Here is a 55,846-nt window from a genome sequence, read left to right as displayed (position 1 = left end):
CGGATTCTGGCGGGCCAGTAGCTTGATGGATTTTTCGTCGAGATGGTCGCGGTGACCGTGGCTGAGCAGCAGGTAGTCGAGGTTCGTCAGGTCCTCGGGGCGGCAGGGCAAGGGGTGACGGTGGCGCAACCCCAGGGACGAAAACAGCACCGGATCAAATAGGATGGTTTTGCCGCTGACGCGCAGCAGAAAGCAGGCGTGGCCGAGCCACACTAAGCCATCTTCTTGGCTGTGCAGGAAGGGCGTGCAGTCTACCACCTCCGGCACCCAGGTATCGGCCTTTTTTTCTTCCTTCTGTGGGTTTTCGCTCAGCTGCCATTTGATAACGGTGCCGAAATTGGGCTCGTACAGCTCCTCGCCGTTGCAGTACTCGGCCCCTATCATTTTGTTGCCAGGGTAGTTGGGCTTGATGGTGGCCAGTTGCGGGTTGCGGACGAAGCGAGGGGTAGGGGCCATGCGCGGCGGGAAGAATAGAAAAGTAGGTAGTCAAAGAAACAACAAAGCCCCGGAAGATTCCCGAGGCTTTGACAAGTTCTAACAGAAGAATAGTTGGTTACCAGTACCCGCCCGGTCCGTACAGCGGCGAATAGGCTCCAGGGTAGGCCGTGGCACCGTTGCTCACCCGCACCCCACCCGACACCGAGAAGTTCTCGGTGATGTGGTAGTCGGCGCGCAGGTTCACGCCGGAGCCTAAATTGCCCCCAAAACTAGCATAGGGGTTCACCTGAAAACCGGAGGTAGGCGTCAGGTCTTTCCACGCCGAGCCCGTCAGGGTCACGCGCGGTGACAAGGCATACTGGCCACCACCCTGGATGAGGTAGCGGTTCTGGGCCGTAGCCCCGAAGCGGCCCGCTTCACCAAAGGGCAGGTACGCTGCCCCCGGCGTCACGCGCATGTAGGTAACGCCTCCAAATACCGAGAAACGGTTGGTAACCGGCACGGAAACCGTAGGGCTGAGGTAGGTGGCTGAGCCGTAGCGGCCCGCAAACATGGCCCCGGCGTTGAGGCTGTAGGAGGGTTTCAGGCCGAGGCGGGGGGTAGGCGCGGGCTGTTCCGGTGCCTGAACTTGGGCCTGAACAGCGCCGGCCAACAATAAGCCGCAGGCAAGAAGGGAAAAGAATCGGAGCATAGGAGGGCGGCCGGAGCCGTTGGGTGAACCGGCATCTAAGGTACGAAACGCCACGCGGCCCGTTACCGTGCCCGGACCGGAAAAAACTGCCACCTTCACCGCCGTTTTACCTTGCTACCCTATGTCTGACTATCAATCCTATCAGCGGTTTGCCTCCGTGGAAGCGGCTCAACCTCTGCTCCAGTTGCTGCACGAGCACGACATTCCCTACGAAACCGTCTTCGATCAGCCGCGCATCGATCCGTCGTTTGCCTTTAACCCTACCAGCACCTACTTCGTGGTGCAGCTGCGGCCCGAAGACTTTGAGCGGGCCCACGCCCTGGAACTGGCAGCCAGCGACGAGCTAACCGCCAATGCCCCCGCTGACCATTATCTGTTCAACTTCACCGATGATGAGCTGCTCGACATCCTGCTGAAGCCCGACGAGTGGAATAGCTTCGATGTGGCCCTGGCCCGCCGCATCTTGCGCCAGCGCGGCCACGACGTTAGCCCGGCCCTCACGGAACGGCTGCGGCAGCAACGCATTCAGGACCTAGCCCAGCCCGAGCCCCGCCAAAAGGCCTGGGTGGTATTTGGCTACGTAACGGCCTTGCTGGGCGGTGTCATTGCCCTGTTTATCGGCTGGCACCTGTACTCGCATAAAAAGCAACTGCCCGATGGCCGGCAGGTGTATGGTTTCCTCCCTCAGGACCGTGCCCATGGCCTGCGCATTCTGGCGCTGGGTGTAGTGAGTTTTCTGCTGGTGCTGGCCTGGCGCTTTTACACGGGCCAGTAATCTGGCAAGCTCCGCGCTACCCCTTGCCGGAGGCTAAACCGAAATCTGTACTTTAGACGCATCAACTGTATTTTTCTACTCTCTTACTTTATCTACTTCATGGAAGAATTTGTACCCGAGCAGCAAGAGGAAGTGCAGCCGGTTTTGCACATCAGCGCCGAAGAGGCAGCCCGCATTCAGGGCACGTTTATGCAGCAAGTGTACGGCTGGATGGCCGGAGCCCTGACCCTTACGGGTGGAGTAGCCATGCTCGTTAGCTCCGTGCCCGAACTAGTGGAAGTGGTGGTGGGCAACCGCTTGGTTTTCTTTGGGCTGTTGCTGCTGGAAATGTTTGTGGTGGGCTATATCTCCAGCCGCGCCTTTGACATGTCGGCCTCGTCCATCACGGGCGCTTTTACTGCCTACTCGGCCCTGAATGGCATTACTCTGAGCGTGATTTTCCTGGTTTTCACCGCCGACTCTATTGCCTCCACTTTCTTCGTAACGGGCGGGACGTTCGCCGTGATGAGCCTCTACGGCTACTTCACGCGCACCAACCTAGCTCATTGGGGCAATGTGCTGATGATGGGGCTGGTAGGGCTTATCATTGCTTCGGTGGTGAATATGTTCTGGCTGAACTCGGTGCTGTACACCATCACCTCGTTTATCGGGGTCATCCTTTTTATGGCGCTAACCGCGTACGATACGCAAAAGCTGAAAGCCCTAGCCTTCGTGGGCCTGGAAGATGAGGACACGGACCGCAAAGCCGCCGTGCTAGGTGCCCTTACCCTCTACCTCGACTTCATTAATCTGTTCCTCTTTCTACTGCGCATTTTCGGCCGTCGTCGTTAATAGCCGAGCAAAGAAGGCCCAGAAACAACAACCCCCTGCCTCGCAGCTGCAAGGCAGGGGGTTGTTGTTTCTGAAAGGGGTAGGAGGTTACCGCTTCGTTTTCGCTTGGGCCTTGCTACCTAGCCAAGCTTCCCGAAATTTCTTTTGGTCTTTGGTGAGCGAGCGGCTGGCCTGTTCGTAGGGCAGAACTTCCAAGTCAGAGTTTTCCTGGAGGGTAACCGGCACGGTGCGCACCCCGTCGCGGGCGCGGGCTTCCACCTGAATGATGTCGCCGGGTTTGTGAGCCGCTAGGAGCTTTTGCACTTCCTTGGCATTGGTGGGCTTATGGCCATCCATCTTCAGCACTACATCTTCCCGGTCGAGGCCGGCGAGGTAGAAGGGGCTACCCAGCAGGGTAGTGCCCAAGGTGGCGCTGCTGTCAGGATTGAACTGCAGGCGGGCTTCCAGCGTGGCCTGGCCCGCGTGTGCCCGCCGCACGAGCAACCCAGCCGGTGCCAGGAGTTGCTCGTAGTTATGCGCCTCGTGGCCGGTAATGTGCTGGCGGAAAAACTGGCCGGCAAAGGTGGTATCCTTGGTTACCTGGCCCAGCACCCGCTGCAAGTCGCGGAGGGTGTAGGGCTTGGCGGGGGCGTAGTTCTGCTGCTGGCCGTGCTCTTTCCAGAGGGCGCGCATATACGTGTCGAGGTCGGTTTTGAAGCGCTGGCGCAACTGCAGATCCAGGGCCAAGGCATTGCCCGCCCCAATGTAATAGTAGCTCAGATAGGTGTTCGAGCGGTTGTTGGGGTCGATGGCGGCGGCGGCATCCACGAAAGGCGCCTGCTGGCTCATATACACCGGCGAGTAGCGCTTGGGGCCGGGCATGGTCAGCATGGCATCTACCACTCCGCTAAGTGCTTCCTGGCAGTACTGCTCATCGGTGAATATCCCGGCGCGGCGCAGCAGCAGGTCGCCGTAGTATTGGGTAAAGCCCTCGGCAAACCATAAGTTGCTGCTCATGTTGGCGCGCTGAAAGTCGAAGGGCTCCAAATCCTGAGGGCGAAGGCGCTCCACGTTCCAGCTATGAAAAAACTCGTGCGAGACGGTGCCCAGGTTATCGATGGCGCCGGGGCCGCGCAGGGGGCGGCTGCTAGTGAGGCTGGTGGAGTTGCGGTGCTCCATCCCGTCGGAACTAGTCTGAGGCAGGTAGTTGGCCACGAAGGTGTAGCGCCCGAAGTCGTAGTCGGGCAGGCCGCCGAAGATGGCGGCGGCCTCTTTCACAATCTTCTTGGTTTGCTCGGTGTAAGCGTCCAGCTCGGCGGGCGTGCCGTCGTGCAGCACCTGCAGCTCAATGGTTTTGCCCTGTTCCTGCCAGGTGCGCACCTGCTGCGGGCCCAGGGAGGTAGGCGAATCCATAAGGTACTGCAAATTGGGCGCGTACCAGGTGGCACCGCCCGCATCGGGCCGCAGCTGGGAGGCTACCGTCCAGCCCTGGGGTAGGGCAAACTTCACCTCGGCCGGGCGCTGTTCTAGGCCTTGGGCGTAAGCCAGGGTAGCGGGAATGTTCAGGTGGGCGTGGCGGGCATCGATGCCGACGTAAGTCCCATCAGTCCGGTCGCCGAACAGGGTGTAGGTGAATGTTACGGCACCATCGTGGCCGCTGACGGTCCAGCCGTAAGGGTCCGATTTTACCACCGACAGCGGTTTCCCTTTGGAGTCCGTGGCCTGCACGTCGTACACATTCTTAGCGAATTCGTGGAGTGCGTAGCGGCCAGGCGAGGAGCGGGCCATACGCACCTGCAAGGGGCCCACCGGCAGCTCCCGGAATGTGGCCGTGATGCGCGCTTCATGGTGCACGGCGTTCGGGAAGGAAAGATTGTACTGAACCGGGGCCTGGGCCTGCGCGGTTCGGGCCAGCGTGAGGGGTAGGGCCAGCAGCAAAAGCGCGGCGGTTTTCCGCAGGATCATACGCAGAGAAATGGAAAGGAAATAGAAAGGAAACGCTAACCTAACATGTCTTCAGCAGAGCTGACAGCATTAGAAGCAGAAACTGGGAAAGACAGATGATTTAACCTCCTGCAACGGCGCTACCGCCACACGCTGGCCTTTATCATACCTCCGAAAAACCGGCCGACCGGTGCCGCCGATAAGCCTTGCCGCATGAGTTCTGGCTCTATAGGAGGCCGCTGCCGCGCGCCAATACCGGTGGTGAGACCAAAAAACCAATACATCAGCCGCAGCAACAGCGCATGCCACCAGCGCTGAGGCACAGCAAAATCAGCCAGAAGCCAGACACCGCCTGGCGCCAGCGCTGCGTGCAGCCGCCGAACCAATAGCCGCAACCGATGCGGCTCGAACAGATCTAGAAAGAAAAAGGTCACTACCGCTTCAAACTGCTCATTGGCCCGCAAATCCGCTTCTGTTCCCAGCCTGAATTCCACTTGGCCGGTATGTTGGGGTAGGTGCCGGGACAGCCAAGCCTGGCTGTGGTGCAGCATTTGGGGCGAGGCTTCCAAGTACAGCACCCGCGCGCCGGGCTGTCGCCGTAGTACCTCGCCCAGCACCCAGCCCGTGCCGCCCCCGATAATGAGCACGCGGCCCTCTTCTGCGGGCAAACCTGTCGCCAGCGCGGCCTGTTGAGCCCGCTGCAGGCTGCGCCCATACACTAGCCGGGCCAATGGGTCGTAGAAGGAGGCCACGAAATCGAAGCCGGAATCAGGAAGACGAGGCATAGGCAAAGCTAACAGGGTAGGAGGTAGCATCGACAAATTACCGGCCGCGTCGTATCAGGAGCTATGACGACGACGTTGCGCCGGTTGCTGGCCGGTATTACCCTTTTTGTAACTGAATTTGCTATTACCCTAATTCTGGGCACGCTGGGCGTTGTGCTGTTCTTGGCTCTGAGCCGGGAAGTGTTCGACCAAGATGCGGCCACGTTTGATGCCGCCGCTTTTCGCTGGTCGCGGCAGGTACTGGGCCCCAGCCGCCAGCAATGGGTAGAGGCCATTACGTTTCTGGCCTCGCGTAATTTTATTTCCGCGGCGGCCTTACTGCTGATCGGCTGGTTTTTAGTAGCGAAGCAGCACCGTTGGTATTCCCTGCTGGTGCCAGTGGTGGCTCTGGGTAGCATCACCTTAAACTTGGTGCTCAAGCAGCTGTATCATCGGCCGCGCCCGTTGCTGCCGCTTACTTCGGCGTCGGGCCTGAGCTTTCCTAGCGGGCACGCCATGATATCGGCTTCTTTTTATGGCCTGCTTATCTACCTCGTCTGGACGCACCAGCGGCGGCCAGCTGTACGCTACCCCCTGGTGGTCGGATTACTGCTACTGATCCTGCTCATCGGCCTAACGCGGGTGTACCTGCGAGTGCATTACGCAACCGATGTGCTGGCCGGCTTCACGGCGGGGGTAGGCTGGCTGATTGTGGCAATTCCGCTACTGAAACAATTAGAAATAGTGGTAAAAAAACGATTCAAAAATCAACTGCAATCAACTGAAAAACAGCCTACATAGCGCAGAATCGAAGCTTTTTGAGAAATATTTTATCGGTTTTTTTGTTCGAAAACTTGACTCGGTCCGAAAAAGCCCCCTATCTTTGCAGCATCAAATGACAACCACCACGGCGGTCAGATGATAAAAGAGCTGCGCTTGTGGCGAAATTGGTAGACGCGCTGTCTTCAGGCGGCAGTTCCGAAAGGTGTGAGAGTTCGAGTCTCTCCGAGCGCACGAAAGCCGATCCAGAAATGGGTCGGCTTTTTTGTTTTATCACTGGTTTGCGCTGATAAATTTGATTTCGCTGATTTTCGTAAGGCCTTCGGGGAAGATCAGAAATCGTAAAGTCACAGGAAAGCAAACTTCAATGATTTTCGCAGGACTTTCCAGTGGGGGCAAGGTACCGCTCGGCTCTCCTACCCCTGGCTAAACAAGTAACCCCATCAGCCTATCGTCCCGATGATGAAGTCTTTCGCCGGCCGCTTACTTGCCCTGTTTAGCTTGCTGACGCTGGAAGTAGCTTTGGTGGGAGGTGTCTTTTTGCTGTCGGCCCTACTGTTCTTTTACCTTACACGGGTAGTGTTTGTGCAGCGCTCCGCAGGGTTCGATGAATGGGCTTTTGGGCAAATGGATGTGCTACGCGCCACCTGGCCTAGCCTAACTACTTTAGTCTATGGCCTGACGTTTTTTGCTTCTTTGCCTTTTCTGGTGGGGGCGGGGGTAGGGATACCTGTTGTGTTGCGGATACTTGGACACAAGCGTGAGGGGCTGGAAATATTTCTGGCCGTAGCCGGGGCTGCTCTGCTAAACCAAATTCTCAAAACCCATTTCCAGCGCGTGCGGCCTTCTTCGGCGCTTATTTTTCAGCAGGGCCTGAGTTTCCCCAGCGGCCACGCCATGATCGGGCTGGCCCTTTACGGCTGCTTAGCCTGGCTGCTTTGGCGGCACCGGCGTCATCCCCTCTGGGCCTTTTTATTGCTACTGTTTGCCCTGCTCATCGGCCTGACGCGGGTATATCTGCACGTGCACTATGCTACCGATGTGCTAGCTGGCTTCGCGGCTGGGCTCTTCTGGTTGATTCTGTTGCGCACCGCCCTGCGGCTCTGGTGGCGGGAGAGTAGCGAGATTGTAGAAGGTAAAGCGTAACAGGTATCACACCTTTTGTCACCTGTTACGATTCACTACCAATTACTTATCTCACAACTTTACCTTTACTCGCAACGCCAATAGGCCTTTTACGCCTTGTAGTTCTTCCAGCTCCAAGTATTCTACTTCAGGCTCTAGCAGGTCGCGGTCCTGGAGGTAGTCGATGTATTCTTCATACTCGTCGGCGTCGCGCTGTTGGGAGTACACCAGCGCGATTTTGCCGGGCTGGGTAAGCCGCTCGCCGGTACCCTGCACGGTGGCCTTATCAATACGCTTCTTGATGATTTCGTAGCGGATATTGTAGGCGCCGTCCACGTCAAACTGGCGCTCATCCTGCCGGAAGCGGATGCTCAGGGGCTGGCTGTGAATAAGAATTAGCTGGGTGGTTTCCAGCGGCATGGGCAGGGTTGGGCGCAGGGCGGCCGTGCGGCGGGTAATTTCTACCATCACCAGAAGCTGCCACAGGCGCAGATTTTTCAGGAAAACCAGGTCAAACGGCTTGTTTTCCACCAAAGAAGCCCCCACGTAGATGTTGTGCTCTACGCCATCGGTTTTGAAGCGCTGGAAGTAGTGCGGAAACATTGCCTGTGCCTTGGCATCCTCCTCATCGAGGTAATTGCTGACGGCATCATTAAGCAGCGTAGTAGTTTCCTCAAAAGCCTTGCGGCGCTTGTACAGAATCCCTAGCTCCGGGTCGATGTTAGCCCAATACTGGCGAATAATAGGTCGCAGATCAGGCGTATTCTGGCTCAGGTACTCAAATAAAGGCTCTACTTCCGTGCGTAGCGACTCAAAAATGCTGACTTCATCACCAGACAGAATTCCCTCACGCAGACGGCGAAGGTTTTTGTTGACGTAGAACTTTAGCTCGTCCAGGATGGGTAGCTGCTGGAACTCAGCGGCCTTCTTGAGCACCTTCCCGGCTAGAGTCAGGTGCTCAATCAAGTCGCCCTGAATAGCCTCGTTGCGGGCTGTGCTGCTACCCCTGATGTCGCTGGAGCCATGCAATGGGTACACGTCGTGGAACACGATGTCCTCCATTTCGGCGCTTTTGTTGCCGTCTTCCAGCTTTTGCAGCAGATTTTGGGCGGCATCGGTAAAGCGCCATTCCATGGTGGGATGAATGGCCGTGAATTTCTCTTTGATGATGGCCTGCACGCGCGTCTGGATATCCTCGGCGTTGCGCTTTACCGCCACCGCGAACAAAGGCACAAACTGATTTACATTTTCCAGGCTGAACTCACTCAGGTCGCCTACGTTGGGCGAACCCAACTCCAACAGGCCCACGATATCGTCGCCGTAGGGTAGCAGGGCCAGAATGGCTGAGCGGATGCCGAGGCTAAGAATCTGCTGGCGCAGATCCTCAGGAATATTGGCCTGCTCCACGTCTTCTAGCACCAACGGTTGGCGGTCGGCCCAGAGTTGGCTATAAATTTGGCGGAAGCCGGATCCGGCGTCGGGGCTGTGCACCTGCTTGGTCAGGAAGCTGTGGTTGATTTTGCGGCCGAAATCCACGAAAGCGCGCTTCTTCTCATCGTAAGCCGCAATGCCTAGCTGCAAAAACGGCCGCCCGAACAGCACCCGCAGCTTTTCCTGGATCTGCTCCAAGCGGTCGGAGGCCTGCAGCACGTCGCGCTCCAGCAAATCGTACTTCAGCTCCGAGAGGATTTCTTGCTCCGTGACATCTACCAAGTGCAGAATGTTGAAGCCTACCAGCTCGAAGTGGTGAGGCGGGAGCATCTGCTGCCACAAATCGGCGCGGTGTGGGTTGCGGGCTAGGTGGTCGAGCTGCTCTGGGGTTAATTCTGGCTTGTCGCCGTGCACCCTGATTTCCACGAACGTAGAGTTGAACTCTACCCCATAGTGGCGGTAAAGACCAATGCTGTAGTCAGGAACGGTGAAGATAATAGTGCCCTGCAGGGGAAGGTGTACCCCGTACACTTTCTCCAGAATCAGCTGGTAGGCCATGCGGGTGGTGTACACTTCCAGCGTCCGCATATCAATGTTCAGCGGCTGCTTAATGGACTTGGAAGGGTTCAGCAGCACCTCCGCAAAGCGTGGGGTGTGGTAGAAGCTGTGGCGCTGAAACGGGGCAATGGCGCCGGCAATGTCGGTATCAAAGGAAGCCGGCGGAAATACCGCCAACATCAGGGTTTCAACTAGGTCGCAGTTGCATTCCAGCAGCTTCAGATCCTGAATGATACCCCGCGACCAGTCAGCACTGGCTACCTGTTCACTGACCGCCTTGGCCAGCATAGCCACGCCCACATTCTGAGAGCTCTCACCCTTTTGCCAATAGGCAATCAGGGGTTCCAAGCTAAGCGTAGTCTGGAAGGGAAATGTAGGCGTAACTGCCGTGGTGGGTTCTTTCAGCATAAACCAGAAGCGCGCTACCTCAGCTAGCGTACAAAGGCAAAATAAAGGGGTAGCGCAATAGCCTATACGGTAGGAGCAGGACCAACGGACGTGTACCGGCACCGGAATCGAAAGGTACTGGTATCAGTAGCCGAGCCCTAAGCTACTGTTGGGCTAAAACCGTTCAATTGTAATAGTCTTAAGCTCGTTGTTGCCGCTGGTATCCGTCAGGTCGAACTGCTGCGAAATGCCCTTTTGGTCAATGACGGTTACTGTCTTGTTCGAGTTCTGGTAGCAGGTGCAGCAACCATCGCCCTGGTAACGGGTTTCAAGTTCAATATTATCTATTTTATAGGTGTAGGTAGGCTTAGCACGACGAGTTTTAGCCAAGTACAGAGTATAGCGGTAAGCATCCAGTTTAAGGCTGGTCACAGAAGAAAACGGAGTGGTATTGTTGATAATAATGGGCCGGGTAAATACCAAGGAAGGGTCTCGGGCTACTGCTACGGTATCGGCTAGGGGGCGCTGTTTAGGGTCGCGCGGAGTCCGAATCAGGTACACAGTGTCGATGTAGGAGGGATAAAACCCCCGGAGTGTATCCTTGAAATTGGCTTTGCTGAATTGCAGACCGATGGCATCAGCGTAGGTATCGTTGCACTCGCAAGCTTTGGAGCCGCAGCAGGCCGCTACCAGCACAGTGGTGGTCAGAACAAGAATCCAGGTAAGAAAGGAGCGCAGCATAGGCCGTAAAGATAACACGCCGCTCAGCAGCTCCCGCCGCCAAGCTGAAAAGAGAAAGCTCCCGCCGCAACTGAATACAACAAAGCCGGCCCGCTTCCGCAGACCGGCTTGTGTAACGCTGGCTTTATCCAATTATTGAAGGCTAGTACGTAACTGCTTATTCCTTCACGAAGCGCTTGGTTTCCGCGCCCGAACGGGTGGTGATTTTGAAGTAGTAGGTCCCTACTGGTAGATCGGCCACGTTCACCGACAGCGTGTGGGAGCCCTTCTCCACCTTGGGTTCCTGAGCTACGGTGCGCAGCGTGTTGCCGCGCCCATCGAGCAGTTCTACCGTTACGGGGCCGGCTTTCTTCACCTCATACTCCAACTGGTTGGTACTCACGGAGGGGTTGGGGTACACGCCTACACTGCCGCGCTCGGTGGGGGTAGGCGTTTGGGTGGGCGCATTGGGGTTGAGCAGCAGAAAGGAGGTAGGCTGGAAGTAGCGCCGCATGCCACCGGCATGGCGCTGGTGCTTGCCCTTACCGGCTTTGGCTTGCTGCTCAGGGGTAGCGGTGCGGGCCAGGATGGCTTTGGTATCAGCCTGCCATTTTTCCTTCTGAGGCTGCACTTCCTGGGCCAGCTTGGCAATGTCGCCTTCGTACTTCTGGGCTAGCTGGCTTACATTCTGCAGAATAGCTTTGGTTTCGGTGCGTAGCTGCTGGAGTTGTTGCTTCTGGGCGTCGGTTAGCTCGGGGCGGGTGCCGGCGGGCGTTCCGGCCGGGCGGAAGCTCTGGCGAAGCGCCTTGGCTTTCTGACGGGTTTCCTTGAGTTGGGCACGGTAGAGGGTGAGCTGAGCTTTGTCTGAAGTAGTTAGCTGGGCTTCCAGCTTCTGGCGCTGCTGGCGCACTACGGGCAGCACATTCTGCTGGTAGTACTCGCGGAGTTCCTTGCGGGCAGGGGCACTCTGACGGGCCTGAGTGTTCTGAGCTTGCACGGCCGAGCCTCCCAGCAGTAGGGACAGAGCCAGCGCGAGGGTAATAGCTTTCATGAAGACGTAAACGCTAGTGGGAAGAGATGTTGTATCCGGATTCATTGGCATAGATGCAGAGGCGGGGGTAGGGTTTAATCCGTCCGTAAAAAAGAAAAACCGCTTCGGGAGCTACCCAAAGCGGCTTTCTGTAGAAACACCTGTGATTCCGAGCGGAATGATGGCTTACCGGAACGTGTCGTTCGTGTTAATCACCTTTACCTCCGTCACGTTGAGCTTGTAGTTGGCTACTTCGGCGTCTTCGGCTACTACCTCCTTGGGCAAGCCGGCCTTCACCACGTTGGCGTAGCTCATAGGCGAGGGCGTGTTGTTCTTGAGCACGTCGGCTAGGGGCTGGGCCTCGCTGTCGTCCGTCACGATGGTCACGAACATATTCTGCACCTGCCAGTGCTTACGCATGGCGCGGTTCACGTCATCTACGGTGAATTTAGCGAGTTGGGCATCCACATCCTGCAGCCAGTTCTTGCGGCCGTAGAAGCGCGAATCGAGCAGGAAGCCCAGTTGCTTGGCGGGGGTAGTGCCGTAGAGCTTCACGTAGGAACGCAGGAAGGTGCGGGTCCGCTCGAAGTCTTCCTTGCTCAGGCCATTCTTCACCACGTTGTCCATTTCGCGCACGGCTAGGCGCAGGGCGAAGGGGGCGTGGCCTACTTTCAGGTCGCCCAGTTCGGTGGGGTATTGCTTACGTAGGCCTTCGGCAATCTGCACAGGGCGCAGCCAGAGGCTGGCGTAGTTGGCGTGGCGCGGTACACCCGGAACCGGTAGCATGTTAGAGCCACCCGCCTCGTACCACTCGATGTAGCTGTAGTCGCCGTAGTTCATCGAGCGGGTCGTGCGGATTTTGTCGTAGAGCTTGCCGTAGCTTTTGCGGTGCTCACCCAGCCAGGAATTTGCCACCATCAGGGCCGCAAAATCATCCTCGGCGCGAGTGGTTTTGATCGGGAAGCCCGCGTACACGGCCGAGCCGAGCGCATCGGGCTTGCTGATGATTTCAACGTGGATGCCGTTGGGCATGGCTGCCACCGGAATGGGCGTTTTTACCGAGCTTTTGGGCAGTTTTTTCAGGTCGGCTTCCAGTTGCTTGGCAAACGACGCGGGGTAGTTTCCGGCCAGCCCAATGGTCAGGTTATCGGTGCCGAAAGCGGTAGCGTAATACTGCTTTACATCGGCCAGGGTGATGCTCTTGACGCCAGCGGCCGTACCGCGCGTCATGTGCTGGTAGCGGGAGCCGCGGAACAGTTGGTCCTCCAGGGCAAACTTGCTGTAGTCTTCATCCGACGAGGCCCGAATAACCTGCTCCACGTAGTTGAGCTGGTTGCTTTTCAGGCGGTCGAAGTCTTCCTGGGTGAAGCTGGGCGTGAGCATGAGCCCGCGCAGCACTGGGTAAAACTTGTCGATGAAGTCCTTGTGAAACTCGAAGGTGAAAGTCGTGACTTCCTTGTCGGTGGTGGCGTAGTAGCGCGCCGCCATGGGGTAAAGCAAGTCTTTGAGCTGAGCCGACGTCAGGTCTTTGGTGCCGCCTTCCGTCACAAGCTGGCTGGTAAGGTAGGTGAGACCTTCTTTGCCCACGGGGTCGGAGGCCGAGCCGTTGCGGAACTGCAGCTTCACCACCACCTTGGCGGCGTTGGGCTGGCGCAGTTCTACTACCTCGGCAGCGCGGGCCGTAGTAGTAGCTACCGGACCGAGCAGCGCCGCGGCCAGCAGAAAGCGGGAGAATGTATAACGCATGAGAAGAGATTCAGGGAGGAAAAGGGAAAGAGCTTATTGCACGCCACCGGTAGCCTTCGGACCAATGGTGCCTACCGTGAGGCCTTCGGGCACGAAATACTTCTGAGCCGCCGCCTGAATGTCCTGGGGCGTTACTTGGTCGTAGAGGGCGTAGAAGCGGTTCAGGGAGTTCACGTCGCCGGTCAGCCAGATAAACTGCGACAGGGCGTTGGCAATCTGGTCCGGCGCGTCGAGGCCCATCAGGAAGCCATACTTCAGCGCCGATTTGGTGTCGGCGAGGCGCTTGGCATCCACAGGCTTGGTTTTCATTTCATTCAGCGCCTTGGTAATCTGCTCTTTCACGTAGGGCATGTCCTCGGCCTTCACCACCGAGGCCCGGATGGTGAGCAGGTACGGGTCGCGGGTGTAGTTGGGCGAGCCGCCCACGAAGCGCACTTTCTGCTCCTTTACCACCAGCTGCTGATACAGGGGCGAGTTTTCGGCGAAGAGCAAGGTAGTCAGCACATCCAGGGCCGGTAGGTCCTTCTGCTGGTCGGAGAAGGCCGGGGCGCGGTAGCTTAGGCTCACCAGGGGCGGGAAGCTGGGGTTCTGGATGTGCACGTAGCGCGTGGCCGTCTGGGCGGGCTCGGGCTTGATGTCGGGCTTGTAGGTGCCGCGCTTCCAGTTGGCGAAATACTTGTCGGCCAGCTTGTTTACCTCGTCGGCCTTCACGTCGCCTACCACCAGCAGAGTCGTGTACTCGGGGCGGTAAAACCGGTCGAAGAAGGTCAGGGAGTAATCATACTGGTTAGGCATGTCCACCACGTCTTTAAAGAAGCCCATGGTGGTGTGCTCGTAGGTGTGCTGATCGAAGGCCGCATCGGCTACCTTTTCGTTCAGCTGGGTGTAGAGTGAGGCCGAGTTCTTGGTGTACTCGCCCTTTACGGCCCCGGCTTCCGCCTTAAAGTCGTGCTCGGGGTACTTCAGGTTCTGGAACCGGTCGGCTTCTACCTCAAACATTTTCTCCAGCATGCGGGCGTTGCCGGTCATGTGGTACACGGTGCGGTCGAGGGAAGTGTTAGCGTTAGCCGCTGCCCCGATGCTTTGCAGCACGTCGTTGTACTGGTCTTTGGAGTACTTCTCGGTGCCCCGGAACATCACGTGCTCGAAGAAGTGCGCGAAGCCCGTGTGGCCCGGCTCCACTTCGTCGCGGGAGCCAGCGCGCACCACCAGGAAAAACGAGGCCAGCCCTGGTGAGTCAAAGGGCACGGTCACCACGTTCAATCCATTGGGGAGTTGCTTCTGCTGGATAGGGTAGGGGAAAGCGGCATTGGCGGCCGCCGTGGGGGTAGCGGCGGCTTTAGGAGCGGCTTTCTGCTTTTGGGCCTGGGCTGCCGGGGCGGCGGTCAGCAGGGCCGTACCCAGCAGAAGCGCCTGTACTGCGTGTTTCATCAGAAATGGAAAAGAGTGAGCTATAGACTGCGGCATAGAAACCACGGCCCGTGCCAAAGTAACCAAATCTGCCGCCACGGTTGCGCCAAGCTTGCTTTAAGCAACTACCTAAAAAGGGCTTCCCCGCTCAACGGGCCTTGGTAAGCCAGCTAAGCGGGGAAGCCCGAAAAATTAAAAGAAGCAGCTCTAGTTAACGGCGCTGGAGTCGGCGGAATGAGCCGATTGACCAATGATTTCCTCTAGCGGCCCCGAAGTAGCTAACTGCTGGCGTAGGGTATCGGCATCAGCATCTAGCTGGGGCCGGATTTGGTCGAGGGCCAGGCGCAGGGCCTGCACATCGGAGAGGCGGGCGGCTTTGGTTTGGCTGTAGCCATGGTACATGGCCACGCGCACTTTGCTGCGGCCTATGCCGGAGTACGAGCCAATCACCTCACCCTTGGCGTTGATGATCTGAACCTCAGCTTTTACGTTGGTGCGGTACCACTCCAGGGGCATGCCTAGCAGGCTGGGGGTCATAAGCGTCAGCATCTGGAAAGCCTGCAGGGCGCGGCCGGTACGCTGCACCTGGGCTTGGGTTACCAGCAGCTTAGCGTAACCATACTTTGCCGTATCGGGTTGAGCTTCGGCCAAATGGAAAGACAACTCCTGCCGGAACAACTTGCTGGCGTCGTCGGGGTGGGCACCTTCCGTCATGTTCAGCGGGCCGGCTTCCACTACGGCCTCCAGTTGGGGTAGGCGGCCAAGGGCTACGGAGTTGTTCGAACGAACTGCCCGGAACACGGCCTTCTCGGTTGACTTACAGCTACCCAGCCCTAAGCCCAGCAGCACTACCAATAAATGAGGGTAAAAACGAGGCATATGCATCATAGTCAAAGTGCTACCGCTCCAGCGGAACTTCAAAATTACACCACTGCAACGCCAAAAAACCACGATTTGACTTATGATATGCAATTAAAATATATGATTTTTTCAGTATTATAAACTGTGATTTGAGCAGAGTATAAATTAATAGTAGGTAAATGCAAAACGCCCTGCTCCGGTATATCTGGAGCAAGGCGTTTTTAGGATGAGTCACAGCGCGAAAGGTGGCCTGACTTTAAGCGCAACAGTAGGGCGGGCCTTAGTGCGCGTGCTGAGTCAGACTGCTGTCGGCTTCGGCTAAATCCAGTACGGGGTCGGGGGCTACGTAATTATCCACGAACTCGCCCTCCCAGCGAGCTACTACAGCCGTAGCCAAGCAGTTGCCCATTACATTCACGGCGGTGCGGGCCATATCCATCAGAGCATCAATACCCAGGATGATAAATACAGGCCAGGCTGGCAGGTTAAACGATGCCACTGTAGCCAGCAAAATCACCAAGGAAGCGCGCGGCACGCCGGCTACCCCCTTCGAGGTCAGCATCAGCGTGAACACCATCACCAACTGCTGCCCAAACGACAATTCCACACCCGCTGCCTGCGCCACAAACACGGCCGCCAAGGAGAGGTAGAGCGTAGTGCCATCGAGGTTGAAGGAGTAGCCAGTGGGCATTACGAAAGCCACAATGCGGCGCGGTACACCAATGCTTTCCATGGCTTCCATGGCCCGGGGTAGGGCTGCCTCTGAGGAGGTAGTAGCAAAGGCAATGCTTACGGGCTCGGTAATAGCCTGCACGAAGCGCTTGAGCGGGATGCGGGCAATCAAGGCAATGGGTATCAACACCAGCACAATGAAAGCGGCCAAGGCGCCGTAGAGCGTGAGCAGCAGCTTAAATGCGTTCAGCAGCGGCGCAAAGCCCATTTTGCCTACCGTATATGCCAGGGCACCGCCTACCCCAAACGGAGCAAAGAACATCACCACGTTGGTGAACTTAAACATCACTTCCGATAGGCTTTCCGTTACTTGCAACAGGGGCTGACGGTGCTTCTGGTGTACCATGGCTAGGCCGATGGCGAAGATGATGGCAAACACCACTACCTGCAGCACTTGCCCTTCGGCCACCGATTTGGCAATGTTTTCGGGGAAGATGTGCAGAATGATGTCGGCGGTAGTTTGCTTAACGGTTTCCAGCTTCTCCGTATCGGCGGCAATGCCGCTGCGGTCCACGCCTTCGCCGGCCCGGGTCAGGTTAATAGCTCCCAGCCCAATGAACAGGGCAAACGTGGTAACTACTTCAAAGTAAATCAGGGCTTTCAGGCCCATTTTTCCTACCTGCTTTAGGTCAGCGTGGCCAGCAATGCCTACTACTAAGGTCGCGAATACGAGCGGTGCAATAATGGTTTTCACCAGCCGCAGGAACACGTCGCTGAGCACTTTCAGCTCCACAGCCTGCTTAGGGAAATCGTGGCCGATTTCAGCGCCGACCAGCATACTTACCACAATCCAGAAGGTAATGGAGCGGCGCTGCACAGCCAGCGCAATGGCCGATATAATAGCTAACCAGCGGGCAACTATGGCAATAGCCGGGTCGAGCGTAAGCCAGCCCTGGGCCGTAGCGGCCGTTAGCACGGCGGCTACCAAAAACAAAACAAGAACAAGGGGGGCGAGTCGCGAAAACTTCATGCGCGGCAATTCGGGGAAAAGACTGTAGCGGGAATGCAGCAAAGATAGGCTTCTCTCGGCAGTAGTGCAGTCAGCTGATTAGGAGCCCGGAAATAGCAGCCTACCCTACTTCTTTGCCCTAAAGATTACTCTGGCGCCGGCTGCTGCTGGGCATCGGTTATCTTTCGCCAGAATCCACCCCTCAGGAGTTCAATTCATGCCGATCTGGACGCTTACGCCCCTGGTACTACCCCTGCGCTACACCTGGAAAATCTCGCGCAACGCCTCTACCACCAAAACTAACCTGCTGGTGCGCTTGCGCCACGGAGCGCACGAGGGCCTAGGCGAGGCCGCGCCCAACGTGCGCTACGGCGAAACCCCCGAGAGCCTGCAAGCGGAGTTTGAGCAACTGCAGCAAGCCGGCCTGAACCAGTGCGCTACCCTGCCCGAGCTAGAGGAACTCCTGACTGCTCACCCACCGGCACACGCCCTGCGCTTTGCCCTGGAGTCGGCGCTGGTGCATCTAGAGGCGAGGCGTGTAGGGCAAGTGGTAGCAGAGTGGCTGGGCGTGCCTACGCCAGCGGCGGCCGTGCCCACGGCCTTTACCCTACCCATCATGGAGCCCGGAGCCGTGGCCGAGTTTGCGCGGCGGCAACAGCTTGGCCGCTTTCCTCTGCTGAAGATTAAGGTGAACCGTGAGGGAGCCATGGAACTGCTGCGTGAGGTAACGCGCTTGTTTCCGGGGCGGGCACTACTGATAGATGGCAACGAGGCCTGGCCCGACGCCGACAGCCTGCGCCAAAGCTGGGAACATATTCAGCAACTACCAGGGCTGAACGTGCGCCTGCTGGAGCAGCCCTTGCCCGCTACCTGTGCCGACGATTATCGGTCCATCAAAGGCCAACTTGGCTGCCCCGTATTCGCCGACGAATCGGTGACTGATCGGGCCGATTTTGCCGATATAGCCCAGCAATTTGAAGGAGTAAATATGAAGCTGATGAAAGCCGGCGGCTACCTTAACGGATTACACATTCTTCGTGAAACCCGCGCCCACGGGCTACAAACTATGCTAGGCTGCATGGTAGAAACCACCTTGGGCATCAGCTCGGCCCTGCACGTAAGCGCCCTGGCCGACGTGTGCGACCTAGACGGCTTCCTCATCGTGCAGGACGAGCCATTTGGGCTAGTGCGGGAAGAAAACGGGCATTTGTCATTGCAGTAAGTCTGTCCGCTAAGCACCAGTAACGCCGCCATCCTGCCGTTTGCCCGCAGCTTCCTACCCCCCAGATATCAACACAAAGCCCCCAAGTGCACAAACACCGGGGGCTCGGAAACATGAGCGACGCGTGTGGCCGCGTTACTTCAGCTTGGCGTCAATGGCCTCGATCTGCTTATCCAGAGCGGCCGTGTCGGCGGGGCGCTGGGAGCTGCCGCTCAGCACACTGATTTTCTGATTTAGCAGCTGAATCTTCTCAGCCATGAGGCTGATTTTAGTATTCATTTCGGAAAGGCGGTTTTCCATGGCGGCGGGAGTAGCCGGGGCCGGGCGCGGGTCCACGTAATTTTCAAACTTGGCCGTGGCGGGCACCGAGTTGTCGCCCCGGGCTTGGGCGGCACTGGCGGGAGTAGCAAATACAATGTCGCCGTTGGGGCGCACATAGTCACCTTCTTTCAGGGTGGTGATTTTGCCGCCTGGCAGCTCTACAATGCCGCTTTTATAATTGATTTTGGTGCCGTTAGAAAGTAGCACGTTTTTGGTAAGGGGAGTGGGGCGCTTGCCTTGCACAAGCACTACCTCACCATTTTGCAGCAAAAACCGGTCGGAAGGATTGGTGGCCACCGGCCCTGCTACGTTGGTTGAGCTATTGGTTTGGGCTGAAGCAACTGAAGCGGTAAGTAAGCTGAAGGCTAAAGCCGAAAGAAGCGCGAGGTTTTTCATCGGGAACAAGGGTAGGGAGAAATACCCGCCTGTGTACGCAATTCAGCCTTCCGCGTTCAGCCAAGCTGAACACAGAGAGCTAAACCTAGGTTATGTAGCAAGCCACTACTTTTGAGGAAAATGAGGTGAGATGTTGCAACATTAAATGTAGGTACATATATTTGCATCATCATTTGGCTTTCCTGTACCGCTTATGAAGATAGAGGACGAAATCAAGCAGTCCGCTTTCAAGGATGACTACCAGAAAGCGTACATCAATTTAGTATTTACAGCAGGCTGGCTGCAACTGCGCCAGAGTGCTATGTTTAAGGAGTACGGCCTTACTCTGCCTCAATTTAATATTCTGCGCATTCTGCGGGGGCAGCACCCTAAGCCTGCCACTGTAAATATGCTCATAGAGCGGATGCTCGATAAGACCAGCAATGCTTCGCGTATTGTAGATAAGCTGGAAATCAAAGAGTTAGTTACGCGCAAAGTGTGCCCCAGCAACCGCCGGGCTGTAGATATTCGCATTACTGATTCGGGCCTGGAACTGCTTCAGCGCATCGATGCGGTAATGGCTGTGCAAGGCACCGGTCTGCAGAACCTGACGGCCGAGGAAGCCGCTCAACTCAGCGACCTGCTCGATAAAATCCGCGACTGACGGTTTTCAGCTTCTTCCAATTGTCCCTTTTTCCTTTTTGTATAGCATCATGAAAAAAATGATTTTGCCGGCTCTGCTGGCTGCTTCCCTGCTGGCTGTTCCGGCTTTCGCGCAAAAGCCTGCCGTTAAGAAAACCAACGCTGGCACCGAGAAGGCTACTGCAACTTCCTACGCCCTGCAGCCCCAGCTGAGCACCCTGGGCTGGGTAGGCAAAAAAGTAACCGGCCAGCACAACGGCAACATTCAGTTCAAGGATGGCGACGTGCAAGTGCGCGGCAACCAAATTGTAGGCGGTACCTTCACCGTAGACATGAACTCGCTGAAAGTGGAGGACATCAAGGAGAAAGAGTACAGCGACAAGCTGGTAGGTCACTTCCGTTCGGATGACTTCTTCAGCATCGACAAGTACCCGACCTCGACGTTCAAAATCACCAGCCTGACCCCCCTGAAAGGCGACGCCAACGGCAACAACGCCACCGTAACCGGCGACCTGACCATTAAGGGCATCACCAAGCCGATTTCCTTCCCTGCCAAAGTGGGCGTGAAGAACGGTGTGGCTTCGGCCAGCGGCACTGCTACCATCGACCGCACCAAGTACGACATCAAGTACGGCTCGAAGTCGTTCTTTGAAAGCATCGGTGACAAAGCCATCATGGATGACTTCACGATGAGCTTCAACGTTATTGCCAAGAAGTAATTCTTCGGGTAATTCCTACCATTCCGAAAAGCACAAGACCCCGCCGGCAGCTGCCGGCGGGGTCTTGTGCTTTTCGGAATGGTTACTGAGGTAAATAGTTCTACTACTTACTGTCCTCCATTGCTGGTTGGGGTAGTAGCCGGGCTAGGAGCCGGTGATGCTGATGCAGTGCCACGTAGGGTAAGCTTTAGCGGAGCCACGTTCGTTTCACGAATTGGCAAAATGCCGTAAACTGTTTCACCTGGTCGTAAAACCTTATTGGTAAGGTCATATTTAACGAACTCGTTGCGCATGTTTTTATTGGCCGCACTAGCACCTAACATATTGCCACCGGCAATAAAGGGCCCGGTGGGTAAAAAGGCGCGGTTATCTTTCACTATCTGGCCATTCATGGTAGTTACGCTTCCTACCTGGAAATTCAGTAGCAAATAGAGCAGATAAATTGCTACGCCCTGCTTCATGTCGTTAGCTGCCTGCACGCCCGGAACCGGCATAATGGGCCGGTCGCCAAAAGTGAGTTCAAGGTCGCGCGAGAAGTTGAGGTCAGCGTTAGTGTTGTTCTTAACCTGTACGGCTACCACTTGATAGCCCCGCTGCCGCTCTTTTTTGATGTATTTCTTATTCGGCCCAGTGCTCAATAAGGCACTATAGCGGTAGCTAAACTCTACCGGGGCACCAGCAGGGGTAGCATTCTGGTAAGAAGTAATGCGTTCTGGTCGGATGGCGTGGTAGCTACCTGCACAATTGGTTAGAGAAGCCGCTGCCGTGAGAGCAGCTACAAAAAGGGTAAAATGTTTCCGCATAGGGATAGATTGAAGAAAAGATAGATTCCAACAATGCCATTTGAGAGCATTCGTGCATAAAGCTAGGTCAACAGTAAATGCTTTGTAGATAGAAGCTAAAAGATTAATGTATTATCTGGTTTAAACACAGGTCGTGTCTAAAACTATGATTTTCCAAGCGTTAAATGCTTTGGTGTTAGGTTAGTCCGGCAGCTCCAATTCGCGAGGCAGCTCAAACTTCAGGCTGCGGCTTTTGGCGCGGGCGTGCAACTGTTGCAGAAAGTCATCTAGTTCGGGCTTGTATTCCAGCCAGAGGTCCTCGTGCAGGTTTTGCAGAATCAGTTGGGCCGTGCGCGCCGCCAGCCGAGCCGTGCTGGTGTAGAAGCCCGCATATACGCTCTCGAACTGCCCGGTATAATTCTCGAAAATATGGCGCAGGGTGTACAGGTTGAGGTCTACTTCCAGGCGCTTGTCCTTCGTGATGCGGCGGGCGCGGGCTACCTCTTTGGTGGCTTTCTGCAGGGCTTTGGTAAGGCTGCGGTTAAGCAAGCGCCCGGTAGCGCCCACCGCGAATAGCTCATGAATCTGGTCAGAAGCCTGTTCAAAGACGGTTTCGGTGGTTACATCGGGTAGCAGCTCGAAGCTGAGCGTGTCATACAGTTCGGCGTCGCGACGGGCCGCTCGCAGCAGCAAAGCTTCCTTTTCCTTGTCCGACAGACGTTTGAGGGCGCGTTTGAATTCAGCAGACGGAACAGGCATTGAGAAAATCAGCAGTTTGGGAAAGGAAAAAAGAGTAGCTGTAAAAACGGCAGCGCTCCGAATTGGATAAGCGTTTCGATATATTTTGCTATATTGCTAATGAAATTAGTAGATAATTTTTTTAGCAATACGCGCATGGCCTTACTTGCTATTCAGGATGAAACTGCCGCTGGCAGCATCCTCAATCGGTTGGAGTTGCTGGTTCAACAGGAAACGCTGACGGTACGCGAGCTAATCACTTTACGGGTGCAAGAAGAGGTAGCGGCCTACAACCAGAAACAGAGCGGCGAATTTAACGGGCTGGTGCAGCCCACAGAATCGGAGCGGGTGCTGAATGGCTACCGCGTGCGACCAGCCAAACTCATCGACGCGGAGCAACAGGTGTACCACGCCCTGGAAGCCTTCCAGCAGAACGGCTATTTCGTGCTAGTGAATGACCGGCAGGTAGAAAGCCTCGATGAGGAAATATGGCTTGGAGAGGGCGCTACGGCCAGCTTTATCAAGCTTACACCGTTGGTAGGAGGGTAGGAAATTCGAAGACGAGCCCGTATTTGTTCACTCACCACTTTTACAGCTGCGTGCGACTTTCTGACCACCTGGCTGCCTTGTCTGTATGTCTGCTACCAAGAAAAAAACCGAAGACTCGCCTGTCTTTGACGACTCAAGCCCCGAAGCGGTAGAAATGAAGCCCATTCTGCAGGAGCTCACGCCGGAACTGCTGAATCGGAAGTACTACGATAAAGTTACTGACCTCCCGACTTACCAACTAGTAAAAGCCCAAGACGCTGCCTACCAGGGTCGGTTGGCGCTGGCCCTGGCAATGGCCATACAGCGCTGCACTCGGCAGCAGGATTTCAGCCTTAAGTATGCCTTCTCTGACTTGCTGGGGGCCCTCATGCGCGGTACGCTGCAACTCACGGATGCCGATTACCTGCGGCTGTTTCAACTGTACGGGCTAAATCTAGCAGATGACCAGACTTACCTGGGAGTATGGCCCTACCCCTTGCACCTGACGATGACGCAGCTGGCCCGTCGGGCCAAAAAAGAGGCGGTAGGCTCGGAGTTGGAAGCCTATCTGAAAACCCTGCTAAGCCTGCTGCCCGGCAACACGTCTGATTCCGTGAAGCTGCGGCATAAAATTCAGGAAGTTCTGGGCGCTGGCGCCGATGAAGGCTCGTTACCCTTGGTGCAATTCAGTGCGGAAGACCCCTTCGGCCGGCAACTGAATGAGTTTATTGTCAGTCAGGATCCGGCAACTCCCGCCACGCAGGCGTGGCTGCACCTGCTGGAAAGCTGGCAGAAAGCCTCCGGCGCGCAACCCACGGTCAAATACCGCAAGGAACTGGATAAGTCGGTGGCGGCCATTGGAGAAGAGCAGGTGCGCCCACGCTTGCTGCAGTGGCTGGAACTGCTGGCTACCATGCCCATCGTCGAGCAAAGCCAGACCGTGCAGTATGGCAACCACCCGCCGCACACTTACACTACCTACCTCTATTTGCAAGAAGCCAACGTGGCCGTAGCCAAAGCACACGTCTGGACGGCTCAGCCCTTGGCCAATGACGCTATGATTGCCGTGCTGGCAACGCTGGCCGGCAAGTGCTACCGCAAAATTCCGGAGCGCGGACCCGTGGCGGTGGCCCTGGGCAACGCGTGTCTGCTGGCCCTGGCCCACAACGGCCTGACGGGGGTAGCGGCGCTGGCGCGGGTACGGTCGAAAATCCGGCAAAGCAATATTCAGACGCTTATTGCCAAACACATTGAAACGGCCTCCCAGAAGCTAGGGGTGAGCCCGGCCGAAATTGAGGACATGGCCGTGTCGGACTTTGGGTTGGAAGCCGGACGTCGCGAGGAGGAGTTTGGGGAGTACAAGGCCGTTCTGACCCTAGCGGGAGGCAAGGCAGAAATAGCGTGGAGCAAAGCCGGTAAAGCTCTGAAAAGTGCCCCTTCAGCCCTGAAAGCAACCTATGCGGAGGAACTGAAGGAGTTGAAGAACAGCCAAACCCAGGCCCAGCAAACCTACACTACCCAGCGCGAGCGGCTCGACCGGAGCTTCGTAGAAGGGCGCCGCATTCCGTACGCGTGGTTTCGGCAGTATTACCTAGAGCATGGCCTGATGAGCCAGCTAGCCCAGCCGTTAATCTGGCGTTTTCATCAGCCTGATGGTACTTTTCATGATGCCCTGTGGCTAGATGGAGCTTGGACTGACGCCCAGCAGCAGCCAGTACCAGCACCTACCCCCGAGACCTTGGTGCAACTCTGGCACCCTGTGCTGGCCTCTACCGAAAGCGTGCTGGCCTGGCGCCAATTGCTGGAACAACTGCAGGTGCAGCAGCCCCTCAAGCAAGCTTTCCGCGAAGTGTACCTACTGACGCCGCCCGAGGAGCGTACCAACACCTACTCCAACCGCATGGCGGCCCACGTGCTCAAGCAGCACCAGTTCAACTCCTTGGCCAAGCTGCGCGGCTGGCGCTACAGCCTCATGGGGGCCTATGACAAGGGCTACGAATCGGATTCGGCTACTCTGGAACTGCCTGCGCACGGCCTGCAGGCCCAGTTTTGGGTAAGCGAGGTAAACGCCGATAACGCCTGGAATGACACCGGTATCTGGAACTACATCAGCACCGACCAGGTGCGGTTTGCCACACCCCACGGCGTTGTGCCGCTGCCCGAGGTGCCGCCGCTGGTTTTCTCGGAGGTAATGCGGGATGTGGACCTGTTTGTGGGGGTAGGCTCAGTGGGCAATGACCCGCTGTGGCGCGACAACGGCGGCTTGCCGGCGTACCGCAACTACTGGGAAAGCTACAGCTTTGGCGAGCTGAATGAGGTAGCCAAAAACCGCAAGCTCGCGCTGGAGCGGCTGGTGCCCCGCATGAAAATTGGCAAAGTCAGCCAGATTCAGGACCGTTTCCTGGTGGTGCGCGGCAAGCTCCGGACTTACAAAATCCACTTGGGCAGCGGCAATATTCTCATGGAGCCCAACGACCAGTACCTGTGCATTGTGCCCGACCGGCCCAGCAAAGCTGGCCCCGCCACCGACGTGTTCCTGCCCTTCGAGGGTGACGCCGTGCTGTCCATTATTTTGAGCAAAGCCCTGCTCCTGATGGATGATGACAAGATAACGGACCCCACCATAACCCGCCAGATTAAGCTGTAGCTCCGCCGCTGCTGGGCTCCTCCGAAAACGCCTACCCTCACGGGAACAGTCAAACCCTTGGCGGCTCCCATAGGGGTATGCGTTTCTGGAAATATCGTTCTAGGGGGCTTTTCGGATGAATGCGCAGGCTCGCAAATAGCCAAGGGCGCTGGTTGCAGAAAGCCAGCAGGATTCAGGAAGTAAAATATTCTGGCGAGAGCTATATTCTTTGTCGAATCTGGGAAACGATTCAGGCATTCAGCCGGTTATACTACACCTGCCGGGACAATAGAATCCGGCATTTTGCTCGTTTCTCCGTATTTTTGTGCCATGAACAGCAAACCGCAAATCGAGTACGACGAGGACGTTCTGCTCCTGGAAGAAACCATTGACGTGCGCGACCTGGTCGTGTACAACGATGATATCAACACCTTCGACCACGTCATCAAAACCCTGATGGACGTGTGTGGGCACCAGCCTGAGCAAGCCGAGCAATGCACGCTGCTAATTCATTACAAAGGGCAGTGTACCGTAAAGCACGGCGCCTACGACGAGCTGGCCAGCATGTGCACCGCCATCCACGACCGGGGCATCTCGGCCGACGTAGTGTAGACTCCGGCACCCGAAAAAATCTGTCATCCTGCGCTTGCCAAGGACCTATCAGGCCGGAATCGTTGTTCAGATACGGGCCGCCTGACTACCGGACGCAAGCCCTGGATGACAGTTCTTTTTACCTCTTTCTGACCTGAATGGAATTTCCTTCCAAACTAATAGAAAACGCCGTTGGCGAGTTGTCGAAGCTGCCGGGGGTAGGCAAGAAAACCGCGCTGCGGTTGGCCTTGCACCTGCTGAAAGCCGAAGCCGATACCACCGCTACCCTGGCGGAGGCTCTGGCTAAGATGCGCTTCGAGATTCGCTACTGCGACACCTGCCACAACATTTCTGATACGCCGGAGTGCAGCATCTGCGCCAACCAGCTCCGCGACCAGAGCACGGTGTGCGTGGTGTCCGACATTCGCGACGTAATTGCTATTGAAAACACGGCCCAGTATCAGGGTATGTACCACGTGCTGGGCGGCGTGATTTCGCCCATCGAAGGCATTGGCCCTTCTGACCTTACCATTGACTCCCTAGTGGACCGCGTGACCAAGGAAGGCTCGGAAATCCGGGAGGTTATCTTGGCCATCAGCCCTACTATGGAAGGCGACACCACGGCCTTCTACCTCTCGCGCAAGCTTCGCGACCTGCCCGAACTGCATGTCAGCACCATTGCCCGCGGCATCCCGATGGGTGGGGAACTGGAGTACGCCGACGAAATTACCCTGGGCCGCTCCATTGTGGAGCGTCAGCGCCAGGCACGTTAAGTAGCACTTCATCAGCTAGAAAAGCCCTGCCGGATGTGGTAGGGCTTTTTTATTATGGCCTACCCAAGGCCAATTCGGTGAAAGCACTAGCCTGAAAAGGTCACGGAAAGATAACAAGCACAGTGGGTTCAAGAACAGGGCGAGTCTGCTTACCTTTCGTAACCTTTCCCGCTCCCGTCCTGTGCCACCTACTGTTGCGCTTACCGTCGTTATTGTCAACTATAACGTCTGCTATTTTCTAGAGCAGGCACTGCTTTCAGTGCGGCGGGCAGTAGAGAAGCTAAACCGGCCGGTGGAGGTGTTCGTGGTAGACAATAACTCTGTGGACGGCTCCGTAAACATGGTGCGGACCCGCTTCCCGGAGGTTATTCTCATCGAAAACAAGGACAACCCCGGTTTCTCGAAAGCCAACAACCAGGCCCTACGGCTTGCCCAAGGCCAGTACGTGCTTCTGCTCAACCCCGACACGGTAGTAGAAGAAGATACTTTCCGGCTGTGCTGCGAGTTTATGGATCAGCACCCTCAGGCCGGCGGGCTGGGCGTGAAAATGCTGGATGGGCAAGGTGTATTTCTGCCGGAAAGCAAGCGCGGATTGCCTACCCCCTGGGTGGCCTTCTACAAGATATTTGGGCTGGCAAAGCTTTTTCCGAAGTCGCGTCGGTTTGGGCGCTACCACTTAGGCTACCTAAGCCCCGCCCAGACGCATGAAATACAAGTGCTCAGCGGGGCCTTCATGCTCATGCGCAAAGCTGCCCTGGACCAGGTAGGGCTGCTGGATGAAGACTACTTTATGTACGGCGAGGACATAGACCTCTCGTATCGGCTGCTACAAGGGGGCTGGAAAAACTACTATTACCCCGGCACCCGCATCATTCACTACAAAGGCGAAAGCACCAAGCGTACAAGCGTGAACTACGTGTTCGTGTTTTACCGGGCTATGGTGATTTTTGCCCGTAAGCACTTCGCGCCGGGGCGGGCAGGTACTTTCAGTTTTCTGATTAATCTGGCCATCTGGCTGCGAGCCGGAGCCGCTGTGGCGCAGCGCCTGGTAGTACAGGCAGCTCCCTTTCTGCTCGATGCAGGGCTGCTCTACGGGGGCATGTATTTCCTGAAAAATTACTGGGAGCAAAACCACCGCTACGTGCGCCTGCCGTACCCCGAGAAGTACATGGCCGTGGCGGTGCCGGTGTACGTGGCCGTATGGCTGCTCTCGGCTTACTTCAGCGGCGCCTACGATACACCCACCCGCATGCGGCGCATTGTCCGCGGTATCTTCGTGGGTACGGTCCTGATTTCTGCCGTTAGTAACTTCTTGGATGCCTGGCGCTTTTCAAAGGCTCTTATTGTGCTGGGTGGGGTGTGGGCCGTAGCCGCTCTGACCCTGCGGCGGGCTACCCACAACTTTATCCGCTACCGCACCTTCAGCCTTACCTATCAGCACCAGAAAAACGTGGGTATTGTAGGCTCTGCGGAGGAAAGCCAACGGGTGCGTTACCTCTTGGAGCATGCCGCCGTGCCTGCCCGCGTGATTGGCTACATTGAACCGGGCAGTGAGTCAGGCAAGAACATTACACCAGCTGATGACCTGCTGGGTGAGGTGCGTCAGCTCGACGACATCATCCGCATTTATAACCTGAACGAGCTGATTTTCTGCGGCCGCGACTTGCCCGCTAGCCAGATTATTGGGCTGATGGTGGCATTGTACCGTCAGCCGCCGGTAGCCTACAAAATCCTGCCCCAGGGCAGCGAGTACATTATTGGCAGCTCCGGGAAAGATTTGCCCGGCGACTACTACACCCTGGATATCAGCCTGAACCTGTTTCGGCCGGCCCCGGCCCGTACCAAGCGCCTGCTCGATATTCTGATGAGTTTGCTGCTGCTACTGGTCTCGCCACTGGCTATCTGGTGGCAGAAGTATAAGGCCGGCTTTCTGCGTAACTGCCTGCGGGTGCTGGCCGGCTCCCGCACCTGGGTGGGGCTGCGCTACGCTACTGCCCCGCGCCGAATGGCCCGGGCCGTGCTTTCCGCCTCTGATGCCACCCGGCCTACCGCAGGCCCGCTCTCCGACGCTACTCGCCGCCGCCTGGAGTTGCTTTACGCCAAAGACTACGAGCCCTCCACCGACGTAGGGCTGGTGCTACGCTGTTTCCGCTGGCTAGGCCAAGAGGCTTAGCCGAACTTTAGGGGGTAGGCGAGGTGCTACTTCGCCGCGCACTCCGTACATTCCGCGTACCTTTGTGGCCTTCCCTAACCACCCCGTTCGCTATGTCCGACGCTACCGCTCTCGCTCCCGTTGTTCTCTCCGACCGCATCAATGCCATGCAGGAGTCGCAGACCATTGCCATGGCCAAAAAGGCCCGTGAGCTGGCCGCCCAGGGCGTTGATGTGATTAGCCTGAGCTTCGGTGAGCCGGACTTCCAGACTCCGCAGTACATCAAGGATGCCGCTAAAAAGGCCCTTGATGATGGCTTTACTTTCTACACTCCGGTGCCTGGCTACCCTGATCTGCGCCAAGCCATCTGCGACAAGTTCAAGCGCGACAACAACCTCGATTACAAGCCCGAGAACATTGTGGTGAGCACCGGGGCCAAGCAGTCGTTGGCCAACGCGGTGTTGAGCCTAGTAAACCCCGGCGACGAGGTGATTGTGTTTTCGCCGTATTGGGTGAGCTACGAAGAAATGGTGAAACTGGCCGAAGGCACTACCGTGCAGCTCATCGGCTCCCTGGAAAACGATTTTAAGGTGACGGCTCAGGAGCTGGAAGCGGCCATTACGCCCCGCACCAAGCTCATCATGTACTCTTCGCCCTGCAACCCTACGGGAGCGGTGTTCTCGCGGGAGGAGTTGGGCGCCATTGCGGAGGTAGTATCCCGCAACCCTCAGGTGTACGTGCTGGCCGATGAGATTTACGAGTACATCAACTTTGTGGGCGAGCATGTGAGCATTGCCCAGTTCGAGGAAATTAAGGACCGCGTTATCACGGTAAACGGCTTCTCAAAGGGGTACGCCATGACGGGCTGGCGCGTGGGCTACCTGGCTGCCAGCAAGGAAATTGCCTGCGCCTGCGAGAAGATGCAGAGCCAGATTACCTCCGGCACCTGTGCCATGACCCAGCGGGCCGCCCTGGCCGCCCTGCAAGGGGGGCGCTCCTCCGCCGATGAAATGGTGGAAGCCTACCGCCGCCGCCGCGACATGGTGCTGGAGCTAGTGAAAGACATTCCGGGCTTCCGGACGCCTACCCCCAGCGGCGCCTTCTACATCTTCCCTGATGTAACAGGGTATTTCGGCAAAACCACACCAACTGGTGAGGTAATTAACTCGGCTATGGACCTGGCCTTGTACATGCTCAATGACGGGCACGTAGCCGCCGTAGATGGAGCCGCCTTCGGGGCCCCTAACTGCATCCGGTTCAGCACCGCCGCCGCTGATGAAAAGCTACGGGAAGCTTTTATCCGCATCAAAAACAGCTTGGCAAAGCTGGTATAAAGCCTGACGTAGCTAACGTACGATCATAAACAGAGCGTCGTGCTGCCCTTTGCGGAAGCACGACGCTCTGTTTTACTACCCCCTCTAGCAGCCGGGAAGTGCGTTAAGCCTACTTGTTTCAAGCAGGCGGTTTACCTTTGCGGCCTCTTACTCCCTGAATCTGCCGTAATGCCTGCTGCCGCTTTGCCCGCTTCCCTGCCCGAGTTGTTTGCTGCCTTCAACAACCTCACCGTCCTGATTGTGGGCGACGTGATGATGGATGCCTACGTGTGGGGCAAGGCAACGCGCCTCTCGCCCGAAGCACCGGTGCCGGTCGTGAATGTAAGCCGCACTGAGCAGCGGTTAGGCGGGGCCGCCAATGTGGCCCTGAATGTGCAAGCCCTAGGTGCTACCCCATTGCTGTGTGCCGTAGTAGGAGAGGACCAGGGCGGCGACCAACTGTTGGAACTGCTGCATACCACGGGCCTTTCGGCCGAAGGCATCGTGCGCTCCGCCTACCGTCCTACCACCGTCAAGCAGCGCATTCTGGCCCACGGTCAGCAGCTTCTGCGCATCGACTCCGAGGTAGAAACCGACCTCAATGTCCAGGAAAATGCGGACCTGACGGCGCGCTTCGAGCAGTTGCTGGACCGGGCCGACGTGGTTATTTTCGAGGACTACGACAAAGGTGTTCTCACTGAAGCTAGCATTCAGCACTTTATTGCTCTGGCGCGGCAGCGCAACATCCCTACGGTAGTCGACCCCAAGAAAAAGAACTTCCTGGCCTATCAGTACTGTACGCTGTTTAAGCCCAACCTAAAAGAACTGCGCGAAGGCCTCAAACTGGAATTCGGCGACACCGATGCGGAACGCCCTGCCTTCGAAAATGCCGTGGCCCGCCTGCGCGAACTGCTCACGCCCGAAATTGTGCTGGTGACGCTATCTGAGCGCGGTGTATTCGTAGAAAACGGAACGCTCACGCGCACCTACATTCCGGCCCACCTGCGCACCATTTCGGATGTTTCCGGGGCCGGCGACACAGTGATTAGCATTGCGGCGCTGTGCGTAGCCCTGGGCTTGCCCGCGCCAGTAACCGCCGCGCTGGCCAACCTGGGCGGTGGCTTGGTTTGTGAGCAGGTAGGGGTAGTGCCCATTGAGAAGCAGCAGCTCCTGGCCGAAGCGGAAGGGGTAGGGCTGGCGCTGTAGCAAGCACAACATAGTGCAAAGAAGAAGCCCTGTCATTCCAAGAAAATCAAGGGATGGCAGGGCTTCTTCTTTGCACTATGCGCCTAGCGGCGGCTATGCTCTTTTACGGTCTCGATGAATACCTTCACGTTGTCCGGGTTTGTATCGGGGTACACGCCGTGGCCCAGGTTGGCAATGTGACGGTGCTTACCGAACTGCTCCAGCATCTGGACGGTGGCGGCGCGTACTTGTTCTGGAGTACCGTACAGAGCACAAGGGTCGAGGTTACCCTGCAGGGTTTTATCACCTACCAGTGGGCGTACCGCGCGCGGGTCTTGGTTCCAGTCGAGGCCGATAGTGCGGCAGGGCAGCTGGGCGAAGTCTTCCACGGCCCAGAAAGCACCTTTGGCAAAAACGGTTACCGGCACCTCAGGAATAGCCTGGCAGATTTCGGCAATGTAGCGCGTGCTGAACTCCTGGTAGTGTGCGGGCGGCAGAATACCGGCCCAGGAGTCAAACACCTGAATGATGTTGGCTCCGGCTTGCACCTGGGCGCGGAGGTAAGCAATGGTAGTCGCCGTGATTTTGCGCAGCAGCTCATGGGCCAGCTCCGGCTCGGCGTAGAGCATGCGGCGGGCCTTGCTGAAGGTTTTCGAGCCGTGACCTTCCACCATGTAGGCCAGAATCGTCCAGGGCGCGCCGGCAAACCCGATAAGCGGCACCCGGCCATTGAGGGCGCGCTTGGTTACCCGAATGGCTTCCAGCACGTAGCCCAAGTGCTCCTCGGGGTCGGCGATGCGCATGCGGGCGACATCCTGCGCGGTTTTAATGGTTTCGGGAAAGAGGGGGCCGCGGGCTTCTACCATTTCATAGGTCAGGCCCATAGCTTCGGGAACCACCAGAATATCGGAGAAGATGATGGCAGCGTCCACGTCCAGCGCATCAACGGGCTGAATGGTGACTTCAGCGGCCAGCTCGGGGGTTTCTACAAGTTCCTTGAAGCCACTGAGGCGGGCGCGCAGGGCGCGGTATTCGGGCAGGATGCGGCCGGCCTGGCGCATGAGCCACACGGGCGTGCGCTCGGTTTCTTCGCCACGGGCGGCACGGAGGAGGAGGTCGTTCTTCAGCATAACTACCGCAAAGATAGGTTTAGGTAGCGAGCAATGAAGAAGGTTGCAGTAAGTATGCAATACGCTCCGCCGGCTAGGGCAATAGTGGTTTAAGCAACGCTAACTGCTACACCGGTAAACAATAACGGTCCGGTGGTCCTTTAAGAAGCCAATGAACTGATAAGCATTTTCCTGAACAACCCCTTTTGAGAAGGTGCGGTAATAGTCGGCTGGGTGTATGCCTTTGGTAGCAATGGAAAAAGACTCACTCCCTATAAACGAGGAGTCAGATTGAAAATTAGTGCTTGTGAAATGACGATCGGCGCTAACGCTAAGCAATACAGATTCATATTCCTCTGAGCTGACTTCAAATCTGGCGCAGGCTGCATAGTCACCGTGCTGATCCGGGTAGCTCGCGTCTTTGGCGACCACACGTACCGAAGCAGGCACGGGTAAGGAGGTAACCCGGACATATTCCTGCTCATAGAAATCATCGGTCGGGTAAAACGCCGTGTAAACGAAGTAGGCTAAAAGCAGTAAAAGCGTGCTGGGCAGAACCAAAAAGTAACGTGCCGCGCGTAGGCTTACCCGCTTATGCAACCACCGATAGATTGCCCACGCAATACCAAGCGGCAATAGCAGAATTAGTGTAAAAGTGAATAGAATGAGTAATACGATAGACATAGGGAAATATAGCAATCCTACCGGCTCAGCCCCGGAAACAAGGCCCCAATAGCGCTAGCCAGGAAGTTTACGCCAATAGCGAGGGTAATAAAGCCCATGATGCGGGCTAGGGCAGCCATGCCGGGGCGGCCCAGAAAGCGGGTGAGCCGGAGTGAGGACATTAGGATGAGGTAGGCCGCCAAGGCTACCAGCACGAAGCCCAGGAAAATCAGGGCCATGTCTACATAGGTCAGGCGCTCCGTGAACAGGCCGATGCACACGGCCATGGAGCCAGGGCCCGAGAGCATGGGCATGGCCAGGGGCGTAAAGCTGATGTCGTCCTTGTGGCGGCTTTCGTCGAGGGTAGCGTCGGATACTTTGCTGCGGTTGCCGCCGGGCGTGAGCAGATCGAAGGCCGAGCGCATGAGCAGGATGCCACCCGCAATGCGCAAATGATGAATGTTGATGCCAAAGAAATTCAGTACGTATTGGCCCGCGAAAAAGGAAACGGCCAACACCCCAATCATATAGATGCAGGCCCGCAGGGCAATACCGGCCCGGTGCGCTGGCGTGTCCTCCTCCGTCAGGGTCAGGAACACGGGCATGGCACTGAAGGGGTTCACTACGGAGAAAAGGGTAGTAAACGTGGCTAGCAGAATTTCCATAGGCAGGGAGCACAACGGTGGCAGGTAAAGGTACGAGCCTTTGAGAATCAGCAAACAGGGAAAATGCTATGTTTATAGACTCAACCGCACGGCTGAGGGGCCGTAGAATTCTATTCCAGCCAAGCCGGTCCTGTTTTCTTCTGTTCTATCCTTATGCCTACCACGCTTCCCGCTGCTGCTGCAACCGATGTTCCGGCCCCTCACGATACGCCCCTGGTGGGCATTATCATGGGCTCTCAGTCCGATTTAAAGATTATGTCGACGGCGGCCGAACTGCTCCAGCAGTTTGGCATTACCTATGAAATCACGCTCGTTTCGGCCCACCGTACTCCGCACCGACTGGTGGAGTACGCTGAAACGGCCCGCAAGCGCGGCTTGCGCGTGATTATTGCCGGTGGGGGAGGGGCAGCCCATTTGCCCGGTATGATTGCCTCCTTTACCACCTTACCCGTCATCGGGGTGCCCATCAACTCCACTACCTCCTTCCACGGCCTCGACTCCATTCTGTCGATGCTGCAGATGCCAGCAGGCGTGCCCGTGGCCACGGTAGCGCTGGATGGAGCGGCCAATGCGGCTGTGCTGGCTACCCAGATGCTGGCTCTGAACAATGCCCGCCTGGCCGACGTGCTGGAAAAGTACCGGACTTCCTTAAAAGATAAAGTGATGCGCACTATTGAGGAGCTGCGTAAAGGTGGCTTCAACGACGACTAAGCGCTACCTTTCCTACCCCTTTCTCCCACACCTACTCTCTCCCCTTCCGTGCCTGACCTCGACGTACCACTTTGGCTGCAACTTGCGCACGGCCTGACGCTACTATTGGTAGTCCTTTCCTTGGTAGCCACGCTGTTGCCGCTGCTGCGCCAAACAGCCTGGTGGATCCGCATTTTTGACTTTCCTCGCCTGCAGATTGTGGGCGTGCTTGTGCTCATGCTGCTGGTAGGGCTGCTGTTGCGGTGGCATCGACCTGTAGATAATACCTACTGGGGCCCTGGGCTTCTGCTGGCCTTGGCTGCTGCCATTGTCTATCAGATGCTGCGGATTATGCCTTACACCCGCCTGGTTAAAAAGCAGGTTGGTGATAGTACCCACAAGGATGGCCGGCGGCACCTGAGCCTAACCATGATGAACGTACTGCAGTACAACAAGCAGGGCAAAAAAGCCTTGCAGGTATTGCAGGAGGCCGATTCGGACCTGATTATGGCGGTGGAAACCGACTTGTGGTGGCTGGGGCAGCTTAAGCCCCTGGAGGAAACGCACCCCTACACCTGCCACGAGCCTCTGGACAATACCTACGGCTTGCTGTTCTTCTCGCGCCTACCCCTGCATGGCTGCGAAGTGAAGTATCTGCTGGATGACGATGTGCCCTCCATCCATACGCTGGTAGAGCTGCCCGACGGCAAAACCATGGTGCGGGTGTATGGCCTCCACCCCAAGCCCCCAGCACCCGCCGAAGCTAAAACCAGTACTAAGCGTGACGCCGAGCTATTGCTGGTCGGCAAAACCATTGATCAGAAAGACGAGCCGACTATTGTGTTTGGCGATATGAACGATGTAGCCTGGTCGCACACTTCTGAGTTGTTCCGGCGCATCAGCGGCCTGCTTGACCCGCGCGTGGGGCGTGGCCTGCTGCCCACCTTCCACGCCGACTACCCCCTGATGCGCTGGCCCCTGGACCACGTTTTTGTTTCGCCTCACTTTAAGGTCGATGATATGGAGCGCCTGCCCTACGTCGGCTCCGACCATTTCCCCATCTATATCAAGCTGAGCTACGAGCCCCACGATAAGGACGAGCAAGAAGAAAACGCCGAAGAAGCCGACGCCGACGACCACAAGGAAGCGGTAGAAAAAATCCAGGAAGGCTTCGAGGAAGAAGATGAAGAGGAGCAGGAAGAAGCAGCCAACCCTGGGCGCAAGAAAGAACTCACTACCTAAACAAAAAGGCCGAAGCAGCATTGTTTCGGCCTTTTTTGTTAAAGCTCATCGTAGAGCCAAGCCATTTGGCTTCGGCTTACGGCGGGGGGTAGGAGCCGCATAGCCGTGTTACGCAGCTTCGTAAGCAATGGGCTTTCCAGTTGCCCTACCTGCCCCAGATACCAGGAAGTGGTAACAACGCGCGTGGTACGCGACCGGCGGCGCAGCTCAAACCGGCGGAAGGCATGGGCCACGTCGGTGGATTCGGAGAGGCACTGGGCCAGCACAGCAGCATCTTCCACGGCCATACCGGCACCCTGGCCCAAATTGGGGGTAGTGGCGTGCGCAGCATCACCGAGGAGCAAACTTCGGCCAAAGGCAAAATGGGAAAGGGGTTTTACGTCCAGAATGTCGTTCCAGAGCAGTTGCTCGTCGCGGGTGAGAGCCAGCAGTTCAGGTATAGGGGCATGGAAACCGGCAAACTCACGCTGTAAATCCATCGTGCGATAATTCCGAAACTTTGGGTTTTGGGGCTCTGGGCTGTTCAGGCAGGCAAACCAATACACCTGTCCATTGCCCACAGGCACGTAGCCAAACCGCCGGCCCCGCTCGCCCCACGTCTCGCACGATTCGCCTACCGGGAGTTGCAGGCTGCTGGCGTCTACTACAGCCCGCCAGCAGGTGTAGCCCGCGTAGCGTGGCGTAGCAGTTGGTAGCAACTGCCGGCGCACCCCGGAGCGGATGCCATCGGCGGCAATTAGTGCGTCGGCCCGCATGGTGCGGCCATCGGCAAAATGCGCAGTTACACCCCCAGCATCGGTTTCTAGGTGTTCAAAAGGGCAGCCAAGTGTCAAGGTATCCGGCGGCAGACTCTGGAGAAGAATCTGCTGAAGCGCCGCCCGATGAATACCCAGGTTGGGGAAGCCCAAGCGGGTAGTAAATGGAGTAGTGTCGGCGGCTTGCAGCAACCGACCCTGCTGGTCGCGGAGGTCGAGGCGGGTTACGGGCGAGCCGAGGGGTAGGACGGCTGCATCTAGCTGCAGTTGGTGCAGGGCACGCATGGCGTTGGCGCCCAGCACCAAGCCGGCGCCTACCTCGCGCAGCTCTGGGGCCGCTTCAAACACCTGTACGCGGTGACCTTGTTGTAAAAGCGCATGCGCCGTAGTAAGCCCGCCAATGCCCGCCCCAATAATCAGAAAATCAGCCATGCTATCTGTGGGGTTGTTGCCCGCTGTAGTACTCGCCGCTAAGCTCGGGTTTGTTGGGAGATATTATACAAAAAATGCACCTACGGTTCTGTTAGGCGATTTTCGTGTGCAAATATTGACTAACTAGCTTCTCGCATTGGCGTGTTCGAAGCAGTTGCTCTCACTTTCCTCTCTCAGGAGTTATGCCCACCTCTACCTCCTCGCAACCCGTAAAGCTGTACTTCGAAAATTCTGCCGGAAGCCTGTTGGAGCATCCGGGAGGGTACGTGGTGGTACAATACAAGGCTGGCAAGCGCCGGTTCGAGGAGTTGCAAGCCTTTCTCACCAAAGCCAAAGAATTGCTCCAGCAGCGCGGATGGCACAAGCTGCTTGGCGACCAGCGCGAAATGGCCGCCTACACCGAGCAGGAACGCGCCTGGATTACCGAAAACTGGCTGAACAAGCCAGCCTGGTCTGATCAGCCGTACTACGGGGCCATCTTGCTTTCTCACGATGTTTTCGCCCGCCTGTCTATGAACCTGATCATCAACGAAGCACGCGAGTCGGGCTTGGTGTACCGCCTGTTTGAGGAGGAAGCCGCTGCTGTGGCTTGGCTACTTCAACAACCCTAGCAGCTAGTTTCCTTAATCAAACCCAAGGTTGGGGAATAAGGCAAGCTCTGCTTGTCTGTTTGATGGCGCTTTCCCTACCCGCTTTTGCCGCCTAAGCAGAGAGTAGCCTGAAACATTAAGTACATAAAAAAAGCCCGAAGCAGTTTTGCTTCGGGCTTTTTTAGAAATCAGCGCAATCAATTCAATCAGCGCTGATCAGTAATTTATTTGCCTACTTCTTCGTAGTCAACGTCCGTCACGTTGTCGTGGGGCTGGCCTTGCTGGCCGTTGCCGCCGGGCTGACCACCGAAGGGGTTGCCACCGTCAGCACCAGGCTGGCCGTCGGCGCCACCTTGGGTAGCGGCGTACATTTCCTGCGAAGCAGCCTGCCAAGCAGCGTTGATAGCGGCCATGGCGGTGTCAATCTGGCCGAGGTCTTTGCTCTCGTGAGCCTTCTTCAGGTCAGCAAGGGCATTTTCAACGGCCGTTTTGTTGCCGGCGCTCAGCTTGTCGCCGTACTCGTTCAGCTGCTTCTCGGTCTGGAAGATCATCGAGTCAGCTTGGTTAACTTTCTCAATGCGCTCCTTCTCCTGCTTGTCAGCTTCAGCGTTAGCAGCGGCTTCGTTGCGCATACGCTCGATGTCGGCGTCGGTGAGGCCCGACGAGGCTTCGATGCGGATTTTCTGCTCCTTGCCGGTGCCTTTGTCTTTGGCCGAAACGTGCAGAATTCCGTTGGCGTCAATGTCAAAGGTTACTTCGATTTGCGGAACACCACGGGGTGCTGGCGGAATCGAGTCGAGGTGGAAGCGGCCAATGGTGCGGTTCTGCGAAGCCAGCGGACGCTCGCCCTGCAGTACGTGAATCTCTACCGAAGGCTGGTTGTCGGAAGCCGTCGAGAAGGTCTCGGACTTCTTGGTCGGAATGGTCGTGTTCGACTCGATGAGCTTGGTCATCACGCCACCCATCGTTTCGATACCCAGCGAAAGCGGGGTTACGTCGAGCAGTAGTACATCCTTCACTTCACCGGTCAGTACACCACCCTGGATGGCAGCGCCCACGGCTACTACTTCGTCAGGGTTAACGCCCTTCGAAGGCTTCTTGCCGAAGAACTTCTCTACCTCTTCCTGAATGCGGGGGATACGGGTCGAGCCACCTACCAGGATTACTTCGTCGATATCGGAAGTGCTCAGGCCAGCGTCTTGCAGAGCCTTTTTGCAAGGCTCCATCGAGCGGCGCACCAGCGAATCAGCCAACTGCTCGAATTTCGCGCGGCTCAGCTTTACTACCAAGTGTTTCGGGCCCGAAGCGGTAGCCGTTACGTAGGGCAGGTTAATTTCCGTTTCCGTAGAAGACGACAGCTCTACTTTGGCTTTCTCAGCGGCTTCTTTCAGGCGCTGGAGGGCCATAGCATCTTTGCGCAGGTCGAGGCCTTCGTTCTCACTGGCGAACGTTTCAGCCAGGAAGTTGATAATTACTTGGTCGAAGTCGTCGCCACCGAGGTGGGTGTCACCATTGGTGCTCAGTACTTCGAACACGCCATCACCCAGCTCCAGAATCGAGATGTCGAAGGTACCACCACCCAGGTCGTACACGGCAATCTTCTGGTCTTTGTGCTTTTTGTCGAGGCCGTAAGCCAGGGCAGCAGCAGTAGGCTCGTTGATGATGCGCTTCACATCGAGGCCCGCAATGGCACCGGCTTCTTTAGTAGCCTGGCGCTGGGCGTCGTTGAAGTAAGCCGGAACCGTAATAACGGCTTCGGTTACCGTCGTGCCGAGGTAGTCTTCGGCGGTCTGCTTCATTTTCTGCAGAACCATGGCCGAAATTTCCTGGGGCGTGTACTGACGGTCGCCGATTTGTACCGCTACCGTGCTGTTAGAACCGCGCACCAGCTCGTAGGAAACGTGCTTGGCTTCTTCGGTCACTTCGCCGAAGCCGCGGCCCATGAAGCGCTTAATCGACTGGAGCGTATTCTTGGGGTTGGTAATGGCCTGACGTTTGGCGGGGTCACCGACTTTCCGTTCGCCTTTACCGTTATCGAGGAACGCCACGATTGAGGGAGTCGTGCGGCGGCCTTCGCTATTCGGAATTACCACCGGCTCGTTGCCTTCCATTACGGCCACGCACGAGTTGGTGGTGCCGAGGTCAATACCGATTATTTTGCCCATGTGAATGGTTGTATATTAGGAGTTGAGGTGTCAGATACTGGTTGCGAATCACTCGCACCGGGGGAATTACAAGACGCGTACCAGCCAGAAAAATGCCTTTATTTCGTGACAGATTGTCATTTTGGAATATCTCGGGGTATCATTTCGCGACGGTCTGACTTCTACGATAAAACCAGGGGTAGGATATGCTGACAGCCGGGCAGGGTAGTAGAATCTACGCCTACTCAACTTGGAACGGGAGCTATCAAGAAAGTACGCAGCATGTTGTCTGCAGATTGAAATACTAGAGGTTCCACCTTGTCCGCCAGCGTGTGATAAGTCTGAAGCTCTAAGCTTGTATCACCTAGTTCGTTGAACAAATCCAAGTCATTATCTAGTCCCCATTCATAGAAACGCGCTTGACTTGCATCAGCAATGGATACAATTTCCATCGTCGATTCCGATAACATTTTCGCTTCTGCCTTCAACCACAATCGATTCTCGTAGCCACGTACAGGCAAGTGAATATCGAACAAATACTCCGGGTCGATATTCGCTGGTAGGAAGACTTCTAAGAAGTAGGTTAAAATTTCGGTAAGATTCTCTGGCCCTCCAGACCCTATAAACTTATAGTTTTCCACATGCCAAAAGACCCAGTTTGTTGGTGAGCGTTGTTGAGTGCCTTGCATAGGCAGGACAGCCTTTTCAAGACTTGTTTCCTGCAAATCTATCATCACCCACCAGCCCGGATTATCCACGTTTGTTATAGAAATCCCATAAGAGTGCTCCCAATCACCGTTGCAATTAATAGTATACCAGCGCTGAATGCGTTGCAGAAGGTCCATAAGCTAGAAATACAGTTTGGGTGTAGTTGTGAGTGAGCAACAAGGTAAGAATATGGCACAGCTGAAAAATCGAAAGCCCCAACTGAGACAGTTGAGGCTTTCTTGATAATATATCGACTGACCTTACAGCGCCGCCACCAACTCCCGCCAAGCGCTTAGCTCCGGAATACCCGGCTTGCGCTTGCCAAACAGGAGTAGCAGGTTGTTGCCAGCCGCGTCGTAGAGTTCTACACTGGTCACAATGCCATCGGTGGTGGGCTTTTGCACAGCCCAGGCCTGGGCAATGTCGCCTACCTTCAGGTGCAGGTTAAAGTCGGGGTCGAGCACGTTGAGCCAGGGGCCGGTGGGCACAATGCGCTCCGTGGGGCCCGTATGGATCTGGATGCACCCCCGGCTGGCCACAAAAATCATGACGGATAGTTGCTGCTCCGAGGCCAAGCGCAGGGCCCGCTCGATGGCCTGAGTATCCAGTTGGCGCAGCAGTTCTGGTGGTCCCAAGCGCAGAGCCTGGGTGCGCGTAACCCCATAATGACGCAGCAGGCCGAAGAACTCATGAGTATCCGTCATGGCGCGCCAGGCCGCGCGGAAGCCTTCCGCATCAATGGTGGCGTCGTCGGCTTCAACGGCCGACGAGGGGGTAGGGTGGGTGATGAGCGTAGCCGGCTGATGGCTGGCCCGGTATTGCGCTACCAGCGCCTCATACGCTGCCTGGTTGCTTTCTTCCAGCAAGTAGATTTTGTGCACGGCCTCCCCATCGGCGGCGAAAAACTGCAGGCTGCGGCGGCCATTCTCATCCACGGCAAAGCCAAACTGCCAGTGGCTCATGAACAGGCGCAGGTCGATGTCCTCGCCAAGCACCAAGCCCATCTGGCCATTGAATGATACTTTTTGGTATTCCCCCTTACGCTCGTGAACGGCGCTGTCGTTGCGGGTGAGGGCCATCACGCGGCCGAGGCCAGGCACTTGCTTGAGCAGTTCCCGGAAGTCGCCGCTCAGAAAGGTAACGGGCGAGTTGGCCTGACCGGTGCAGCGGGTAGCCAGCAACTCGGCTTCGCTGACGCCTAGGGCGCGGGCCGCGTCGCGGATGCGGCTTTTGGGGTTTTCTTGCTGGTAGGTGAGCCAGCGTTCGGCCAGCGAGAGTGGGGAGGTGAGCGTTTCCATGAGAAAGGAATGGCGTTGGATGAGAAGATGAAAAAGCGCTACACGGCCCGGCGGGGGCAGGGCACAATGAGCGGGCAGCTGAGGTGAGGGTGCGGCAAAAGCTGCACATCAATCTGAAAGCCGCGGTGAATATTCTCGCAGGTGAGCACCTGGGCCGGTGCCCCGTAGGCTACCGGTTGGCCCTGGGCTAACAACAAAATACGGTCGGCGTACTGGGCTGCCAGATTCAGATCGTGCAGCACGGCAATGACGCCGAAACCGCGTAGCACTAAGTCGCGGGCAATATCCAGGGTGTGGTGCTGGTGGTGGAGGTCCAGGCCGGTCAAAGGTTCATCGAGGAGCAGAAAGCCTTGTTGCGCTTCCCACACCTGAGCCAGTACCCGCGCCAGCTGGGCCCGCTGCTGCTCACCGCCCGAAAGCGTGGGGTAGCTGCGAGCTGCCAGCGCGGAGAGGCCTACAGTACTCAGGGCGGCGTCCACAATCCAGTGGTCGTGGGCGGAGGGTTGGCCCTGAAAGTGAGGGTAGCGGCCCATCATGACCAACTCAGCCACCGGAAAGGCCAAAGACAGTGTATGCTGCTGGGTGAGCACGGCCCGTCGCTTAGCCAGGGCCGGGGCAGGACATTCCGCTAAAGGTTGCCCATCGAAGTGCACCGTGCCGTGGGTCGGCGTCAGGTCGCCGCTGAGCAGGCGCAGAAGCGTAGATTTTCCCGCCCCATTGGCCCCCACCACGGCCAATAGCTCGCCGGGGCGGGCCCGAAAGGAAACCTGTTGCAGCAGGGTTTTCCGACCGGTTTGATAGGTTACGTTCTCGACATCAAACATGAGAAATGACAGGAACAGGTTAGAAGTGACGAGTGGGGTAGTGAAGACAGGGGCCAACTGCAAGCGCCTGCTTTGCTTCGGCCTGAAATTGACAGCGTAGTAGAATCCGGAGGCTTTGAGGGAGCGGAACACCCGATGAAGGTTTGAGCAGAAACAGGGGGTAGGGCCCCAACGGGTTCGGCTACCTTGCTGCTTGGCGGCGCTGGCGCAATAAAATCCAGAGAAAAGTTGGGGCACCCAGCAAGGCTGTCAGGATGCCGATAGGAAGCTCCGCCGGGGCCACCAGGGTGCGAGCTAGGGTATCGGCCAGCACCAGTACCACGGCGCCGCCCAGCGCTGAGCCTACCAACACCCGGCGGTTATCGGGGCCAGCCACCAGGCGAATCAGGTGGGGGACAATCAGCCCCAGAAACCCAATGGCTCCCACTACGGCTACACTTGCACCCACTGCCAACGTTGATAAGCCGATTAGCTGATGCTTGAGCCGGGCCACGGGCAGACCCAGGTGGGCAGCTTGGTCCTCACCCAGGGCCAGCAGATTCAGTGGTTTACCGAGGGTAGGCAGCCACAACAGGGGTAGGACCAGAAATGGCAGCAACCGCAGCACCGTGGGCCAGGAGGCGCCGCCCAGGCTCCCAAGCCCCCAGAACGTAATACTGCGCAGTTGCTCGTCGGTGGCTACGTAGGTAAGCAACCCTGTGAAAGCACCGGCCAGCGCATTAATGGCAATGCCTACCAGCAACATAGAAGCTACCACCGTGCGCCCGCCCTCCCGCGAAATGCGGTACACCAGAAACGTGGTGGCGCAGGCTCCGGCAAATGCTACCACCGGCAGCAGATAAAACCCCAAAGCCTCCCGGATGGCTGCTAAACCGGCAAACACGGCCAGCAGCTTTACCTCCAGCACAATGGTAGCTACCGCAGCCAATGAAGCACCCGACGAAATGCCAATCAAGCCTGCATCGGCCAGGGGGTTGCGGAACAGGCCTTGCATGCTGGCACCGGCCAAGCCTAAACCCGCACCAACCAGCACCCCCAGGCACACCCGCGGCAGCCGAATGGCCCAAAGCACGGCTTCCTGCTGCGGCTCAAATGCCAGCCCAAAGGTCAGCCCTGCTTTATGCAGCATGATGCCCAGCAGAGCCGGCACCGGAATAGCTACGGCCCCTACTCCGGCCCCTACCAGCACGGCACCCAGCAGCAACACCACCAGTACAGGCACGAGCAGGCGCTGGCGCTTCGAGGCGGCTAGCCGAAACACGCCAGGTTTGGGGGGAGCGGATAGGGTAGGCGCAGGTGGCGCTTGCGTGAGAGTTGTCATCGGGAAGGCATTACTTCAGCTTGCTGGCCAGCTCCGTGGTGGCCTGGCCCAGGCGCGGCCCGAAGCCCGTGAGCAGTTGCCCATCCATTTCCACTACCCGACCTGTGCGGCCCGCCGTGGTTTGGGCTACCCCCGGAATCTGGAGCAAGCCGGTTTTGCCGCCCAGGCTCTGCAAGCCACTATCGAAAAGCAAGAGCACGTCGGGGTTGGCTGCTACCAGGGCTTCGGCGGTCAGGGGCTTGAAGTCGGAGAAGCCAGTGGCGGCATTGCGGGCACCGGCCAGCTGCATCACTTTTTCCACCGAAGTGCCTTGGCCCGCTACCATTAGCGTGCCTGCGCCCCGGGCATAAATAAAGAGCACTTTCGGCGCGGCGGCCGGCTTTTTCACTTTCGCTAAATCAGCATCCAGCTTAGCCGTTACGGCGGGCACCTGAGCCGTTGCCCCGAAGGAGGCCGCCACTTCTTTGATGAGCTGCTTGGTACCGGCCACTGAGTAGTCTTGCTTGAATAGCTGCACCGTGATGCCGGCGGCTTTCAGTTGGGCGGCCACTTCCGGCTTCAATGATTCCGTGGTGCCCACCACCAGCGTGGGGTTCAGAGCCAGCACACCCTCGGCCGAAATATTGCGGTTATGGCCCACTTTGGGCAGCTTCGTCAGGGCTTCGGGGTAGGTACTGGTCACATCAACGCCCACCAGTTGAGGCTGACGGCCGAGGGCGCAAATAATTTCGCTGATGGTGCCGTTAAGCGACACAATGCGCGGAGAAGCAGGTGCGGCCGAAGCAGCGCGGCCGGACAGCAATAGAGCCAATACCAATGCAGCCCGCAGGAAAGAAAACAGGTTTGTCATAAGAAGCAAAAGGAAAAGTTGTGCCGACAGCGGGCGACCCGGCGAGCCGCTAGCCCCGCAGGCCCGGTGGTCCGGGTCACCCGCGCCGGACTTATTTCAGGTTGGTGCTGCCGTCGGGCTGGTACACGTAGCGAAAGGTGTAGTAGCCCCGGGGTTCGGTTCCGGTCGGGGAAGCCGGCGCATCCTTGTAGTAGCTCACAATTTCCAGCTTGGCGTACTTGCCGGTGGCCGTGCGCAGCAAAATCACCTTGCCCGCAATCGGCGACACGACGTGGGTGGTGGAGTTATAGTTGTACCAGCCCTTGCCCGAGCCCGTAGGAATAGCGTAGGCGGTGCGCGAGTCCACGTTGTAGCCCGTAGCGGGTGCCGCGGTTATTTCAGAAAACAACCCGTCCTGCACGATGGCGCCGCCCTGCCCGGGGCCGCTGCTGCCCCCATTCACGAGGATGGTAGTAGTGCGCACGGCAATGTCCCACTTGGTCGTGGCCGAATCGGTGTAGGGCACCTCGCTCTTGGTAGCCAGGTTGTAGAAGGCGTAGTGGCGGGGCGTGGCGGGCTGCCCGGTGGGAGGGGTGGTAGTGGAAGCCGGAGTCGGACCCAGGTTGCTGGCCATTTCGGTTTTCAGCGCCTCGGCGGGCTTTACCTCGTTATCGTCGTTGTCATCGTTGGAGCAGGCGCTGAGGGTAAGGACCGCGCCCGACAGGGTTAGCAACGCGAAGCGGGAGAACAGCTGGTTCATACGGAAAGAAGATGAAGGAATGAGGAGATGAAGTGATAAGCAGGAAAGGCTACCTCGGGCCCAGGGCCACCGTCAGGCTGGCGTAGTACAGGCGGCCGGGTACGGTGCTGAGGTAGGCCGGGTCAGTGTAGTTCAGCACGTTATCAAGGCCGGCTTGCAGGGTGTAGCGCTGGCGGAAGGTTTTGGCCGCCGACACATTCCAGAGCCAGTACCCCGCTACATATTCGTTGCCGGTATCCAGAATCAGGTTGCCGTTGCGGTCCTGAAAGCCATAGCGCCCCCGGTACACCCCACGCACACTCCCCGACCAGCCCGTGGCTTGGTTGTCGTAGAAAAGCTTCACGTTGGCCATGTGGCGGGAGCGGTTAAACAAGCCCCCGTAGTCAGCCACTTTCAGCCGGGTAGTTTCCAGCGTTTCCGGGTCGCGACGGTAGATGGAGCCGTTTTTCAGCTGGGTCACCACGTTACGGTCCTTCGCCACCAGGTATTGGTAGCCGGCACTCAGGGTTAAGTGGGCACTTAGCAGGTAGCGGGCATCGGTTTCCAGCCCCTGCGTGTAGGCCCGGCTCACGTTGCGGTAGGAGTACACCGACTGCCCATTGGTTTTCTGGGCCACGGCGGCGGTTTCAATCAGGTCGCGCAGGTCGTTGTGGAAAAGGTTGGCCGTCAGGCGAAGTTTCGGGGTAGGGTCGAGTTGCAGACCAGCGTTATAGGCCCGGGAGCTTTCGGCCGTGAGGCTGCTGGCCTGCTCCAGCAGGGGCGCATTGATAAGTGGTTGCCCCGTGGCTGGGTCCAGAGCCAGTTGGCCCTGGGCCGCTAGCTGGGCTACTTTTTCCCGCACCTGATGGGTGCCGAACACACTGTAGCCCACGGCCGGGTTAGAGAAGTTGAGGTAAAGCTGACGGAAATCAGGAGCCCGGAAGCCGCGCCCCGCTGAGGCCCGCACGGCCAGCCACGGCCGAAGCTGGTAGCGCCCCGAGAGCTTCGGGCTGAGTTGCCCTTGGTACTGGCTGTGGCCGTCGTAGCGCACCCCGGCCACCAGGTTCAGGCCGGGCAGCGGGCTCCAGTCATCCTGCAGATAGCAGTAGGCCGAGCGCATCTGCTGGCGTTGGTCGTAGCGAGTGGCTTCCACGGTTTCCCAGAGGTAGCCCGTTCCTACCGTAAGCGTGTGTTTAGGGTGCAGGCGCCAGTCGAGTTGGGCTTCCGGACGGGTGAAGGTCTGGTGGAAATAGCTGGCGTCGTAGGGCGTGCCGTCGGCAGTATAGGTGTAGTCTTCCTTAGTGCGGTAGCCGGCGTGGTAGAAGCGTAGCGTACCGAAAAGCTTATCGGAGAAGCAGCGCGTAACCGATGGGTTCAGACTGGATTCCTGCTGACGGGCCTTCAAGCGAACCTGGGCTACTTGTCCGCCTTCAGTAGTAATCGGCAAGTTGCTGGCCTGGTCTTCAATGAAGTAGCGCCCCGAAACGCTGAAGGTGGTTTTGTCGTCGAGCTGGTAGGAAAGGCGACTCTGGCCGGTGTAGTTCGTGAAGGGAGGCACGGTAGCCTGCCCGCTGGCGGGCTGCAAGGTGTAGCCGGCGGAGCTGTAGCGGTTACCAAATACGGTCAGGCCTAGCTGGTTGTGCCGGTAATTGAAGGTGCCGCCCACATCAGCAGTGCGGTTGGCACCGTAGCGCAAGCGCACCTCGCCGCGGGTACCATGCTGGGGCTTCTGGGTGATGATGTTTACTACCCCCGCCAGCGCCTCAGACCCCCATAAGGCCGAAGCCGGGCCCTTTACCACTTCTACCCGCTCAATGTTGCCCACGGCCACCCGCGAGAGTTCCAGGGTGCCCGCCGTGCGCCCAATCAGCGGTTCGCCATCTACCAGAATCAGCGTGTACTCCGGGTTAAGGCCCTGCATCTGCACACCGCGGCCGTGGTCGGCCACTACGTTAAGGCCGGTTTGCTCCCCCAGTACCTCCGTTAGGCGCACAGCGCCCATCGCCTGAATTTGCTGTCGGCTAACCACGGTCACCGGAATGGGTACTTCCGTCAGGGCCTTTTCGGTGCGGGTGGCCGTTACTACCACCTCCCGTAGCCGCAAGTGCTGGGTGCTGGTATCAGCCGGGGCAGGCCGCTGCTGGGCTATTCCCAGCCCTGGGCTTACCACCAGAACCAACAAGAAAGCTGAGGAAGAGAAGCGGTGCATTTGCCAGGGTTAGCAGCAGCCATCCGGTAATGCAAAGGGCATTAGGTAGGTTGCTATTGTTTAGAAATGTTCTAAACAGTGGCAAACGTATAGAGAGTCAAGTGACGTGCAAACCTTATTTAGAATTAATTCAAATAAAGTTGAGATTGTTAGGAATGCTTTTCTACCTTCGCCTCACTGCTGACTTTCTAGCCTCTTATTCAGGATTTGCGAATTCTGAATTCTTCCTTCCTCAAGTATGCGCAAGCACCACGGAATGCGGCCGCAGGACGTCGTTTTGCTGCTGAAAATCAGTTTACTGGAAAAACTTAACTGGCAAGGTAAAGCCTTGGCAGCGGCGTTAGGGCTTAGCCCGGCCGAAGTATCCGACGCGCTACGCCGCTGTCAGTTTGCCCGACTGCTGCACCCTGAACACCGCACTATTAACCGGCCGCGGCTGCTACGCTTCCTTGTACACGGCCTACCGTGCGTGTTTCCCGTTGAGCTAGGTCCGCATCAGCACGGCCTGCCTATTTTACTCCCAAAGCAGAGCGGACTTGCTACCCCCGAAACCTACGTGTGGCCGACCGCCGATGGCCCAGCCTGGGGGGCTACCATTGAGCCCTTGTACCCCGGGGCCGTACTGGCTGCCCGTCAGGACCCGGCCTTGCACGAACTGCTCACTCTGACGGAGGTGCTGCGGCTAGATAACCCCATGCTACGCACCAGCGCTAAGCAGCAGCTACAGGAACGGCTTTTGGTAAGCGAAGCAGGGTAGCGAAGCCAAGCTAAGCAGAGTTTTCTGCCCAAGGCACGCACAACAGCAACTACCCGCATACTGTCAACCAGCTGGCGTGAATGGTAAAGTGCGGATGATAGTAGAACCACCTGTCATCCTTAGCTAAGCGCACGATGGCAGGTGATTGGCGGGGAAAAGCATTAGAGTCCACCAACAGCGAGTATAGGGCAGCCTCGTCCTATACGGCGTCGAACCCGCATTCCTATACGCCCGAGGCCACCCAGCCCTGGAAGCGCATGTACGTAGTGTGCCAGTTGCGCACCAGCCAGAGCACGGCTTCTACAAATTGGCGATTGTCGCGCCCCCGCCCACCGCTGGTACCCGCCTGAACCGCCCATTGTGCCCATTGTGCGTCCGTCAACAGCTGGTCGATAACGTAAGATAACCACTGTTAACACGCTGGTATATTTACCTTTATGCTGTCTCCTCTGTTGAAAATGAGGACATAGAAAGGGCTTCCTCACAGAAGAGGTAGATAGACCTGCACATCGAACAGCTCCGTTGTGCTGGCTTTGCCGCGCAGGGCTTGTCCGCCTAGCGCCGTAAACTGAAATTCTGGCTGCTCCCCCAACTGTTGACGTAAGGCGGCTGAAATCAGGAAACGGCTGCCAAGGCTATTGCACTGGGCCTGAATGCGCGCCGTGGTGTTGAGCACGTCGCCATGGTAGACTACCTCCCGATGCTGCGTACCGACGAGTACGGTCGTCACAACGCCGCCGTGCGCCCCGGCCTTGAACGCGGGCACCACGCCGTACGCGTCTTGGTAGGCCTCGTGCCGCGCATTAATGGCCCGCTGCATCTCGAAAAAGCACTGCAGGCAACTGGCATACTGCCGCCCCGTCGCGGCGGGCCAGCTGACCACGACTTCATCGCCCACGTACTGGTACACTTCCCCGCGGGAAGCCGCAATGGCCGGGCTCACGTCCCGGAAAAAGTCGCATACGAGGCGGCTGTAGCGGTCATTGCCAAGTAGCTCGGCCAAGTGCGTCGAGTCTTTCAGATCGACGAAGAGAAAAATGCGCTCTTCGGTTTCCGGCTGCTGATAACGCCCACGTAGCAGATCCTGTAGCCGGCGGCGGCTCATTCCCTGTAGTAATTGTCGTAGCAGGGTAGTCACCAAGACCGTTAGAGCATAGACAAGCGGGACTAGTAATACCCGTCGCCACGGTTCAGCAGGGGCGCTGCCTGGCTCCGTCCAGAGGTGAGGGAGTGCCAAATAGTGCGCGATGAGGTGAAAACCACCGTAGAGCAGCAGTAGTAATAGGCCATGCCCGACACCTTGCAGGGCCGTGGCCAAGCGCAAGGGTAGGCGTTGCACCAGCGCGGGAAACACGAGGACCTCAAGTACGCCCAGCGCCCAGCCGATGGGCAGCCCGATTAGGGCCAGAGGCAATAGGGCCCGCGTCGGCACCCATAGCAGCAGGGCCAGGGCGAGCAGGACCCCGACGAACGCGCCTCCAATACTGCCAATAGTTTGCAGCACATGCCGGCGGGCGGCCCAAAACCGGGCAGCACGCGCCGCAGAAACCTGACTAGAAGAGGACATGCACGAGGAGGATACCCACTGCACACACGCAGCGGTCTGCTGAATAAGGAAGGGGCTCGTGACGTAGGGTAAACACGGCCACGTTTAGTTGATAGTAAAAGCGCAGAAGTTGACGAGGTGGGCAGTTGGCGATGCAACGCCTCGTTCTCGTTAGCACCTGGTAGTTTTATGGTGTTCCGTCAATTCGGTTGGCGTGAGGCCAAATGCCTTTTTGAAAGCAAAAGAAAAGTGCGACAGGTTTTCAAACCCAACTTCTAAATATACCTCTGAGGGGCGCATTTCTTTCTGTGATATGAGATAGTGCGCTTGTTCCAGGCGCTTATGCTGCAGCCACTTTTCCGGCGTCGTATCAAATATTTTTTTAAAATCTCTTTTGAAGGTAGATAAGCTGCGCCCCGCCAATTTAGCAAACGATATCAATGGAATGTTGTACTTAAAATTATGATTCATGTACGTTTCCAAATCTATCTTATGTGGCTCCTGAAAATCAAATAAAAATTTTCGGTAGACATCACCTGTCTGAAGCAATAGTTCAATTGCTTCATAGGTTTTAAGCTCCGCAATTTTTGCATTCAATCTTTTCGGATGATCGATATATGGCAAAAGAGAATCAAAAAAACCTTTCAAGAACGCATTGCTGGTTAGATCAAGCATTGCGCTGCCCTTGTACGCACTTTGCTTCGGAATACTATTTTCAGTTGCGTAATGGCGTAAGGTTTCTTGATCAAGAAACAGGCTGATTAACGAAGGCGGCTCTCCATTCGGCCCAGCTTGTTTTCTTTTTTTAAATAATTCATTCCGACGCATCAAGCAGATGGTGCCTTCTCTCATAACAAACGAACCCTCGTTTGAGAAGTACTGCGACTCGCCGGACAACATGATGCCTAGCGCGTGGTCTGGGAAGTAATGCTCACTACTTTGTATTTTCTGGTGACCACGCGCGTAGAGAATATTATGTTGCAGAAAGACGTTGTTCATGGTGCATTATTTTATTTGACTCATGATCAATTTATCCATCTGCTTGTCAGATAAAATTCTTTTCAACCCTAGCAAAACCAGAGAGGCTAGTTGCGAAGTCGTATATCTTGCTTTTGGGCTTTTTGCTTCAATTCCCTTCCTAACAAGTTCCGCTATTACAACAGGTTCCGCCACATTCTTCGCTAGTCGGGTAAATAAAGCATGGGTTTTAGACGTCAGGTCTTTGTACGCCGTGTTTCCCGATACTTTTAGAAGGATATCCGTTGCCACGGTTCCCCATTCCGATCGGGTGGCCCCCGGCTCCACCACGATTACATCAATACCAAACTCCTTCACTTCATTGCGTAGGCTGTCGCTCAACGCTTCCAAGGCAAATTTGCTGGCGTGATACCACCCCCCTAGTGGAAACGCAATCTTACCGCCCACTGAGGAAATATTTACAATCTTACCGTATCGGTTTTCGCGCATTTTCGGCAATACCAGTTGGGCCAACCGCATGGCTCCGAATACATTCACTTCTAATTGATAGCGGGCGTCTTGCATCGGAAGATCTTCGATGGCCCCTTCTAACCCAAAGCCGGCATTGTTGACCAAAATATCAATGCTTCCTTCTGCTGCGAAAATTTGATTCACGCACGTCACCACGCTCTCCTCTTTGGTTACATCCAGCGCAACGGGGATGATACCATAGCTTTTCAGATCCAGCATGTTGTCTGTTCTGCGCGCTCCCCCATACACCGTATAGCCATGTTGGGCAAGATATATGACCGTTGCCTTACCAATTCCAGCAGAAGCACCCGTAACTAAGGCTGTCTTTTTCATGTGTTTACCAGTTGGGTTGTGTAATATTTACATGACAAAGGTACCAGCAGGGTTAGGGGAGCTGTTTTGTTGAAACGTCCAAGTTTGTGTGCTGAAAAGGTCACATCAGGGGAATCGTTTGCTTGGCTTGAACTATCTGTTGGAAATGCGTGCGCCCAGAGCTTTGTGCCGGTTCTTGATGCTTAGCTGGTGTCGCAGCTCCAGGAAATACTCTTCCTGGTTCCCCTGCTTAGAGAGGAGCTAGCTGCTGGCTATTGCAAGTGTGCAACAATGGCCGCACTTACTGCTTATGCGTTGTAGGTAGCTCAGGTAGGCGTTCTAATGCCTGCGCAACGGTATGTTGCCATAGCTGCTTGTGTTTCCACCAATAGGGCTCGTGGCCGGAACTGGGGAAATCCTGCCGTTGCTTGGGGCCACGCAGGGCAGCATAAATAGCGTCCGTTTCCGGTCGGGTTACGCGCGGGTCGGCTTCGCCCCACATGAGCAGGGTAGGAGTAGTGATGCGAGCGGCGTACTGGGTAGCATCGAGGTCAAAGGCCCAGAATTTATTTTCTACTCCGCCCCAGAACACGAGCAGGTTGGCCATCGGGAAGGGCGGGACGTGCATGGAGCGGAAGCGGCTCTGGGCGGTTTCGAGCATTGAACCGTAGGGGCACTCCAGTAGGTTGGCCGTGGGGCGCACGCCCAACTCGGCTTCGGCCCGCAGAGTGGCTACCGCGCCCATGGAGTTGGCGTAGATGAACACGGGCCCCGGCCGCCGCTGCAGCCAGTGCACCACGGCCGCCACATCGGCCGCTTCGTGGTGGCCTACGGTACAGATGTTGCCCTCAGAGCCACCGTTGCCCGCAAAATCTGTCAGCACAACGCTGTAGCCCAGGCGGCGGAAGTAGCTGGCCTCGGTGAGCAGTTTTGCTTTCGAGCTGGTATAGCCATGAAATAGCGCCACCGTGCCGCGCGCGTTCGAGACCTCGCCACGCCACACCTCCAGCCGCCCATTGGGGCTTTCGATGTAGGTAGTGACGTAGGGAAAATCGGGGGTGGCTTGGTTAACGGGCTTGGGATTTTTGATGCCCGTGAGCAACACCCACAGCTTTTGCGGAAGCGTCAGCTGTTCGGGGTTATCGGTATGGGTACCCACTTCGGTAGTGAAGTGCGTAAACCGCCAGGCATGGAAAGCAGCTACCCCGTTCAGCAGCACAAAGGCTATGGCAGCCAGTGCAGCTACCCACCGCAGTTTCCGGGCGCGGAGCATACGCTGGCTTAGCTACGTCCTGAGCGGCCACCCGCCGAACCTGGTTTGCGGGGCGCGCTACCCCGTCCGGCCGACTTAGGACCGGGCTTGCTGCCGGTTTTGCCGGGGGTAGCGTTGCGGCCGGCGCCCCGGGTACCAGTAGCACGCGGGGCGCCGCCGGCTGCTTTTCCACCTCCGGGGGTAGTGAAACCGCTTCGGTTGGTGCTACGTGGCTTTTCACCAGCCGGCCGCACGCCGCCGGGCCAGTATTCCGAGCCTTTACCGGGCGTTTTAAACGTGCCGGCCGCGGCGGTCTGGGCGGCCATGTCTTCGGTTAGGGCCTGCACTTCGGCTTTGGTCAGGTCGCGCCACTCGCCGGGCTGCAGCTGATCTACCCGCAAATCGGCAATGCTGACGCGCACGAGGCGCAAGGTGGGGTAGCCCACGGCGGCCGTCATCTTGCGCACCTGCCGGTTCATGCCCTGCGAAATCCGAATTTGCACCCACGTGGTAGGAATATTAGCCCGGAACCGCACTGGTTTGCTACGCTCCCAAAGCTCCGGCGTTTCGGGCAGCAGAGCTACCTCGGCGGGGGTAGTAAAACCGGTTTTCAGGTCTACGCCACGGCGCAGGTTTTCCAGGGCTTCCTCCGTTGGCACGCCTTCTACCTGTACCCAATACGTTTTTGGCACCTTGAAGCGCGGTTCCGACAGGCGATGCTGGAGCTGTTTGTCATCGGTGAGCAGCACCAGCCCTTCGGAGTCGTAATCGAGGCGACCAACGGGGTAGATGTTCGGGACGTTGACAAAATCCTTGAGCGTTTTCCGGCCGGTTTCGTCGGTAAACTGGGTCAGGACTTCGTAGGGCTTATTGAGGAGAATGTAGCGCATGCGGGGCATGAGCCTTCCAGCTCACGTAAAAGCAATAAAAAAGAGGATTCCGGACAGGGCCCGGAACTGGAACGGCCCACGCGGCCACCCAATTCCTGGTCCTGCCCGGAACAACAAAGGTACGTTTTACTTCTGCAGCCGCTTCCGGCGGATGCTTTCTGCCATCAGAATGCGAACCTCTCCATTAGGACGCACCACGTACTCGCCACTGTCGCGGACCATGATGCCATTGCGGGTTTCGTCGCGGTAATCATGAAGAACCAGTGTGCCAATCCGAACGGAGTCGGCAGGGGTAGGGGCCGGTGGGGCTGGCTGGCCGTTGATCTGGGCCATTTGGGCCAGGTACTGCAAAGAGTCGCGCTTGGTATAAGGGCTAAACCGGAACTTGCCCGGGAAATAGTTTTTAGCGTCGGACACGCGCGTACGAACGAAGTCCTGCACGGCTAGCTCAGCTTTTTGTTCCGTGTTTTTGGCGCATCCGGCCAGCAGAAGAGTAGCGGAAAAGAAAGGAAAAATCAGACGGTTCATTAGAGAAAAATAGAAGACAAAGGCCTTCGCGTCAGCACGATCTGCAAAGGAGGGGTAGTCAGAGCACTAAGTATTTTTTTGCGAAGAAAAGTTCTGCGCATCCTACCTGAAACAGCCCAGGCTCAAGCATACAGAATCTTCACGACGAAGCCCTTACACTCCGCCCGAATATTTGCGGGTAGCCCATTCAACAGTCATCAACCCCAGCAGCAGAAAGAACAGCCACTTCAGGTTAATAAGGTCCTTCAGGTCCTCGTGCTCATAAATCACGGGCTTGTAGTTGGCCTTCTCGATGTCTTGGGCGAGTTGGGCGAACTGAGTGGGGTAGTAGAGGCGCTGCCCGCTGCGTCGGGCCACCTGATGCAACAGGTTGTGGTCGGCCCGCGACTGAATGGCTTCCAACTGCTGCTCTTGCACCAGTACCTCGCCCTGGTCCTGCTGAGCCTGCCCCCCTAGGGTAGCCCGCGCCACGTAGCGGTAGAGGCCGGCAGGCAGCGGCCCCAGGCGTAGGGGTGCCCCATCGGAGGAGTTGGTGTAGGTGAAGGTGCGGGCTTTCCGCTGCTCGTTGGTAAGCGTGAGCGTGATTTGCTGCCCAAAGATGCGCTCGAAGATGGCGTTGTAGGTTTCGGCCCCAAAGGTCACGTCGTCCTGGGTGCTGAAGGCGTCCTGTGTGGGGTACACATCGAGGCGCTTCTTGTTGGCGTTCTGAGTCAGCAGTTGCAGGGTCCGCACCACCAGCCGGTCGTAGGCCTCGGGCCGGTCGTCGTGCTCGGCGGCTTCCTGCAGGCGCCACTGCCAGCTGCCTTCCGTGAGCAAGGTAGCCTGGCGCTGGGCGGGCGTGCCCCCAAATACCAGCAGAGGCTTTTGCGTCTTCACCCGGCCTACCTGCTGCCACAGAGCGGCTTCGGCCCCGCTGCCCAGGCGCGCCTCCCCGAACGGCACCGGAGCCGGGGGGTAGGCCGTGAACCGGCGTAGAGCATCCTCTTCAAACGAAAAGCGGTTGAAGGTGGCATTGGGTACGGGCGTCACTTCATCGGTCTGCCCACCGCGGGGTGTCACGGTCAGGCCCGTACCCAAGGCATTGTAGGCACCATAGTTCGACTGCGACCCCAGGATGTACAAAGCCGGCACCCGACGAGCCTTTACCTGGGCCAGTACCTCAGCGCCTACCCCGCTTTGGGCCGGCAACTGGTGCAAAATAGCCACGTCGAAGTCCTGGGTTTTCAGGGGGTTGATGCCGGGTAGGTAGGTAGTGAGGTCGAAGTTGTCGTTTTGCAGAATGGCGGCGCGCAGGGCCTTCAGGTCGGGGTGAGGGGCAGCACCCGCCAGCAGCACCCGCAGCTTGCCCTTTACGATGTCGAGGTAGGCAAACTTCTGGTTGTTGAGGGCCGTGAACTCGCCGGGCAGCTTTTCTACTACCACTTCGTAACGGCGCTTGCCGGGAGCCGGGGCCGTCACCAGGAAGGTAGTTTTGGTGCGCCGCTGACCGATGGGCAGATTTACGCGCTTGGTTTGCAGCACCCGGCCATTCTCGCGCAGCAGCACAGTCGCCGTGGTGCCGGCCGGGTAGCCGTCGTAAGCCAGCTCGGCCTCAATGGGAAACTGATTGCCACTGAACGCCACCCGGTTGTATGTGAGGGCCGGCAGGCTAACGTCTTTCTTCGGCACGGTATCTCCCACGCCAATGGCGTAAATCGGGAAGCGGTAGCTGGTATACTGGGGGGCGCGGCCCTGATT

At 57.2% G+C, this 55,846-nt stretch carries 52 protein-coding genes and 1 tRNA gene (2 of these 53 cut by a window edge); 19 read left to right on the top strand and 34 right to left on the bottom strand.

Annotated features, from left to right (window positions below; genetic code table 11):
• Positions 1 to 456 carry the 5' portion of an MBL fold metallo-hydrolase gene (locus tag DNI29_RS18800; protein WP_110979669.1) on the bottom strand. Its footprint begins 561 nt before the window's first position, so 456 of the gene's 1,017 nt are visible here — the first part of the coding sequence; it begins with the start codon at positions 454 to 456; its stop codon lies off the left edge, out of view.
• Between the two features lie 97 nt (positions 457 to 553).
• Positions 554 to 1,129 (bottom strand): hypothetical protein, encoded by a 576-nt coding sequence (locus DNI29_RS18795; RefSeq protein WP_123823320.1) that lies wholly within the window; start codon positions 1,127 to 1,129, stop codon positions 554 to 556.
• A gap of 121 nt (positions 1,130 to 1,250) precedes the next feature.
• Between DNI29_RS18795 and DNI29_RS18790 the strand changes: the two genes are divergently transcribed.
• Positions 1,251 to 1,904 (top strand): hypothetical protein, encoded by a 654-nt coding sequence (locus tag DNI29_RS18790; RefSeq protein WP_110979667.1) that lies wholly within the window; start codon positions 1,251 to 1,253, stop codon positions 1,902 to 1,904.
• Positions 1,905 to 2,003: 99 nt separating this feature from the next.
• Positions 2,004 to 2,735, top strand: a complete 732-nt coding sequence (locus DNI29_RS18785) for a Bax inhibitor-1/YccA family protein (protein WP_110979666.1) — start codon at positions 2,004 to 2,006, stop codon at positions 2,733 to 2,735.
• Positions 2,736 to 2,822: 87 nt separating this feature from the next.
• Here the strand turns inward: DNI29_RS18785 and DNI29_RS18780 are convergent, their stop codons facing one another.
• Both DNI29_RS18780 and DNI29_RS18775 read right to left on the bottom strand, forming a co-directional pair.
• Positions 2,823 to 4,679 carry a M61 family metallopeptidase gene (locus DNI29_RS18780; protein ID WP_110979665.1) on the bottom strand — a complete coding sequence of 619 codons (1,857 nt, stop codon included), beginning with the start codon at positions 4,677 to 4,679 and terminating at the stop codon, positions 2,823 to 2,825.
• Positions 4,680 to 4,798: 119 nt separating this feature from the next.
• Complete coding sequence (locus DNI29_RS18775) at positions 4,799 to 5,443, bottom strand: class I SAM-dependent methyltransferase (RefSeq protein WP_162303657.1); 645 nt, start codon at positions 5,441 to 5,443, stop codon at positions 4,799 to 4,801.
• A gap of 63 nt (positions 5,444 to 5,506) precedes the next feature.
• On the opposite strand from DNI29_RS18775, the gene DNI29_RS18770 reads away from it, so the two are divergent.
• From DNI29_RS18770 to DNI29_RS18760, 3 genes are all read left to right on the top strand, one after another.
• Positions 5,507 to 6,223 (top strand): phosphatase PAP2 family protein, encoded by a 717-nt coding sequence (locus DNI29_RS18770; protein ID WP_110979663.1) that lies wholly within the window; start codon positions 5,507 to 5,509, stop codon positions 6,221 to 6,223.
• Between the two features lie 131 nt (positions 6,224 to 6,354).
• Positions 6,355 to 6,436, top strand: a tRNA-Leu gene (locus DNI29_RS18765).
• Between the two features lie 225 nt (positions 6,437 to 6,661).
• On the top strand, positions 6,662 to 7,348 hold the full coding sequence (locus DNI29_RS18760; RefSeq protein ID WP_110979662.1) for a phosphatase PAP2 family protein: 687 nt from the start codon (positions 6,662 to 6,664) through the stop codon (positions 7,346 to 7,348).
• A 51-nt stretch (positions 7,349 to 7,399) separates the two neighbouring features.
• Here DNI29_RS18760 and DNI29_RS18755 read toward each other — a convergent pair whose 3' ends face one another.
• The 7 genes from DNI29_RS18755 to DNI29_RS18725 form a co-directional block, all read right to left on the bottom strand.
• Complete coding sequence (locus DNI29_RS18755) at positions 7,400 to 9,724, bottom strand: GAF domain-containing protein (RefSeq protein WP_110979661.1); 2,325 nt, start codon at positions 9,722 to 9,724, stop codon at positions 7,400 to 7,402.
• 153 nt (positions 9,725 to 9,877) lie between these two features.
• Positions 9,878 to 10,444, bottom strand: coding sequence for a hypothetical protein (locus DNI29_RS18750; RefSeq protein ID WP_110979660.1), 567 nt, complete (start codon positions 10,442 to 10,444; stop codon positions 9,878 to 9,880).
• Positions 10,445 to 10,601: 157 nt separating this feature from the next.
• Complete coding sequence (locus tag DNI29_RS18745; RefSeq protein WP_162303656.1) at positions 10,602 to 11,474, bottom strand: T9SS type A sorting domain-containing protein; 873 nt, start codon at positions 11,472 to 11,474, stop codon at positions 10,602 to 10,604.
• Between the two features lie 165 nt (positions 11,475 to 11,639).
• Positions 11,640 to 13,199, bottom strand: coding sequence for a M16 family metallopeptidase (locus DNI29_RS18740; protein WP_110979658.1), 1,560 nt, complete (start codon positions 13,197 to 13,199; stop codon positions 11,640 to 11,642).
• Positions 13,200 to 13,232: 33 nt separating this feature from the next.
• A complete protein-coding gene (locus DNI29_RS18735; RefSeq protein ID WP_162303655.1) occupies positions 13,233 to 14,630 on the bottom strand; it encodes a M16 family metallopeptidase in 1,398 nt (465 codons plus the stop codon).
• Positions 14,631 to 14,816: 186 nt separating this feature from the next.
• Positions 14,817 to 15,488 carry a hypothetical protein gene (locus DNI29_RS18730; protein WP_123823319.1) on the bottom strand — a complete coding sequence of 224 codons (672 nt, stop codon included), beginning with the start codon at positions 15,486 to 15,488 and terminating at the stop codon, positions 14,817 to 14,819.
• 262 nt (positions 15,489 to 15,750) lie between these two features.
• The gene (locus tag DNI29_RS18725) at positions 15,751 to 17,172 is read right to left on the bottom strand and encodes a dicarboxylate/amino acid:cation symporter (protein ID WP_110979655.1); all 1,422 of its coding nucleotides are present in this window, start codon (positions 17,170 to 17,172) and stop codon (positions 15,751 to 15,753) included.
• Between the two features lie 196 nt (positions 17,173 to 17,368).
• On the opposite strand from DNI29_RS18725, the gene DNI29_RS18720 reads away from it, so the two are divergent.
• On the top strand, positions 17,369 to 18,373 hold the full coding sequence (locus DNI29_RS18720; RefSeq protein ID WP_110979654.1) for a dipeptide epimerase: 1,005 nt from the start codon (positions 17,369 to 17,371) through the stop codon (positions 18,371 to 18,373).
• Between the two features lie 135 nt (positions 18,374 to 18,508).
• On the opposite strand, the gene DNI29_RS18715 is transcribed toward DNI29_RS18720, so the two are convergent.
• Positions 18,509 to 19,090 carry a DUF6799 domain-containing protein gene (locus tag DNI29_RS18715; protein WP_110979653.1) on the bottom strand — a complete coding sequence of 194 codons (582 nt, stop codon included), beginning with the start codon at positions 19,088 to 19,090 and terminating at the stop codon, positions 18,509 to 18,511.
• Between the two features lie 193 nt (positions 19,091 to 19,283).
• Between DNI29_RS18715 and DNI29_RS18710 the strand changes: the two genes are divergently transcribed.
• Positions 19,284 to 19,733, top strand: a complete 450-nt coding sequence (locus tag DNI29_RS18710) for a MarR family winged helix-turn-helix transcriptional regulator (protein ID WP_110979652.1) — start codon at positions 19,284 to 19,286, stop codon at positions 19,731 to 19,733.
• A 49-nt stretch (positions 19,734 to 19,782) separates the two neighbouring features.
• The gene (locus tag DNI29_RS18705) at positions 19,783 to 20,430 is read left to right on the top strand and encodes a YceI family protein (protein ID WP_110979651.1); all 648 of its coding nucleotides are present in this window, start codon (positions 19,783 to 19,785) and stop codon (positions 20,428 to 20,430) included.
• A 107-nt stretch (positions 20,431 to 20,537) separates the two neighbouring features.
• Here the strand turns inward: DNI29_RS18705 and DNI29_RS18700 are convergent, their stop codons facing one another.
• Both DNI29_RS18700 and DNI29_RS18695 read right to left on the bottom strand, forming a co-directional pair.
• On the bottom strand, positions 20,538 to 21,233 hold the full coding sequence (locus tag DNI29_RS18700; RefSeq protein WP_110979650.1) for a hypothetical protein: 696 nt from the start codon (positions 21,231 to 21,233) through the stop codon (positions 20,538 to 20,540).
• A gap of 180 nt (positions 21,234 to 21,413) precedes the next feature.
• Positions 21,414 to 21,971 carry a hypothetical protein gene (locus DNI29_RS18695; RefSeq protein ID WP_110979649.1) on the bottom strand — a complete coding sequence of 186 codons (558 nt, stop codon included), beginning with the start codon at positions 21,969 to 21,971 and terminating at the stop codon, positions 21,414 to 21,416.
• 135 nt (positions 21,972 to 22,106) lie between these two features.
• Between DNI29_RS18695 and DNI29_RS18690 the strand changes: the two genes are divergently transcribed.
• From DNI29_RS18690 to DNI29_RS18660, 7 genes are all read left to right on the top strand, one after another.
• Positions 22,107 to 22,499, top strand: a complete 393-nt coding sequence (locus tag DNI29_RS18690; protein WP_110979769.1) for a hypothetical protein — start codon at positions 22,107 to 22,109, stop codon at positions 22,497 to 22,499.
• Between the two features lie 85 nt (positions 22,500 to 22,584).
• Positions 22,585 to 25,125 (top strand): DUF4132 domain-containing protein, encoded by a 2,541-nt coding sequence (locus tag DNI29_RS18685; RefSeq protein WP_110979648.1) that lies wholly within the window; start codon positions 22,585 to 22,587, stop codon positions 25,123 to 25,125.
• 309 nt (positions 25,126 to 25,434) lie between these two features.
• Positions 25,435 to 25,716, top strand: a complete 282-nt coding sequence (locus DNI29_RS18680; protein WP_110979647.1) for an ATP-dependent Clp protease adaptor ClpS — start codon at positions 25,435 to 25,437, stop codon at positions 25,714 to 25,716.
• 137 nt (positions 25,717 to 25,853) lie between these two features.
• Positions 25,854 to 26,468 carry a recombination mediator RecR gene (recR, locus tag DNI29_RS18675; protein ID WP_110979646.1) on the top strand — a complete coding sequence of 205 codons (615 nt, stop codon included), beginning with the start codon at positions 25,854 to 25,856 and terminating at the stop codon, positions 26,466 to 26,468.
• A 181-nt stretch (positions 26,469 to 26,649) separates the two neighbouring features.
• Positions 26,650 to 28,641 (top strand): glycosyltransferase family 2 protein, encoded by a 1,992-nt coding sequence (locus tag DNI29_RS18670; RefSeq protein WP_110979645.1) that lies wholly within the window; start codon positions 26,650 to 26,652, stop codon positions 28,639 to 28,641.
• 92 nt (positions 28,642 to 28,733) lie between these two features.
• Entirely contained in the window at positions 28,734 to 29,954 is a 1,221-nt protein-coding gene (locus DNI29_RS18665; RefSeq protein ID WP_110979644.1) for a pyridoxal phosphate-dependent aminotransferase, read from the top strand.
• A 168-nt stretch (positions 29,955 to 30,122) separates the two neighbouring features.
• Positions 30,123 to 31,139, top strand: coding sequence for a bifunctional heptose 7-phosphate kinase/heptose 1-phosphate adenyltransferase (locus tag DNI29_RS18660; RefSeq protein ID WP_110979643.1), 1,017 nt, complete (start codon positions 30,123 to 30,125; stop codon positions 31,137 to 31,139).
• Positions 31,140 to 31,222: 83 nt separating this feature from the next.
• Here DNI29_RS18660 and hemE read toward each other — a convergent pair whose 3' ends face one another.
• The 3 genes from hemE to DNI29_RS18645 form a co-directional block, all read right to left on the bottom strand.
• A complete protein-coding gene (hemE, locus tag DNI29_RS18655) occupies positions 31,223 to 32,248 on the bottom strand; it encodes a uroporphyrinogen decarboxylase (RefSeq protein ID WP_110979642.1) in 1,026 nt (341 codons plus the stop codon).
• Positions 32,249 to 32,347: 99 nt separating this feature from the next.
• Positions 32,348 to 32,911 (bottom strand): hypothetical protein, encoded by a 564-nt coding sequence (locus DNI29_RS18650; protein ID WP_110979641.1) that lies wholly within the window; start codon positions 32,909 to 32,911, stop codon positions 32,348 to 32,350.
• Between the two features lie 17 nt (positions 32,912 to 32,928).
• Positions 32,929 to 33,555 (bottom strand): MarC family protein, encoded by a 627-nt coding sequence (locus DNI29_RS18645; RefSeq protein ID WP_110979768.1) that lies wholly within the window; start codon positions 33,553 to 33,555, stop codon positions 32,929 to 32,931.
• A gap of 153 nt (positions 33,556 to 33,708) precedes the next feature.
• Here DNI29_RS18645 and purE point away from each other — a divergent pair, with 153 nt between their 5' ends.
• Both purE and DNI29_RS18635 read left to right on the top strand, forming a co-directional pair.
• Complete coding sequence (purE, locus tag DNI29_RS18640; RefSeq protein ID WP_110979640.1) at positions 33,709 to 34,266, top strand: 5-(carboxyamino)imidazole ribonucleotide mutase; 558 nt, start codon at positions 33,709 to 33,711, stop codon at positions 34,264 to 34,266.
• A gap of 48 nt (positions 34,267 to 34,314) precedes the next feature.
• The gene (locus DNI29_RS18635) at positions 34,315 to 35,487 is read left to right on the top strand and encodes an endonuclease/exonuclease/phosphatase family protein (RefSeq protein ID WP_202910525.1); all 1,173 of its coding nucleotides are present in this window, start codon (positions 34,315 to 34,317) and stop codon (positions 35,485 to 35,487) included.
• 38 nt (positions 35,488 to 35,525) lie between these two features.
• On the opposite strand, the gene DNI29_RS18630 is transcribed toward DNI29_RS18635, so the two are convergent.
• Positions 35,526 to 36,674 (bottom strand): FAD-dependent monooxygenase, encoded by a 1,149-nt coding sequence (locus DNI29_RS18630; protein ID WP_110979639.1) that lies wholly within the window; start codon positions 36,672 to 36,674, stop codon positions 35,526 to 35,528.
• A 182-nt stretch (positions 36,675 to 36,856) separates the two neighbouring features.
• On the opposite strand from DNI29_RS18630, the gene DNI29_RS18625 reads away from it, so the two are divergent.
• Complete coding sequence (locus DNI29_RS18625; protein WP_110979638.1) at positions 36,857 to 37,285, top strand: hypothetical protein; 429 nt, start codon at positions 36,857 to 36,859, stop codon at positions 37,283 to 37,285.
• A gap of 203 nt (positions 37,286 to 37,488) precedes the next feature.
• On the opposite strand, the gene dnaK is transcribed toward DNI29_RS18625, so the two are convergent.
• The 8 genes from dnaK to DNI29_RS18585 form a co-directional block, all read right to left on the bottom strand.
• A complete protein-coding gene (dnaK, locus tag DNI29_RS18620; protein WP_110979637.1) occupies positions 37,489 to 39,429 on the bottom strand; it encodes a molecular chaperone DnaK in 1,941 nt (646 codons plus the stop codon).
• Between the two features lie 224 nt (positions 39,430 to 39,653).
• Positions 39,654 to 40,253: an immunity 53 family protein gene (locus tag DNI29_RS18615; protein WP_110979636.1), complete on the bottom strand. Its 600-nt coding sequence runs from the start codon at positions 40,251 to 40,253 to the stop codon at positions 39,654 to 39,656.
• Positions 40,254 to 40,376: 123 nt separating this feature from the next.
• A complete protein-coding gene (locus DNI29_RS18610; RefSeq protein ID WP_110979635.1) occupies positions 40,377 to 41,414 on the bottom strand; it encodes a hemin-degrading factor in 1,038 nt (345 codons plus the stop codon).
• 38 nt (positions 41,415 to 41,452) lie between these two features.
• A complete protein-coding gene (locus tag DNI29_RS18605) occupies positions 41,453 to 42,238 on the bottom strand; it encodes a heme ABC transporter ATP-binding protein (protein ID WP_110979634.1) in 786 nt (261 codons plus the stop codon).
• A 181-nt stretch (positions 42,239 to 42,419) separates the two neighbouring features.
• The gene (locus DNI29_RS18600) at positions 42,420 to 43,559 is read right to left on the bottom strand and encodes a FecCD family ABC transporter permease (protein WP_110979633.1); all 1,140 of its coding nucleotides are present in this window, start codon (positions 43,557 to 43,559) and stop codon (positions 42,420 to 42,422) included.
• A gap of 10 nt (positions 43,560 to 43,569) precedes the next feature.
• On the bottom strand, positions 43,570 to 44,409 hold the full coding sequence (locus DNI29_RS18595) for a heme/hemin ABC transporter substrate-binding protein (RefSeq protein WP_110979632.1): 840 nt from the start codon (positions 44,407 to 44,409) through the stop codon (positions 43,570 to 43,572).
• A 91-nt stretch (positions 44,410 to 44,500) separates the two neighbouring features.
• Complete coding sequence (locus DNI29_RS18590; RefSeq protein WP_110979631.1) at positions 44,501 to 45,148, bottom strand: HmuY family protein; 648 nt, start codon at positions 45,146 to 45,148, stop codon at positions 44,501 to 44,503.
• A gap of 49 nt (positions 45,149 to 45,197) precedes the next feature.
• A complete protein-coding gene (locus tag DNI29_RS18585) occupies positions 45,198 to 47,336 on the bottom strand; it encodes a TonB-dependent receptor plug domain-containing protein (protein WP_110979630.1) in 2,139 nt (712 codons plus the stop codon).
• A 238-nt stretch (positions 47,337 to 47,574) separates the two neighbouring features.
• On the opposite strand from DNI29_RS18585, the gene DNI29_RS18580 reads away from it, so the two are divergent.
• Entirely contained in the window at positions 47,575 to 48,093 is a 519-nt protein-coding gene (locus DNI29_RS18580; protein ID WP_110979629.1) for a hypothetical protein, read from the top strand.
• Positions 48,094 to 48,316: 223 nt separating this feature from the next.
• Here DNI29_RS18580 and DNI29_RS24240 read toward each other — a convergent pair whose 3' ends face one another.
• The 8 genes from DNI29_RS24240 to DNI29_RS18545 all read right to left on the bottom strand — a co-directional run.
• Complete coding sequence (locus DNI29_RS24240) at positions 48,317 to 48,475, bottom strand: transposase (protein WP_123823318.1); 159 nt, start codon at positions 48,473 to 48,475, stop codon at positions 48,317 to 48,319.
• 99 nt (positions 48,476 to 48,574) lie between these two features.
• Entirely contained in the window at positions 48,575 to 49,660 is a 1,086-nt protein-coding gene (locus tag DNI29_RS18575) for an adenylate/guanylate cyclase domain-containing protein (RefSeq protein ID WP_110979628.1), read from the bottom strand.
• Positions 49,661 to 49,810: 150 nt separating this feature from the next.
• Complete coding sequence (locus DNI29_RS18570; protein WP_110979627.1) at positions 49,811 to 50,638, bottom strand: helix-turn-helix domain-containing protein; 828 nt, start codon at positions 50,636 to 50,638, stop codon at positions 49,811 to 49,813.
• A gap of 6 nt (positions 50,639 to 50,644) precedes the next feature.
• Positions 50,645 to 51,460: an oxidoreductase gene (locus tag DNI29_RS18565; protein WP_110979626.1), complete on the bottom strand. Its 816-nt coding sequence runs from the start codon at positions 51,458 to 51,460 to the stop codon at positions 50,645 to 50,647.
• A gap of 280 nt (positions 51,461 to 51,740) precedes the next feature.
• Positions 51,741 to 52,712, bottom strand: a complete 972-nt coding sequence (locus tag DNI29_RS18560; protein ID WP_110979625.1) for an alpha/beta hydrolase — start codon at positions 52,710 to 52,712, stop codon at positions 51,741 to 51,743.
• Between the two features lie 8 nt (positions 52,713 to 52,720).
• Positions 52,721 to 53,581, bottom strand: coding sequence for a pseudouridine synthase (locus tag DNI29_RS18555; RefSeq protein ID WP_110979766.1), 861 nt, complete (start codon positions 53,579 to 53,581; stop codon positions 52,721 to 52,723).
• 126 nt (positions 53,582 to 53,707) lie between these two features.
• A complete protein-coding gene (locus DNI29_RS18550) occupies positions 53,708 to 54,109 on the bottom strand; it encodes a hypothetical protein (RefSeq protein WP_110979624.1) in 402 nt (133 codons plus the stop codon).
• 153 nt (positions 54,110 to 54,262) lie between these two features.
• Positions 54,263 to 55,846, bottom strand: partial view of a VWA domain-containing protein gene (locus DNI29_RS18545; RefSeq protein ID WP_238388142.1) — the 3' portion only. 492 nt of this gene lie beyond the right edge of the window; the window shows 1,584 of its 2,076 coding nt (coding positions 493-2,076); its start codon lies beyond the right edge, outside the window; the stop codon is at positions 54,263 to 54,265.

Source organism: Hymenobacter sediminis (genome assembly GCF_003231285.1).
In the GTDB taxonomy this organism is placed as follows: domain Bacteria; phylum Bacteroidota; class Bacteroidia; order Cytophagales; family Hymenobacteraceae; genus Hymenobacter; species Hymenobacter sediminis.
This window is presented reverse-complemented; position numbering and strand designations above follow the sequence as displayed.

What these genes read in the sequence shown, in the direction of transcription:
- DNI29_RS18795 (WP_123823320.1), bottom strand. Translation starts at nt 1,129, where the DNA reads ATGCTCCGATTCTTTTCCCTTCTTGCCTGCGGCTTATTGTTGGCCGGC.
- DNI29_RS18790 (WP_110979667.1), top strand. Translation starts at nt 1,251, where the DNA reads ATGTCTGACTATCAATCCTATCAGCGGTTTGCCTCCGTGGAAGCGGCT.
- DNI29_RS18785 (WP_110979666.1), top strand. Translation starts at nt 2,004, where the DNA reads ATGGAAGAATTTGTACCCGAGCAGCAAGAGGAAGTGCAGCCGGTTTTG.
- DNI29_RS18780 (WP_110979665.1), bottom strand. Translation starts at nt 4,679, where the DNA reads ATGATCCTGCGGAAAACCGCCGCGCTTTTGCTGCTGGCCCTACCCCTC.
- DNI29_RS18775 (WP_162303657.1), bottom strand. Translation starts at nt 5,443, where the DNA reads ATGCCTCGTCTTCCTGATTCCGGCTTCGATTTCGTGGCCTCCTTCTAC.
- DNI29_RS18770 (WP_110979663.1), top strand. Translation starts at nt 5,507, where the DNA reads ATGACGACGACGTTGCGCCGGTTGCTGGCCGGTATTACCCTTTTTGTA.
- DNI29_RS18760 (WP_110979662.1), top strand. Translation starts at nt 6,662, where the DNA reads ATGATGAAGTCTTTCGCCGGCCGCTTACTTGCCCTGTTTAGCTTGCTG.
- DNI29_RS18755 (WP_110979661.1), bottom strand. Translation starts at nt 9,724, where the DNA reads ATGCTGAAAGAACCCACCACGGCAGTTACGCCTACATTTCCCTTCCAG.
- DNI29_RS18750 (WP_110979660.1), bottom strand. Translation starts at nt 10,444, where the DNA reads ATGCTGCGCTCCTTTCTTACCTGGATTCTTGTTCTGACCACCACTGTG.
- DNI29_RS18745 (WP_162303656.1), bottom strand. Translation starts at nt 11,474, where the DNA reads ATGAAAGCTATTACCCTCGCGCTGGCTCTGTCCCTACTGCTGGGAGGC.
- DNI29_RS18740 (WP_110979658.1), bottom strand. Translation starts at nt 13,199, where the DNA reads ATGCGTTATACATTCTCCCGCTTTCTGCTGGCCGCGGCGCTGCTCGGT.
- DNI29_RS18735 (WP_162303655.1), bottom strand. Translation starts at nt 14,630, where the DNA reads ATGAAACACGCAGTACAGGCGCTTCTGCTGGGTACGGCCCTGCTGACC.
- DNI29_RS18730 (WP_123823319.1), bottom strand. Translation starts at nt 15,488, where the DNA reads ATGCCTCGTTTTTACCCTCATTTATTGGTAGTGCTGCTGGGCTTAGGG.
- DNI29_RS18725 (WP_110979655.1), bottom strand. Translation starts at nt 17,172, where the DNA reads ATGAAGTTTTCGCGACTCGCCCCCCTTGTTCTTGTTTTGTTTTTGGTA.
- DNI29_RS18720 (WP_110979654.1), top strand. Translation starts at nt 17,369, where the DNA reads ATGCCGATCTGGACGCTTACGCCCCTGGTACTACCCCTGCGCTACACC.
- DNI29_RS18715 (WP_110979653.1), bottom strand. Translation starts at nt 19,090, where the DNA reads ATGAAAAACCTCGCGCTTCTTTCGGCTTTAGCCTTCAGCTTACTTACC.
- DNI29_RS18710 (WP_110979652.1), top strand. Translation starts at nt 19,284, where the DNA reads ATGAAGATAGAGGACGAAATCAAGCAGTCCGCTTTCAAGGATGACTAC.
- DNI29_RS18705 (WP_110979651.1), top strand. Translation starts at nt 19,783, where the DNA reads ATGAAAAAAATGATTTTGCCGGCTCTGCTGGCTGCTTCCCTGCTGGCT.
- DNI29_RS18700 (WP_110979650.1), bottom strand. Translation starts at nt 21,233, where the DNA reads ATGCGGAAACATTTTACCCTTTTTGTAGCTGCTCTCACGGCAGCGGCT.
- DNI29_RS18695 (WP_110979649.1), bottom strand. Translation starts at nt 21,971, where the DNA reads ATGCCTGTTCCGTCTGCTGAATTCAAACGCGCCCTCAAACGTCTGTCG.
- DNI29_RS18690 (WP_110979769.1), top strand. Translation starts at nt 22,107, where the DNA reads ATGGCCTTACTTGCTATTCAGGATGAAACTGCCGCTGGCAGCATCCTC.
- DNI29_RS18685 (WP_110979648.1), top strand. Translation starts at nt 22,585, where the DNA reads ATGTCTGCTACCAAGAAAAAAACCGAAGACTCGCCTGTCTTTGACGAC.
- DNI29_RS18680 (WP_110979647.1), top strand. Translation starts at nt 25,435, where the DNA reads ATGAACAGCAAACCGCAAATCGAGTACGACGAGGACGTTCTGCTCCTG.
- recR (WP_110979646.1), top strand. Translation starts at nt 25,854, where the DNA reads ATGGAATTTCCTTCCAAACTAATAGAAAACGCCGTTGGCGAGTTGTCG.
- DNI29_RS18665 (WP_110979644.1), top strand. Translation starts at nt 28,734, where the DNA reads ATGTCCGACGCTACCGCTCTCGCTCCCGTTGTTCTCTCCGACCGCATC.
- DNI29_RS18660 (WP_110979643.1), top strand. Translation starts at nt 30,123, where the DNA reads ATGCCTGCTGCCGCTTTGCCCGCTTCCCTGCCCGAGTTGTTTGCTGCC.
- hemE (WP_110979642.1), bottom strand. Translation starts at nt 32,248, where the DNA reads ATGCTGAAGAACGACCTCCTCCTCCGTGCCGCCCGTGGCGAAGAAACC.
- DNI29_RS18650 (WP_110979641.1), bottom strand. Translation starts at nt 32,911, where the DNA reads ATGTCTATCGTATTACTCATTCTATTCACTTTTACACTAATTCTGCTA.
- DNI29_RS18645 (WP_110979768.1), bottom strand. Translation starts at nt 33,555, where the DNA reads ATGGAAATTCTGCTAGCCACGTTTACTACCCTTTTCTCCGTAGTGAAC.
- purE (WP_110979640.1), top strand. Translation starts at nt 33,709, where the DNA reads ATGCCTACCACGCTTCCCGCTGCTGCTGCAACCGATGTTCCGGCCCCT.
- DNI29_RS18630 (WP_110979639.1), bottom strand. Translation starts at nt 36,674, where the DNA reads ATGGCTGATTTTCTGATTATTGGGGCGGGCATTGGCGGGCTTACTACG.
- DNI29_RS18625 (WP_110979638.1), top strand. Translation starts at nt 36,857, where the DNA reads ATGCCCACCTCTACCTCCTCGCAACCCGTAAAGCTGTACTTCGAAAAT.
- dnaK (WP_110979637.1), bottom strand. Translation starts at nt 39,429, where the DNA reads ATGGGCAAAATAATCGGTATTGACCTCGGCACCACCAACTCGTGCGTG.
- DNI29_RS18615 (WP_110979636.1), bottom strand. Translation starts at nt 40,253, where the DNA reads ATGGACCTTCTGCAACGCATTCAGCGCTGGTATACTATTAATTGCAAC.
- DNI29_RS18610 (WP_110979635.1), bottom strand. Translation starts at nt 41,414, where the DNA reads ATGGAAACGCTCACCTCCCCACTCTCGCTGGCCGAACGCTGGCTCACC.
- DNI29_RS18605 (WP_110979634.1), bottom strand. Translation starts at nt 42,238, where the DNA reads ATGTTTGATGTCGAGAACGTAACCTATCAAACCGGTCGGAAAACCCTG.
- DNI29_RS18600 (WP_110979633.1), bottom strand. Translation starts at nt 43,559, where the DNA reads ATGACAACTCTCACGCAAGCGCCACCTGCGCCTACCCTATCCGCTCCC.
- DNI29_RS18595 (WP_110979632.1), bottom strand. Translation starts at nt 44,409, where the DNA reads ATGACAAACCTGTTTTCTTTCCTGCGGGCTGCATTGGTATTGGCTCTA.
- DNI29_RS18590 (WP_110979631.1), bottom strand. Translation starts at nt 45,148, where the DNA reads ATGAACCAGCTGTTCTCCCGCTTCGCGTTGCTAACCCTGTCGGGCGCG.
- DNI29_RS18585 (WP_110979630.1), bottom strand. Translation starts at nt 47,336, where the DNA reads ATGCACCGCTTCTCTTCCTCAGCTTTCTTGTTGGTTCTGGTGGTAAGC.
- DNI29_RS18580 (WP_110979629.1), top strand. Translation starts at nt 47,575, where the DNA reads ATGCGCAAGCACCACGGAATGCGGCCGCAGGACGTCGTTTTGCTGCTG.
- DNI29_RS18575 (WP_110979628.1), bottom strand. Translation starts at nt 49,660, where the DNA reads ATGTCCTCTTCTAGTCAGGTTTCTGCGGCGCGTGCTGCCCGGTTTTGG.
- DNI29_RS18570 (WP_110979627.1), bottom strand. Translation starts at nt 50,638, where the DNA reads ATGAACAACGTCTTTCTGCAACATAATATTCTCTACGCGCGTGGTCAC.
- DNI29_RS18565 (WP_110979626.1), bottom strand. Translation starts at nt 51,460, where the DNA reads ATGAAAAAGACAGCCTTAGTTACGGGTGCTTCTGCTGGAATTGGTAAG.
- DNI29_RS18560 (WP_110979625.1), bottom strand. Translation starts at nt 52,712, where the DNA reads ATGCTCCGCGCCCGGAAACTGCGGTGGGTAGCTGCACTGGCTGCCATA.
- DNI29_RS18555 (WP_110979766.1), bottom strand. Translation starts at nt 53,581, where the DNA reads ATGCGCTACATTCTCCTCAATAAGCCCTACGAAGTCCTGACCCAGTTT.
- DNI29_RS18550 (WP_110979624.1), bottom strand. Translation starts at nt 54,109, where the DNA reads ATGAACCGTCTGATTTTTCCTTTCTTTTCCGCTACTCTTCTGCTGGCC.